The sequence below is a fragment of the Brachybacterium timonense genome (assembly GCF_900258505.1).
GTDB lineage: Bacteria > Actinomycetota > Actinomycetes > Actinomycetales > Dermabacteraceae > Brachybacterium > Brachybacterium timonense.
Window position 1 is genome coordinate 1,373,707 of the sequence record NZ_LT984895.1, and the last position, 57,197, is coordinate 1,430,903.

Annotated in this window: 51 protein-coding genes, 1 tRNA gene and 2 pseudogenes (1 of these 54 running past the window's edge); 27 read left to right on the forward strand and 27 right to left on the reverse strand. The window is 64.8% G+C overall.

The features are described 5' to 3' along the window. Positions 1–790: DUF624 domain-containing protein (locus tag C8271_RS06040; RefSeq protein WP_212591327.1), on the reverse strand; the 790-nt coding region annotated here is incomplete at its 3' end. 184 nt (positions 791–974) lie between these two features. Here C8271_RS06040 and C8271_RS06045 point away from each other — a divergent pair. Further along, entirely contained in the window at positions 975–2,264 is a 1,290-nt protein-coding gene (locus tag C8271_RS06045) for an alpha-L-fucosidase (protein WP_106507909.1), read from the forward strand. Positions 2,265–2,288: 24 nt separating this feature from the next. Here C8271_RS06045 and C8271_RS06050 read toward each other — a convergent pair whose 3' ends face one another. The 6 genes from C8271_RS06050 to C8271_RS06075 all read right to left on the reverse strand — a co-directional run bounded on the left by C8271_RS06050 (position 2,289) and on the right by C8271_RS06075 (position 9,989). Then, positions 2,289–3,728: a family 20 glycosylhydrolase gene (locus C8271_RS06050; protein ID WP_106506552.1), complete on the reverse strand. Its 1,440-nt coding sequence runs from the start codon at positions 3,726–3,728 to the stop codon at positions 2,289–2,291. A 143-nt stretch (positions 3,729–3,871) separates the two neighbouring features. After that, complete coding sequence (locus C8271_RS06055; protein WP_106506553.1) at positions 3,872–5,644, reverse strand: type 2 periplasmic-binding domain-containing protein; 1,773 nt, start codon at positions 5,642–5,644, stop codon at positions 3,872–3,874. A gap of 48 nt (positions 5,645–5,692) precedes the next feature. Continuing rightward, positions 5,693–7,432 carry an extracellular solute-binding protein gene (locus tag C8271_RS06060; protein WP_106506554.1) on the reverse strand — a complete coding sequence of 580 codons (1,740 nt, stop codon included), beginning with the start codon at positions 7,430–7,432 and terminating at the stop codon, positions 5,693–5,695. 75 nt (positions 7,433–7,507) lie between these two features. Beyond that, positions 7,508–8,512, reverse strand: a complete 1,005-nt coding sequence (locus tag C8271_RS06065) for an ABC transporter permease (RefSeq protein WP_245920958.1) — start codon at positions 8,510–8,512, stop codon at positions 7,508–7,510. A gap of 5 nt (positions 8,513–8,517) precedes the next feature. Next, positions 8,518–9,471, reverse strand: coding sequence for a carbohydrate ABC transporter permease (locus tag C8271_RS06070; protein WP_106507910.1), 954 nt, complete (start codon positions 9,469–9,471; stop codon positions 8,518–8,520). 134 nt (positions 9,472–9,605) lie between these two features. Then, positions 9,606–9,989: an L-rhamnose mutarotase gene (locus C8271_RS06075; RefSeq protein ID WP_245920960.1), complete on the reverse strand. Its 384-nt coding sequence runs from the start codon at positions 9,987–9,989 to the stop codon at positions 9,606–9,608. Positions 9,990–10,102: 113 nt separating this feature from the next. Between C8271_RS06075 and C8271_RS06080 the strand changes: the two genes are divergently transcribed. Genes C8271_RS06080 through C8271_RS06090 form a run of 3 tightly spaced genes read left to right on the forward strand, consistent with a single transcriptional unit; the run spans position 10,103 to position 13,327 of the window. Beyond that, positions 10,103–11,407: an enolase C-terminal domain-like protein gene (locus tag C8271_RS06080; RefSeq protein ID WP_106506556.1), complete on the forward strand. Its 1,305-nt coding sequence runs from the start codon at positions 10,103–10,105 to the stop codon at positions 11,405–11,407. Between the two features lie 56 nt (positions 11,408–11,463). Then, positions 11,464–12,402 carry an aldo/keto reductase gene (locus C8271_RS06085; protein WP_106506557.1) on the forward strand — a complete coding sequence of 313 codons (939 nt, stop codon included), beginning with the start codon at positions 11,464–11,466 and terminating at the stop codon, positions 12,400–12,402. After that, positions 12,392–13,327, forward strand: coding sequence for an amidohydrolase family protein (locus C8271_RS06090; RefSeq protein WP_106506558.1), 936 nt, complete (start codon positions 12,392–12,394; stop codon positions 13,325–13,327). The genes C8271_RS06085 and C8271_RS06090 overlap by 11 nt, the downstream gene beginning before the upstream one ends. Positions 13,328–13,365: 38 nt before the next feature. On the opposite strand, the gene C8271_RS06095 is transcribed toward C8271_RS06090, so the two are convergent. Then, positions 13,366–14,151, reverse strand: coding sequence for a FadR/GntR family transcriptional regulator (locus C8271_RS06095; RefSeq protein ID WP_106507912.1), 786 nt, complete (start codon positions 14,149–14,151; stop codon positions 13,366–13,368). Between the two features lie 298 nt (positions 14,152–14,449). On the opposite strand from C8271_RS06095, the gene C8271_RS06100 reads away from it, so the two are divergent. The 3 genes and pseudogenes from C8271_RS06100 to C8271_RS06110 all read left to right on the forward strand — a co-directional run. Next, on the forward strand, positions 14,450–17,053 hold the full coding sequence (locus tag C8271_RS06100) for an ATP-dependent Clp protease ATP-binding subunit (RefSeq protein ID WP_106506559.1): 2,604 nt from the start codon (positions 14,450–14,452) through the stop codon (positions 17,051–17,053). Further along, on the forward strand, positions 17,050–17,769 hold the full coding sequence (locus tag C8271_RS06105; protein ID WP_106506560.1) for a DedA family protein: 720 nt from the start codon (positions 17,050–17,052) through the stop codon (positions 17,767–17,769). Before C8271_RS06100 ends, C8271_RS06105 begins: the two co-directional genes overlap by 4 nt. Further along, positions 17,766–18,254 (forward strand): annotated as a pseudogene (locus C8271_RS06110) (amino-acid N-acetyltransferase); the annotation flags it as partial. The gene C8271_RS06105 and the pseudogene C8271_RS06110, both read left to right, overlap by 4 nt. 82 nt (positions 18,255–18,336) lie before the next feature. On the opposite strand, the gene C8271_RS06115 reads toward C8271_RS06110, so the two are convergent. The 5 genes from C8271_RS06115 to C8271_RS06135 form a co-directional block, all read right to left on the reverse strand. Further along, on the reverse strand, positions 18,337–19,284 hold the full coding sequence (locus tag C8271_RS06115; protein WP_106506562.1) for an HhH-GPD family protein: 948 nt from the start codon (positions 19,282–19,284) through the stop codon (positions 18,337–18,339). A 145-nt stretch (positions 19,285–19,429) separates the two neighbouring features. Next, positions 19,430–19,885 carry a large conductance mechanosensitive channel protein MscL gene (mscL, locus tag C8271_RS06120; RefSeq protein ID WP_106506563.1) on the reverse strand — a complete coding sequence of 152 codons (456 nt, stop codon included), beginning with the start codon at positions 19,883–19,885 and terminating at the stop codon, positions 19,430–19,432. Positions 19,886–19,945: 60 nt separating this feature from the next. Beyond that, complete coding sequence (locus C8271_RS06125) at positions 19,946–20,575, reverse strand: SAF domain-containing protein (protein WP_106506564.1); 630 nt, start codon at positions 20,573–20,575, stop codon at positions 19,946–19,948. A 117-nt stretch (positions 20,576–20,692) separates the two neighbouring features. Continuing rightward, on the reverse strand, positions 20,693–21,016 hold the full coding sequence (locus C8271_RS06130) for an FmdB family zinc ribbon protein (protein ID WP_425428188.1): 324 nt from the start codon (positions 21,014–21,016) through the stop codon (positions 20,693–20,695). Positions 21,017–21,107: 91 nt separating this feature from the next. Continuing rightward, complete coding sequence (locus C8271_RS06135; RefSeq protein ID WP_106506565.1) at positions 21,108–21,854, reverse strand: 5-formyltetrahydrofolate cyclo-ligase; 747 nt, start codon at positions 21,852–21,854, stop codon at positions 21,108–21,110. 45 nt (positions 21,855–21,899) lie between these two features. On the opposite strand from C8271_RS06135, the gene C8271_RS06140 reads away from it, so the two are divergent. From C8271_RS06140 to C8271_RS06180, 9 genes are all read left to right on the forward strand, one after another. After that, positions 21,900–22,532, forward strand: coding sequence for a GNAT family N-acetyltransferase (locus C8271_RS06140; RefSeq protein ID WP_245920963.1), 633 nt, complete (start codon positions 21,900–21,902; stop codon positions 22,530–22,532). Between the two features lie 63 nt (positions 22,533–22,595). Then, on the forward strand, positions 22,596–23,480 hold the full coding sequence (locus C8271_RS06145; protein WP_106506566.1) for a hypothetical protein: 885 nt from the start codon (positions 22,596–22,598) through the stop codon (positions 23,478–23,480). A 14-nt stretch (positions 23,481–23,494) separates the two neighbouring features. Then, entirely contained in the window at positions 23,495–24,727 is a 1,233-nt protein-coding gene (locus tag C8271_RS06150) for an alanine racemase (RefSeq protein ID WP_245920965.1), read from the forward strand. A gap of 34 nt (positions 24,728–24,761) precedes the next feature. Continuing rightward, complete coding sequence (locus C8271_RS06155; protein ID WP_245920968.1) at positions 24,762–26,093, forward strand: D-arabinono-1,4-lactone oxidase; 1,332 nt, start codon at positions 24,762–24,764, stop codon at positions 26,091–26,093. A 78-nt stretch (positions 26,094–26,171) separates the two neighbouring features. Next, positions 26,172–27,014, forward strand: coding sequence for a molybdate ABC transporter substrate-binding protein (gene modA / locus C8271_RS06160; RefSeq protein ID WP_106506568.1), 843 nt, complete (start codon positions 26,172–26,174; stop codon positions 27,012–27,014). Further along, on the forward strand, positions 27,011–27,919 hold the full coding sequence (locus tag C8271_RS06165) for an ABC transporter permease (RefSeq protein WP_170957814.1): 909 nt from the start codon (positions 27,011–27,013) through the stop codon (positions 27,917–27,919). Before modA ends, C8271_RS06165 begins: the two co-directional genes overlap by 4 nt. Continuing rightward, on the forward strand, positions 27,916–29,235 hold the full coding sequence (locus C8271_RS06170) for an ABC transporter ATP-binding protein (RefSeq protein ID WP_106506569.1): 1,320 nt from the start codon (positions 27,916–27,918) through the stop codon (positions 29,233–29,235). Before C8271_RS06165 ends, C8271_RS06170 begins: the two co-directional genes overlap by 4 nt. Further along, positions 29,213–30,109: an inositol monophosphatase family protein gene (locus tag C8271_RS06175; protein ID WP_106506570.1), complete on the forward strand. Its 897-nt coding sequence runs from the start codon at positions 29,213–29,215 to the stop codon at positions 30,107–30,109. The genes C8271_RS06170 and C8271_RS06175 overlap by 23 nt, the downstream gene beginning before the upstream one ends. 142 nt (positions 30,110–30,251) lie before the next feature. Continuing rightward, positions 30,252–30,324, forward strand: a tRNA-Ala gene (locus C8271_RS06180). A 70-nt stretch (positions 30,325–30,394) separates the two neighbouring features. Here C8271_RS06180 and C8271_RS06185 read toward each other — a convergent pair. Beyond that, a pseudogene (locus tag C8271_RS06185) lies at positions 30,395–31,600 on the reverse strand (IS481 family transposase); the annotation flags it as partial. 297 nt (positions 31,601–31,897) lie between these two features. Between C8271_RS06185 and C8271_RS06190 the strand changes: the two are divergent. Then, a protein-coding gene (locus tag C8271_RS06190) for an IS3 family transposase (protein WP_106506571.1) occupies positions 31,898–33,135 on the forward strand; the annotation gives its coding sequence in 2 pieces (ribosomal slippage) (positions 31,898–32,183 and positions 32,183–33,135; 1,239 coding nt in all). A gap of 253 nt (positions 33,136–33,388) precedes the next feature. Here the strand turns inward: C8271_RS06190 and C8271_RS06195 are convergent. The 3 genes from C8271_RS06195 to C8271_RS06205 are packed head-to-tail and all read right to left on the reverse strand — an operon-like array spanning position 33,389 to position 36,356. Continuing rightward, a complete protein-coding gene (locus C8271_RS06195) occupies positions 33,389–34,780 on the reverse strand; it encodes an MFS transporter (protein WP_106506572.1) in 1,392 nt (463 codons plus the stop codon). Further along, positions 34,777–35,445, reverse strand: a complete 669-nt coding sequence (locus C8271_RS06200) for an NAD(P)-dependent oxidoreductase (protein WP_106506573.1) — start codon at positions 35,443–35,445, stop codon at positions 34,777–34,779. Before C8271_RS06200 ends, C8271_RS06195 begins: the two co-directional genes overlap by 4 nt. Beyond that, positions 35,442–36,356: an EamA family transporter gene (locus C8271_RS06205; RefSeq protein ID WP_106506574.1), complete on the reverse strand. Its 915-nt coding sequence runs from the start codon at positions 36,354–36,356 to the stop codon at positions 35,442–35,444. Before C8271_RS06205 ends, C8271_RS06200 begins: the two co-directional genes overlap by 4 nt. Positions 36,357–36,435: 79 nt before the next feature. On the opposite strand from C8271_RS06205, the gene C8271_RS06210 reads away from it, so the two are divergent. Continuing rightward, positions 36,436–37,356, forward strand: coding sequence for a LysR family transcriptional regulator (locus C8271_RS06210; protein WP_106506575.1), 921 nt, complete (start codon positions 36,436–36,438; stop codon positions 37,354–37,356). Here C8271_RS06210 and C8271_RS06215 read toward each other — a convergent pair. From C8271_RS06215 to C8271_RS06230, 4 genes are all read right to left on the reverse strand, one after another. Next, a complete protein-coding gene (locus C8271_RS06215) occupies positions 37,302–38,591 on the reverse strand; it encodes an MFS transporter (RefSeq protein WP_342751939.1) in 1,290 nt (429 codons plus the stop codon). The two genes, C8271_RS06210 and C8271_RS06215, sit on opposite strands and share 55 nt — an antisense overlap. Then, the gene (locus tag C8271_RS06220) at positions 38,518–39,405 is read right to left on the reverse strand and encodes an NAD(P)-dependent oxidoreductase (protein WP_106506577.1); all 888 of its coding nucleotides are present in this window, start codon (positions 39,403–39,405) and stop codon (positions 38,518–38,520) included. The genes C8271_RS06215 and C8271_RS06220 overlap by 74 nt, the downstream gene beginning before the upstream one ends. 172 nt (positions 39,406–39,577) lie before the next feature. Then, positions 39,578–39,907 carry a helix-turn-helix domain-containing protein gene (locus tag C8271_RS06225; RefSeq protein ID WP_106507916.1) on the reverse strand — a complete coding sequence of 110 codons (330 nt, stop codon included), beginning with the start codon at positions 39,905–39,907 and terminating at the stop codon, positions 39,578–39,580. Positions 39,908–39,990: 83 nt separating this feature from the next. Then, on the reverse strand, positions 39,991–41,082 hold the full coding sequence (locus tag C8271_RS06230; RefSeq protein WP_106506578.1) for a GNAT family N-acetyltransferase: 1,092 nt from the start codon (positions 41,080–41,082) through the stop codon (positions 39,991–39,993). Between the two features lie 59 nt (positions 41,083–41,141). On the opposite strand from C8271_RS06230, the gene C8271_RS06235 reads away from it, so the two are divergent. Further along, positions 41,142–41,747, forward strand: coding sequence for a TetR/AcrR family transcriptional regulator (locus tag C8271_RS06235; RefSeq protein WP_170957815.1), 606 nt, complete (start codon positions 41,142–41,144; stop codon positions 41,745–41,747). Between the two features lie 56 nt (positions 41,748–41,803). On the opposite strand, the gene C8271_RS06240 is transcribed toward C8271_RS06235, so the two are convergent. The 5 genes from C8271_RS06240 to C8271_RS06260 all read right to left on the reverse strand — a co-directional run bounded on the left by C8271_RS06240 (position 41,804) and on the right by C8271_RS06260 (position 48,275). Continuing rightward, on the reverse strand, positions 41,804–42,919 hold the full coding sequence (locus C8271_RS06240) for a sialidase family protein (protein WP_106506579.1): 1,116 nt from the start codon (positions 42,917–42,919) through the stop codon (positions 41,804–41,806). 443 nt (positions 42,920–43,362) lie between these two features. Next, positions 43,363–44,571 carry a sialidase family protein gene (locus tag C8271_RS06245; RefSeq protein ID WP_106506580.1) on the reverse strand — a complete coding sequence of 403 codons (1,209 nt, stop codon included), beginning with the start codon at positions 44,569–44,571 and terminating at the stop codon, positions 43,363–43,365. Beyond that, a complete protein-coding gene (locus C8271_RS06250; protein ID WP_245920970.1) occupies positions 44,568–45,401 on the reverse strand; it encodes a carbohydrate ABC transporter permease in 834 nt (277 codons plus the stop codon). Before C8271_RS06250 ends, C8271_RS06245 begins: the two co-directional genes overlap by 4 nt. Before the next feature lie 175 nt (positions 45,402–45,576). Next, on the reverse strand, positions 45,577–46,542 hold the full coding sequence (locus C8271_RS06255) for an ABC transporter permease (protein WP_212591328.1): 966 nt from the start codon (positions 46,540–46,542) through the stop codon (positions 45,577–45,579). 107 nt (positions 46,543–46,649) lie between these two features. After that, entirely contained in the window at positions 46,650–48,275 is a 1,626-nt protein-coding gene (locus tag C8271_RS06260) for an extracellular solute-binding protein (protein WP_106506582.1), read from the reverse strand. A gap of 286 nt (positions 48,276–48,561) precedes the next feature. Between C8271_RS06260 and C8271_RS06265 the strand changes: the two genes are divergently transcribed. The 5 genes from C8271_RS06265 to C8271_RS06285 all read left to right on the forward strand — a co-directional run bounded on the left by C8271_RS06265 (position 48,562) and on the right by C8271_RS06285 (position 54,509). Then, complete coding sequence (locus C8271_RS06265; protein ID WP_106506583.1) at positions 48,562–49,770, forward strand: exo-alpha-sialidase; 1,209 nt, start codon at positions 48,562–48,564, stop codon at positions 49,768–49,770. Then, on the forward strand, positions 49,767–50,771 hold the full coding sequence (locus tag C8271_RS06270) for a dihydrodipicolinate synthase family protein (protein ID WP_106506584.1): 1,005 nt from the start codon (positions 49,767–49,769) through the stop codon (positions 50,769–50,771). Before C8271_RS06265 ends, C8271_RS06270 begins: the two co-directional genes overlap by 4 nt. Continuing rightward, positions 50,768–51,502: a FadR/GntR family transcriptional regulator gene (locus tag C8271_RS06275; RefSeq protein WP_245920973.1), complete on the forward strand. Its 735-nt coding sequence runs from the start codon at positions 50,768–50,770 to the stop codon at positions 51,500–51,502. The genes C8271_RS06270 and C8271_RS06275 overlap by 4 nt, the downstream gene beginning before the upstream one ends. Before the next feature lie 466 nt (positions 51,503–51,968). Next, positions 51,969–53,609 (forward strand): HNH endonuclease signature motif containing protein, encoded by a 1,641-nt coding sequence (locus tag C8271_RS06280; protein WP_106506586.1) that lies wholly within the window; start codon positions 51,969–51,971, stop codon positions 53,607–53,609. A gap of 150 nt (positions 53,610–53,759) precedes the next feature. After that, positions 53,760–54,509 carry an alpha/beta fold hydrolase gene (locus C8271_RS06285; RefSeq protein WP_106506587.1) on the forward strand — a complete coding sequence of 250 codons (750 nt, stop codon included), beginning with the start codon at positions 53,760–53,762 and terminating at the stop codon, positions 54,507–54,509. A gap of 78 nt (positions 54,510–54,587) precedes the next feature. Here the strand turns inward: C8271_RS06285 and C8271_RS06290 are convergent, their stop codons facing one another. Beyond that, positions 54,588–54,995 carry a hypothetical protein gene (locus C8271_RS06290; RefSeq protein ID WP_106506588.1) on the reverse strand — a complete coding sequence of 136 codons (408 nt, stop codon included), beginning with the start codon at positions 54,993–54,995 and terminating at the stop codon, positions 54,588–54,590. Between the two features lie 154 nt (positions 54,996–55,149). Here C8271_RS06290 and C8271_RS06295 point away from each other — a divergent pair, with 154 nt between their 5' ends. The 3 genes from C8271_RS06295 to C8271_RS06305 all read left to right on the forward strand — a co-directional run. Further along, complete coding sequence (locus C8271_RS06295; protein ID WP_106506589.1) at positions 55,150–56,208, forward strand: hypothetical protein; 1,059 nt, start codon at positions 55,150–55,152, stop codon at positions 56,206–56,208. 94 nt (positions 56,209–56,302) lie between these two features. Next, a complete protein-coding gene (locus tag C8271_RS06300) occupies positions 56,303–57,115 on the forward strand; it encodes a hypothetical protein (RefSeq protein WP_106506590.1) in 813 nt (270 codons plus the stop codon). A 39-nt stretch (positions 57,116–57,154) separates the two neighbouring features. Continuing rightward, positions 57,155–57,197 carry the 5' portion of a LysR substrate-binding domain-containing protein gene (locus C8271_RS06305; protein WP_106506591.1) on the forward strand. 500 nt of this gene lie beyond the right edge of the window, so only the first 43 of its 543 coding nucleotides appear in the window; its start codon is at positions 57,155–57,157; the stop codon falls past the right edge of the window.

Below are 57,197 nucleotides of genomic sequence, written 5' to 3' on the forward strand. Positions count from 1 at the left end.
TGTTATCAGGCCGATTCAACCTCGTGCTAGACAGTGTCTGCGTGATCACATTGCTATTATTGATTTTTTTTTTTGAGGGAACCGGCACCCACCAAGTTATGCACAGGGTGGGAGCCAGCTGTCGTCGGTTGTGTATAGGAGACAGCTGTGGTGCTGAGCCGTCGGCGGCTGTGTCGCTGTGCGCCGCATCGATCGTCGCGAGAACAGTAGCCACTGGATCGCGCAGCAGGGCATCGGCGATCCGTACGGCGCCAGCCGGTCCCAGCAGGGCGCCGACGGGGGGCAGCACGATGCTGAGCAGCGACCACAGTGCGACGGCGAACAGCGCGAGCAGGGATCGCAGCGGGATCGCTCCCGGGAAGAGCAGGGCAAGTCGCATCGTCACCGGCCAGTCTTGGCGGCGCACGCGTGGGGAGGCGACCATCACCATCAGGCTGGACGTCGCCCAGGCGCCGGCGAGGGTGGAGATCGTGGCCATCGCCGCGCCGTATCCGGGGGATTGCCCAAGCGTTCGGACGGCGAGCGAGAGACTGCCGATCGAGGCCACCTGAATGAGGATCAGCGGGAGGAGTCGCAGATTCGCGCGGACGAACTGCTCCCGGTAGGCGCGCCACATCACACGAAAAAGGTGGGGGGACTCGTCCTGTGCGCGGGCGCGCATCACGTCCGCGGCGGCGCAGGTGGCGGGGGCGACGCCGAGAACGAGCAGCCCCAGCAGGCTGAACGCCAGCCACAGCAGGCTGGTGCCGATCCAGAACAGCACAGACTCGATGATCTCGTTCGAGCGCATCACCCAGGCGGGTGGCGATCCGGCGTCGCGCGAGCGCGGTGCGCGGCTCGCGTCGGGATGGCGCCGCTGTCGAGGTTGTGTGCTGTGTCCGTTCTGCCCTTCCACACCTCGGATGCTAGCCGAGGGTCGTTGGGGATGCGCCGAACCACTCGTCAAAACACCCGATGTCTGGTTGACTTTGTTCATGCAGTCCACATCGGAAAACATCCTTGCCCCAACACCTGAACAGCTGGAATGGCAGAAGAAAGGCCTTGGTGTCTTCTTTCATTTCGGTGTCAACACCTTCTCTGGCCTGGAATGGTCCGATGGGACGGTGCCACCGTCGGTCTTCAACCCCACCGACCTCGACGCCGACGAGTGGGTGCGCACAGCGAAAGAGCTCGGCGCCGCCTACGTGATCCTCACCGCGAAGCATCATGACGGCTTCTGCCTGTGGCCCACTGCCACCACCGACTACTCCGTGGCCTCGTCCCCATGGAAGGACGGCGCCGGCGACGTGGTGCGTGAGGTGGCCGACGCGTGCCGCCGCCATGGACTCGAGTTGGGCCTATACCTCTCACCGTGGGACCGCAACGCCGAATGCTACGAGGATCCCGCCGCCTACGACGAGTTCTATTGTCGCCAGCTGCGTGAGCTGTGCACTGATTACGGTCCGCTGATGGAACTGTGGTTCGACGGCGCCGGGTCAGCTGGCCGTGAGTACGACTGGGAACGCATCGGTGCGTTGATCGACGAGCTCCAGCCCGGTGCCATGGTGTTCAACATGGGGCCGGCCACCATCCGGTGGGTCGGCAACGAAGACGGGCTGGCCAGCGACCCTGTCGAGTACGTCGTGCGCTCCACGGACCTCAATAACTACGACGAGGACGTGGTCGCCCTGGGACAGGCCCGTTACCTGCCGCCAGAATGCGACGTCTCGCTGCGACGCGGCTGGTTCTGGCAAGAAGGCGAGGAACCCAAGTCCCTCTCGCATCTCCTGGCCATCCACGACCGCTCGATCGGCCTGGGGGCCGGACTGCTGCTGAACATCCCACCGGACCGACGTGGCCGCATCGACCCCGAGGACGCTGCACGCGTCACGGAGCTTGCTCGGGCTCTTCAGGCCCGCTTCGGTCGCCCGCGCACCGCCGTGCTCAGCGAGAACGCTGACGGTCTGACTGCTCGGCTCAGTGCCGACGGTGAAGCTCTGCGGGTCGATCATGTGGAGCTACGGGAGAACCTCGTCAGCGGGCAGCGCATCACGGGGCACCGCATTCTCGCGGGAGAGCGTGAGATCGCCGCCGGGCAGACCGTTGGCGTACGCCGCATCCACCGTCTGCCGCAGCCCGTGGAGGTCGACAGCCTGCGGATCGAGCTCGACGGCGACGGGGGATGCCTGGAGGCGGTGCTCACCTACGACGCTGGTGACGCTCCTGTGCCTGACGAGCAGATCGCCTATCTCGCGACCACCGAGCGGCCCGACGCTCAGGTGTGAACGGGTGCCGACGAGTTAGCCGGGTCAGCGGCGCATGAGAGCCGGGCGCTGGAGCGCATCGTCGAGGCCACCGGGCCGGGAGGTGCGGGACCAGGCCCGGCGTTGCCCCTCGAGCACCTGACGGATCCGGCTCTGCGGCACGGGGCCAGTTGCCGCATCCAGGCAGAGATCCGCGAGGTCCGCCACCTGAAGCAGATCCGCGGCATGCCCTGACTCAGCCCCCGCATGACGTGCGCGAACCCGTTCGATAACCTTCCGGGCTGCCGCGGTCTGGTCGGCGCGTGGCCGATCGTGCTCCGTCAGCTCGATGCCCAGGAACACGTGACCCAGCAGGGTCGCGTTCAATGCTGTCAGCGGTAGCAGGGTGTCCAGGGACCCGAGATCCAGCACGCTCTTCAGCTCCGCGTCGCCGATGATGCGAGCAGCCAGTTCATGTGCCTGCGCTTGCGTCGCGCCGTGAGGATCCCGGGCAAGCACTGAAGCATAGGCCAGTGGCACCACCTGCAGCACGTATGGCTCCCACGAGCCATGATCACCCCAGTGTGTGAGTAGCAGCCCGCCACGTTCACAGCCCGCCGGGGGCGCGCAGTCCACCAGGGCGCGGGCGGCATCAGCGATGTTCTCCCAGGCATTCGCGGTGCGGCCGGCCACACTGTTCCACGCGCCGGTGCCCGGTGCAGCCCAGGGAGCCATACCGCGCGCGATGAGCGGGGTCAGGCGGCGGGCGAATCCGTCGGCTAGACCGCGGTTCACCTCGGAATCAGGGATCGCACGCGGATCCCGTACCCGTTTCAGCATCGTCGGTGATTCATAGATCCACACGATCGGTTCGATGCCGTCGGGAAGCAGGGCGGCATTATCCGGGTGGTGCTCGAGCACATCGGCCCACATCTGCACCCGGTAGCCGCGATCACACCACGGCGCAGCGATTCTGGCGAGATGTTCGGCGTACACGGTGCCGAGCCCTCGTTGCTCGCAGTCCTCCTGTGAGACGCCAGTGCCGAGTTCCCACGGTTCATCACCGCCGATGTTCACCGCCTGCGTGCGGCACGTCGCGGTCAGCCCTTCCAGCAGCTCCTGGGCAAAAGCTGCGTTCTCGGGCGTAGGGGCAAGTGTGGTTGGCTCCTCGAGATCAGGCCGCTCCGCACGGTGGCGCAGACGGTCATGCTGCAGCCACCGCTCCATGTGACCCACCACGTTCTGGTTCGGCACCAGGTCGATGCCGTGTTCTGCGCACAGGTCATCCAGCTCCCGCATCTCCTGCGCATTCAGGGGAGACGCCTTGCCCCAGACGTCGTCGTGACCTGCATGGGCGAAGGTGTGCTCCATGTACAGCTCGAGCTGTGTGTACCCGAGGGGCGCAAGCACCTCGGTCACAAGCCAGCGCAGGGTCTTAGAGGTCGGAACGCGGTCACGGGAGATATCGAGCATGTAGCCGCGTCGGGTGATGGGAGCGGTGGTCATCGTGCGTCTCCTGAACACTGGTGCGATGGTCGGGGTGGATGCAGCGACGCCGCCGCGGTCCGGTTGGATCTGCGGCGGCGTGCGCGGCATGGATGCGGAGTGGCCGACGGGACGACTCACACCGACGACAAGCCTGGGGGCGATCAGTACTGCTGGTCGTACGCGGCCTGTTCGATCTCGAGTGCGCGGGCGAGGCCGATTGACTCGAATTTCTCCGTGTACGCCTTCCAGTCGGCGTCCTTCGTGAAATCCACCTTGCCAGTGGCCAGATTGGCGTAGCTCTGCTGAAGATACTGCTCGAGGTTGGTGCGCAGCTCGCCGATCTCAGCCGACTGATCCATGTCGTATGCGAGGGTCGGGATGCACTGCTCCTTCGGAACCTGGTACGGCTCGTAGGCTTTCCCCGCCTCATAGAGCGACGGTTCGATTGATGCGCCGCCCTCGAGAACAGCCTCGCCATGGCGCTGGTCCATGGACTTGTAGGAAGGGCCCCATTCCCACCACACCTGGTTCTCCAGCTCAGCGTTCTCTGGAATGACCTGGTAGACAGCCGCTTTCCCATCGATGCCCTGCTGGTCCGTATCGGCCCAGTCCCATCCAGTACCTCTCTCGCCGCGCCCCAAGGAAACGGTGGTGGCGAGCTCGTACTGGTAGTCCGCCCAACGAATCATGGTCACGGGATCGGGACACGAGTTCGTGATCACAAAGTTGGGCGAGCCTATCTGGTACCAGAGCCAGTCGCTCGTGCGCACGCCGTTCGGACCGGCCATCGGCGGCAGGGGCTTCATGATGACGGCTGCCGACGTCTCATCCGCCATGTTGGTGTTCGCGGTAAAGGTGCCCTGGGAACCGCCGGTGGTGATGCCGAATCGGGGACCGTTCGGATCATCGCCGTACTGCTTGAGCTGGTCATTTGTGAGCGACAGGATGCCCTGGTGGAAGTTGCCCTTGGCGAACTGCTCCTGGATCCAAATCATGCCCTCCCGGTAGGCGTCCTGCGTGGGGAGCCAGGTGACCTTGCCGTCGATTAGCGCGGTGTAGGTCGTGGTGTTGGGCAGGAAAGATCCCTGGAAGAAGTTGAACAGGCGCATCATCGAATCGGAGTCAGAGAGAACGAGTGCGGCGTTCTTCGGCAGATCCGACCACGTCTTCCATTCCTCGAGGAGGGCGTCGAAGTCTTCCAGTGTCTCTGGCACGGATGCTCCGACGGCGTCCAGCCAGTTGTGGTTGTACCAGGTGCGCACGGGTTCGCTCTTGCAGTGGAAGCAGTCGTTCATCGCCGGTACCGCGTACATGCGGCCATCGGGTGAGGTGAACAGCGAACGCATGTCGGGGAAGGTGTCGAACATGTCGCGGATGTGCGGGGCATGCTCGTCGATCAGCTTGTCCACCGGGAGGAACAACCCCTGCTGGCCATACACGCTGATCTGTGAGACCGAGAAGAGGCCCATGCCCGTCATCAGCGCGTGCGGGAGGTCGCCGGCGCTGAGAATGGCGTTGACCTTGGTCTGGCCGTCATCACCGAGCGGAACCGGCTCGTACTTCACCTTTACACCTGTGACCTCCTCGAGGTATTGGGCGTAGTAGTTGGTGGAGTAGTCGAGTCCCGGAATGGTTCGGGTGAGCATGGTGAACTCGGTGGAGCCGTCGGCGAAGGGCTCGAGGGCGCGAGCCTTCGGGCCCTTGTAGCCCTCCGGGTAGTTCACGCCGTCGATCTCGGGGCTCATCTCAACCTTGAGCGAGGCGCTTCCCTGCTTGTAGTCCGCGTCACCGACGACGTCGGCACCAGTGCCACCGCTGGAGCCGCCGGAGCAGGCGGCAAGCACAGTAGGGGCGGAGAGCGCGGCAGCGGAAACAGCGCCTGCTCGAGCTAGCAGGCCACGGCGAGTGAGAGAACGGTCTGGTGTGTGTGTCATGGCAATGTCTTTCGGGTGATAGATGGCCGTGCCTTCGGCCGGGGGTGATCAGGAGCTGGCCTTGCTTGCCTCGGCCTGGACCTCGAGGTAGCGGGACAGGCCGGCGTTCTCGAGTTCAGAGGCGAACTGCTTCCAGGCCGCGTCGTCGTCGATCTCGGCTCGGCCGATACTGAAATCCGTGATGTACCGCGTCGTGATCGTCGAAATATTCGTCGCGTACTCGCCGATCTCCGCTGCCTGGTCAGTGGTGTAGAAGGGCTGAGCGAAGTACTCATCCTCTGGAGAGGCCCACTGCTCGTACAGCGTGCCTGCTTCGTAGAGGGCGGGCTCGACGGAGCGGGTGGCGTCAACAGCCTCGGCGTGCCGCACATCCATCGACAGGCTGAACGGTCCCCATTCGTCCCAGGAGGTGTTCTTGAGCTGCTTGCTGCTCTCCTCGGTCTGTGGGATCCGCTCGTACATGGCCTGCTTGCCGTCAATGCCGGTGGTTCCCTCCTTCGCCCACGTCCAGGCCTTCTCGAAGGGGCCCAGTCGCATCGACAGCGTGGACATGAGCGACATCTGGAAGTCAGCCCAGCGCACCAAGGTCTCTGGGTCCTTGCAGGCCTGTGTGATGACGAGCCCGATGTATGCGCCAGCGTCATATTTCCAGGGGATGGTTGCTTTCCCGTTTGGTCCATCGAGCGGTTGCTGGATGACGAACTGGTTGATGACTGATTCTGGTTTGGAGAGTTCATCGGTGGCGAGCCAGCCCTGAGATGAAGCGTGGGCGAAACCGACTCGATTTCCATCCGGGTGCATGGTGAGACGCTGGAACTGCTCAGACGTCTGCGTGAAGAGGTTCGGGTCCACGAGCGCTTCATCGACCAAGGAGCGGATGTACCGCAGTGCTTCGCGGAACTCGTCGAGGACCGGTGTGTACTCGACGGCCTCCCCGTTCTTCCGAAGATAGTCGATACCGGGGTTCAGGAAGGCCGAGGCGAAGAACTCGATGGGCAACTCATCTTTAAAGCCGGAGAAAGCCTTGCCCTCAGGATGACGTCCCGCAAATTCCCTGAGAACTTCGCGTAGTTCGTCGGTGTTCGTCGGTCCTGCATCCGCCCCGATCTCCGCGAGCCAGTTCTTATTGACCCATGTGCGCGCGGAGCTCGACCGGCAATGGAAGCACTGGTTGATGGACGGGAAAGCGTACATGCGCCCGTTCGGTGCGGTCAGAGCGGGTCGGAATTCGCTGAACTGAGAGAAATGCTGCTGGAGCTCTGGCGCCCACTTGTCGATCAGTTCGTCGAGAGGCTGGAAAAGGCCTTGTTCACCGTAGACATACAGCTCGGAGGGGCTGAAGCCTCCCATCCATTCCGGACCCAGCATGAAGGCGTCGGGGAGATCGCCGCTGGAGATGATGGCATTGACCTTCGTCGTGCCATCATCGCCCATCGGGACAGTCTGATAGTCGACTGTGACACCGGTCTGCTCCTCGAGGAATGCGGAGAACGCGTTTGTCTTGAGGTTGTTTCCCGGGGCGGACCGGGTGAGCACGGTGAACGTCTCATCGCCGCTGTAAAAGGGCGAGTAGTCCCTCAGCCGCGGCCCCGCATACCCCTCGGGGTAGATCGGTCCATCGATCTCCGGCGGAAGTTCGACTTCAAGCGAAGCCGAGCCCTGGGCATAGTCGGGGCTCTGTCCGGCAGAGCCGCCACCGCCTGAACCGCTGCATCCGGCCAGGCCCAGTGCACCAACGAGCGTTCCTGCGGACACCAGCGCCGACCGACGGGACAGACGCAGAGGCATCTGCGAATCAGTGCAGGTGGGGCAGTGGGATTCGGGTTGTGGTGACATCGTTGTCCTCGGTGATGGTGGCTTTTCTTAGAACAGTCCGGCTTTGGTGATGCGTTTAGAGAGATAGTTGACGGTGATCAGCAGCACGAGGCTGATCACTGAACGGAACAGGCCGATCGCCGTGGCGTAGCTGTACTGGGGGATCGGGCTGTTCAGACCCACTTGATAGACGTAGGTGTCGATCACTTGCGAGGTCGTGAGGTTCAGCGGGTTCTGCAGAAGCAGGACCTTCTCGAACCCGACGCTCATGATCGTGCCGACGTTCAGGATCAGGAGCACGACGGCGATCGGGAGGATCGCCGGTACATCGATGTGCCACATGCGGCGAAGGTGGGAAGCGCCGTCGACTTTGGCCGCCTCATGCAGCTCCGGTGGGACGGAGGACAGCGCAGCCAGGTAGATGATGGCGCTGAACCCGGCTGTCTGCCAGATTCCTGACCAGACGTAGGTGTGTCGGAACCATCCAGGATCCGTGAGGAAGGCTGGCGGGTCGATGCCGATGGCCCTCATCCCGACGTTGAGGATGCCGGTCCCGGGATCGAGCAGCATCACCAGGATGCCGACGACCACGACGACGGAGATGAAGTTTGGCGCATAGGTGATCAGCTGAACCACACGAGAGAAGTACTTCTGTCGAATACCGTTCAGGGCGAGCGCCAGGATGATCGGGATCGGGAAGCCCGCGATCAGCTCGTAGAAGGCGAGCACCAGAGTGTTCGTGAGGAGGACCTCGAAGTTCTGGCTGGTGACGAAGCGGACGAAGTGCTTCAGCCCTACCCACTGTGATCCGGTGATGCCGCCGACGGGGGTGTAATCGCGAAAGGCGATCTGTACGCCATACATCGGCCAGTACGCGAAGATCGCGACCCAGATGATGGCCGGGGCCAGGAGCACATAGAGCTGCCAGCTGCCGGCGAAACGGCTGCGCAGCGACTTCTTCCGCTGCCCCTCGAGGACGGGCTGCTTGCGCTTCTTCTTGTCCTCGTCCTCGAAGCGGAGCTGGTCGACGAAGTTTCCGGTCTGCTCTGACACGGGGATCAACCTTTCAGTGAACCGATCATCATGCCCTTGACGAAGTGCTTCTGCACGAACGGATAGGCGATGAGCGGGGGCACGGAGGCGATGATGATGAGTGCGTACTTGAGCTGGTCGGCCAGGCGTTGCATCGCGGCGATCCGCTCAGGGTCGATGCCAGCGATCTTCGAGGGGTCGAAGGTGTTCTCCAGCAGAATGTTCCGCATGACCAACTGCAGTGGGTACAGCGAGGAGTCCGTGAGGTAAATCAGGGCGTTGAAGTACGAGTTCCAGGCACCGACGCCATACAGCAGCAGGTTCACGGCGATGATGGGCTTGGACAGGGGCAGGGCGATCTGCACGAAGAATCGGAAGTCTGAGGCGCCATCGATCCGAGACGTCTCCAGCAGCTCGTGGGGCACCGTTGTCTGGTAAAAGGTGCGTGTCACGATCAGCTGCCACACGCTCACAGCTGTTGGCACGATGATCGCCCACGGGGTGTTGAGAAGTCCCAGGTCGCGCACTACGAGGTAGCTGGGGATCATGCCGCCGGAGAACATCATCGTGAAGACGAAGATGAGAGTGAAGAAGTTTCTGCCCATCAGGTCGGAGCGGGAGAGCGCGTAGCCTCCGGTGGTGGTGATGAAGGTGCCCAGGAGCATGCTGCCGCCGGCGTACATGAGTGAGTTGAGGAAGCCGCGAGGAATCTCCGGGTAGTCCAGTACCGCGCGGTACGCCTCAAGAGAGGGCTCGATTGGCCACAGCCACATCTCACCGCTGGAGACCGCCGTTGGGTTCGAAACGGACGCGCTGATGATGTAGATGAACGGGTAAATGATCGTTGTTGTGAACAGCAGCAACGCGACGATCATCACGATGTTCAGGACCTTGTCCGACCGAGGATCCTTGATCCGCCGTCCGGCAGAGGTGCGCCGGGTGGCGCGGTCGGTTCTAGTGCCGACAGTTGCGGAAGACATCCGTGTCTCCATCCTTTCCGATCCTCGGCGGTGAGGCTTGCCTCAGGGGACCATAGACATCGGATGTTAGTCAAGTGTGTGAGGCGCGAAGATCCGATGTCTTGGTGGCAAAGGCGGCAGTGACGATGGGGAGGTCAGTCACTCGACCGTTGACCGAGTGTCCATACGCGGCGAAGGCCTGAGTCGTCGCCGCTGTAGTCGTCGACGGCTTCGAGGAGCTGGTTGATGTGTTCCTGCCAGCGGATGTTCACCGGATCCTGAGCCAGCCGCTTCCGCATGGCGCGATAGTCGTCAACGGTCACCAGATGGAAGAGGTCCAGGCCATCGCGCCAGATCGTCCAGTTGTGAACGCCGGCGCGACGCATGGCTGATTCGAGCTGCTCATCGAGCGCAGCATGTTCGCGCTCGTAGTCGGCCTCTCGGCCAGGTGCGATGCGGGTGTGTAGGGCGATGGTCTCCATGGATGCCTCCGGGGAGTGGTCCGAGTTCTTGACGGTGTTCGAGTCATATGCTCTCATAGAGTCACACTAAAGGTCCGATGATTCGTCGGCGCATGGTCGTTGGTGACCATGAAGGATCAGATCTCTTGCCCGGCACAGCTGAGGGCGGCCGCGCACTTCGAAGGATGGCCATGAGCACCGTCATTGCTCTTGACGTCAAGGACGTCCGCTTCCCCACCAGTCGCATGCTGGATGGTTCCGATGCGATGAATCCCGACCCTGATTACTCGGCCGCCTACGTGGTGGTCCGCACGAGTGGAGAGGAGGAAGGACATGGTCTCGTGTTCACGATTGGCCGTGGTAACGACGTGCAGTGCGCCGCTATCCGCGCGCTGGAGCCAAAGCTGCTGGGGCGTGACGTCGATGTCCTGCTCGCTTCACTGGGAGAGGTCTCTCGAGAACTGATTGAAGATTCTCAGTTGCGCTGGCTGGGTCCGGAAAAGGGCGTGATGCACATGGCGATCGGCGCCGTGCTCAACGCACTGTGGGATATGCGGGCTCGTCGCGAGAAGAAACCGTTGTGGCTGCTGCTCGCCGAGCTCGACGTCGAGGAGATCCTCGACCTGGTTGACTTCCGGTACCTGAGTGATGCCCTCACCCGCGATGAGGCAGCACAGATCTTGCACCGTGCCCAGCCTGGACGTGAGGCAGCGATTGCACGACTGCGAGAGCACGGGTATCCGGCGTACACGACGTCGGCCGGCTGGCTCGGCTACAGCGACGACAAGGTGACCTCGCGGTTGAAGGAAGCCGTGGAGCAAGGCTTCTCTATGGTCAAGCTCAAGGTCGGGCGGGACATCGCCGACGACCGTCGACGCTTCGCCGTTGCGCGAGAACAACTCGGGCCTGATTTCCCGATCGCCGTCGACGCTAACCAGACCTGGGACGTAGCCGAAGCGGTGGCATGGATCGAGGCCCTTGCCGAGTTCAATCCCTACTGGGTAGAGGAGCCCACGAGCCCGGATGACGTGCTTGGCCACGCAGCGATTCGAACGGCCGTCTCGCCGGTGCGCATCGCCACCGGTGAGCAGGTGCAGAACCGAATCATCTTCAAGCAGATGCTTCAGGCAGGTTCGCTGGACGTCCTTCAGCTCGATGCCACTCGCGTGGGAGGCGTCGGCGAGAACATCGCCATTCTGCTGTTGGCTGCCAAGTTCGGCGTGCCCGTCTGCCCTCATGCCGGAGGAGTGGGGCTGTGCGAGCTCGTGCAACACCTGATCATGTTCGATTCCATCGCTGTCAGCGGTGAGATCGGATCGCGTCGCCTCGAGTACGTGGATCATTTGCATGAGCATTTCGAGACCCCAGTGGTGATCAGCCGGGGTGCCTACCAGGCACCTGAAGCGCCTGGAAGCGGAGCACGGATCCTGGAAGAGTCGCTTGCCGCGCATACTTTTCCCGAGGGTGAGGTGTGGCGTGCAGAGGTCTCCGTCTGATCTGGTGAAGCAGGAATCGTGAGGCAGCGACAGGCAGACGGCGAAGGAGAAGGGTCATGAGTGCGGATCTGAAGTTGCCGGAGCTCGGCTTCGGTGCGGCGCAACTGGGCAATCTGTACCGACCCACCCCGCCGGAGACGGCACAGGCTGCTGTGGACGCTGCCTGGGAGGAGGGCGTGCGGTACTTCGATACCGCTCCCCACTATGGGATCGGGCTGAGCGAAGAGCGGCTCGGCGCTGCGCTTGCTGCACGTCCACGGGACGAGTACTTGCTCTCGACCAAGGTGGGTCGTCTGCTGATGCCGGGCCCCGGCACCGGCGATGACATGGCGCATGGGTTCGCCGTGCCGGATTCTCGACGGCGGGTATGGGATATGAGCGCAGACGGCGTGCGGCGCTCCCTCGAGGAGTCCCTCGAAAGAATGGGCCTGGACCGCATTGATATCGCGTACCTGCACGACCCTGAGGAAGGTCCGACCCAGCAGGCGTTTGACGACGCGTTACCAGCGCTTGAGCGGCTGCGCGAGGAGGGCGTGATCCGCGCCTTCGGCGTCGGCTCCAAAGATCCTGTGGCGCTTGACCGAGCGTTGCGTACCGCAGACGTGGACGTGCTCATGATGTCTGGTCGGTACACGTTGCTGGACCGTCGTGCGCAGGATGATCTGCTGCCCGACTGCGTAGACCGCGGTGTGCAAGTAGTGGCGGTCAGCGTGTTCAACTCAGGGATCCTCGCGCGCCCCACTCCTGCGGACAACGCGCTGTTCGAGTATGAGCAAGCCTCCTCGGAACTGCTCGAGAGGGCCCGTGCGATGGCCGTGCTCGCAACCGAGAATGGGGTCGAACTGCCTGACCTTGCGGTGCGCTTCCCCTTGCGGCATCCGGCAATCGCTTGCGTAGTGCTGGGTATGCGCACCCCCGAACATGTCCGGCAAAACGCTGCCCGGATGCGGGTCAGCATTCCCGAGCGGATCTGGCAGGCGATCGATGAGCTCTGACCCGGCAAAGAGCGCCGCGGTCCGAACCCGCCTCACGGATGCGCACCTTCACGTCTGGCAGCTCGACGCCAGTGAGTACGCCTGGTTGCGTGCTGCGCCGGAGCACCTGCGCGCGCATGTGGATGAGGCGGAGGCGCTCGTCGCGATCGAGCAGCTCGGCGCCGATCGGGTCGTGCTTGTACAGGCAGACGACACCCAATCCGATACTCGACGCTTGCTCGATTTGGCGTCCCGCTGGGAAGGGTGCCGTAGCGGCGCGCTCCGGGCCGACGTCGTGGGGTGGATGGACCTCACCGAGCCCGCACTCGTGCACGAGTCCCTGACAGATCCCGCGCGGGAGTCACGTCTGGTCGGTGTGCGCCAGCTTATCCACGACGATCCGGATCCGGGCATTCTGGATCGGCCCGCTGTGGCCGACAGCCTTGACCTGATTGCAGCGGCGGGGCTCGCATTCGATGTGCCAGACGCTTTTCCCCGCCATATGGTGCAAGTAGGTCGTGTTGCGCAGGAGCATCCGTCGCTTCGTGTGGTGCTAGACCATCTGGGTAAACCTCCGCTCGGTGAAGCTGACGGAATGCGCCGGTGGGCCCGCGAGATCGAGGCGCTCGCCGAGATCGGATCCGTGTTCTTCAAGATCTCCGGCCTGGCAACCTCAGGTGACGGATACTTCACAGCAGATCCCGTCGTCGGAGACGTCGTCGGCTTCCTGCTGGATCTGGCAGGTCCGCAGCGTTGTCTGTTCGGCAGCGACTGGCCGATTGCGCCCCGGTCCCGACTGATGAGAGACGGGGCGATCCCGCTGCGCGATCACATCGTGCGCACCTTTCCGGAGTGCGCCGATCAGATTCTGCATGGCACCGCGGAGCGTGTGTATCGGCGCAGAGAGGGACCAGAAGTGGTCAGCGCGGCGTGCCCGGTCGCGTGATTCCTTACAGCGCGGGATCCGTTTCGCCGCCTGAACGCCTAGCCCGCCGCGTCATCGTCGTGTGCCTGAGCTGCTTCGGCGGGCTGCCCAGCCGGGTCGGCTGCGTCGAGCTCCGGGTCGAAGGCCGGTACCGGATCATGGCGCAGCCACGTCTCCACCCCTGCCACATGTGCAGCGGCGTAGGTCGCGGCCAGATCGGCGTGACCTGATTCAAGAGCTTCGAGGATGCGGTGATGCTCATCGAGGGTGCGGCGGATTGCCTCGTTCTCGTGCAGGCCCCGCCACAGCCGTCCGCGCGCTGTCGACGTTGCGAATGCGTCGAGCAGTGACGTGAGGTACGGGTTGCCGCAGCGGCGGTTGATCAGGTGGTGGAAGGTGATGTCCGCCTGGACCAGGGTGTTGATCTCGGTGTCCTCGCTGAGCGGCGCCATGAGGTCGCGAAGGCTCTGCAGATCCTCGTGCGTGAGGTGGGGCGTTGCCATGCCGACTGCTGCGGGTTCGAGCAGGCGGCGCACCGCCATGATGTCCACGACCGCGGTGTCGGGGTGCACGTCGAGGGTGAAACCGATGGCATAGGTCAGGAGCTCGGGCTCGAGTGAGGTGACGTAGGTGCCGTCGCCCTGTCGTACATCGAGGATCTTCAGCACAGACAGTGCTCGCACTGCCTCGCGCAGGGAGTTGCGGCTGACACCGATCTTCTCGCTGAGCTGTTTCTCCGGAGGGAGCCGGTCTCCGGGACGCAGCTGCCCGGAGGCGATCATCGCTTTGATCTGCTGGATGGCGCGGTCTGTGACCGCCACCTGTCCGGTATTCGCACTGGTCATGAGCGATGCATCCTCCCTGATCGCAGTGGCCACCGATGGTTCGTTCGCGGCGCAGCTTCGGCGCTCCAGCCTAGCAACAGACATCCGATGTTCAGTGCTGAGTGCTGCGCGATCGCGTAGTGGGCGCACAGCCGGCGACGCGATGGTCAGCGCGTAGCGGGGGAGGGGAGGTGACCCAGCCCGCGCAGTCATCGGCCCCGTGTGGATCATTCGCGATCACGCCAGCGGCGAACAGGAGTTCCTTCGTCCCAGGAACCGCGTACTCTCGATCCATCACCACCACTGGACGGGGAGGACCATGTTCGAGCGCTTCACCGATCGCGCGCGGCGCGTCATCGTTCTGGCACAGGACGAGGCTCGCCTTCTGAACCACAACTACATCGGGACCGAGCACATCCTGCTGGGCCTGATCCACGAGGCCGAAGGCGTCGGGGCGAAGGCGCTGGAGTCCCTGGGCGTCACTCTCGAGGGCGTGCGCGACCAGGTACGGGAGATCATCGGCGAGGGCAATCAGGCTCCGTCCGGCCATATCCCGTTCACCCCGCGCGCCAAGAAGGTTCTTGAGCTGAGCCTGCGCGAGGCGCTGCAGCTGGGGCACAACTACATCGGGACCGAGCACATCCTGCTGGGTCTGCTGCGTGAGGGTGAGGGCACCGCGGTCAAGGTGCTCTCTCGCCTCAAGGTCGAGCCGTCGGATGTTCGCCAGGAAGTCATCGAGCGACTGTCCGGATACCAGGGCAAGGAGCCGGCGACTGCCGGAGGCCCTGCAGAGGGGCAGCCGTCCGGCTCACTCGTGCTCGACCAGTTCGGCCGCAATCTCACCCAGGCCGCCCGTGACGGCCGCCTGGACCCGGTGATCGGACGTGAGGCCGAGGCCGAGCGTGTCATGCAGGTGCTCTCTCGCCGTACGAAGAACAACCCGGTTCTGATCGGCGAGCCCGGCGTGGGCAAGAGCGCCGTGGTCGAGGGGCTTGCGCAGTCGATCGTGGCCGGTGACGTGCCGGAGACGCTCAAGGACAAGCAGCTGTACACCCTGGACCTCGGATCTCTGGTGGCGGGCTCCCGTTACCGGGGTGACTTCGAGGAGCGTCTGAAGAAGGTGCTCAAGGAGATCCGCACCCGCGGCGACATCATCCTGTTCATCGATGAGATCCACACCCTCGTCGGCGCAGGCGCGGCGGAGGGCGCGATCGACGCTGCGTCGATCCTCAAGCCGATGCTGGCTCGCGGTGAGCTGCAGACGATCGGCGCCACCACGCTCGAGGAATACCGCAAGCACATTGAGAAGGACGCCGCGCTCGAGCGCCGCTTCCAGCCGATCCAGGTCAACGAGCCGTCGGTGGCGCTCACCATCGAGATCCTCAAGGGCCTGCGGGACCGGTACGAGGCGCATCACAAGGTGACCATTACCGATGGTGCGCTCGTGGCCGCCGCGAACCTGTCGGATCGCTACGTGAACGACCGCTTCCTGCCGGACAAGGCGATCGACCTGATCGACGAGGCCGGTGCCCGTCTGCGGATCCGCCGTCTGACTGCTCCGCCGGAGCTCAAGGAGTTCGACGCCCGCATCGAGCAGACGCGCAAGGAGAAGGAGGAGGCGATCGACGGGCAGGACTTCGAGCTCGCCGCCTCTCTGCGTGACCAGGAGCAGACCCTGAAGACGGAGCGTGACGAGAAAGAGAAGGCCTGGCGTCACGGTGACTCTGATGCTGTCACCACCGTGTCGGAGGAGACGATCGCTGAGGTTCTCGCCGCCGCGACCGGCATCCCGATCGTGAAGCTCACGGAGGAGGAGTCCTCCCGTCTGCTGCACATGGAGGACGAGCTGCATAAGCGCGTGATCGGCCAGGACGAGGCGATCAAGGCTCTCTCCCAGGCGATTCGACGCACCCGCGCCGGCCTCAAGGACCCCAAGCGCCCCGGCGGATCGTTCATCTTCGCCGGCCCCACCGGCGTGGGCAAGACGGAGCTCGCCAAGGCGCTCGCAGAATTCCTCTTCGGGGATGAAGACGCCCTCATCCAGATGGACATGTCCGAGTTCGGTGAGAAGCACACTGCCTCGCGGCTGTTCGGTTCCCCGCCCGGATACGTCGGCTACGACGAGGGCGGCCAGCTCACCGAAAAGGTGCGCCGCAAGCCGTTCTCCGTGGTGCTGTTCGATGAGGTCGAGAAGGCGCACGTCGACATCTTCAACTCGCTGCTGCAGATCCTCGAGGATGGCCGCCTCACCGATTCGCAGGGCCGCACGGTCGACTTCAAGAACACCGTCATCCTCATGACCACCAACCTGGGCACCCGCGATATCGCCAAGGGCGTGTCGATGGGCTTCCAGGCCGGCGGCGACCTGTCCACCGACTACGAGCGGATGAAGGCGAAGGTCCACGAAGAGCTCAAGCAGCACTTCCGGCCCGAGTTCCTCAACCGTGTGGACGACGTGGTGGTTTTCCCGCAGCTCAGCCAGGAGGAGATCGTTCAGATCGTCGACCTCATGGTCGCGAAGCTGTCCACCCGCCTCGCGGAGAAGGACATGACGCTCGAGCTGACCGAGGCCGCCAAGCAGGTGCTCGCGGAGAAGGGCTACGACCCGGTTCTCGGTGCGCGCCCGCTGCGCCGCACCATCCAGCGGGACATCGAGGATGCCCTATCCGAAAAGATCCTGTTCGGCCAGGTGCATCCGGGCGACGCCATCGTTGTGGACGCGGAGGGTGAAGGCATCCTGGGCGAGCTGCGCTTTAGTCGCCGCCCCGCGGGCTCGGAATCGGTTGAGCCGATCTCGGATGAGGTCGACATCTCCGCGATCACCCAGGCGCGTGCAGAGGAGGTCACGCACCCCGACGCCGAGGGCGGCAGTGACGACAGCGACACTGCCGCGCCAGACGCTCCAGTGCACGAGACCCCGTGACGTTCCCCGGCGCGCACGTCCTGGAAGACTGGATCCTCACCATTGCGGATGCATGGTGGGTGCACCTGGTTGTTCTCGTGCTCGCCGGGCTCGACGGGTTCTTCCCGACGGCGCCGAGCGAATCGGTGATCGTCACGCTGTCCTCGCTCTGGGCGAGCTCCGGATCACCTGTGCTGTGGCTGCTGGCGCTCGCCGCCTGGCTCGGCGCCTGGGCCGGTGACAGCACCGGCTACCTGATCGGCCGCACCATCGGCTGGCAGCGATTCCGCTTCTTGCGTGAAGGCAAGGGCCGACGCGCCGTCGAAGCGGCCGACCGAGGGCTGAACCGTCGCGCACTGCTGTTCCTGATGACCGCCCGCTACATCCCCTTCGGGCGTACCGCGGTGAACCTCGTGGCCGGTGCCGTGCAGTACCCGTACCGCTCGTTCTGGCCACGATCGCTGCTGTCCACATTTGTGTGGGCGATCTACTCCTGTGCGATAGGGGCCGTGGCCGGTTCATGGTTCGGTGACCATCACACCGTGGCTGTGCTCGTGGCACTGGTTGCGGCGGTGGTCATCGCGCTCGTTGTCGAACGGGCCGTGACGATGCTGCACAAGTGGCTGGATCGACGCCTCGAGCGCCGCACCGAAGCAGACGGCGACGAGGCGTCCGTACGGACTGAGCTTGCGCTCGCAGCTGCATCGCCGGGCCACGTGCAGAAGGAGGAACGGTGAGCGTCCGGATCAGAGCCGCCCGCCCTTCCGACGTGCGCGCGATCGACCGTCTTGTCCAGCCGCTCGCGCACCGGCAGATCCTGCTGGGCAAGGACCTCGTGGCGTACTACGAGGCGATCCAGGAGTTCCTGGTCGCCGTGGATGAGAACGACACCGTGATCGGCTGCGGTGCACTGCACGTGATGTGGGAGGACCTCGCCGAAGTTCGCACACTGGCAGTGGACGAATCCCAGCGGGGCACGGGCATTGGACATCGGATGCTCGTGACACTTCTCGGACGCGCCGCACAGCTGGGTATTCACCGCGTGTTCTGCCTGACCTTCGAGGTCGACTTCTTCGCTCGTCACGGTTTCACGGTGATGGAGGGGGACGCCGTTGATCCCGAGGTATATGCCCAGCTGCTGCGCTCGCCCGATGAGGGTGTCGCCGAGTTCCTGGACCTGGCGCGGGTCAAGCAGAACACGCTGGGCAACACCCGGATGATCTTCGAGGCTCCCATAGCGGGGCTCAGCGAGGAGGCGCCGGATATCGGGCCGTCGAGCCTCGCCGGGTCCGGCGCGCAGGACCTTAGCTCGGCAGCTCCAGATCACCGGAACGCCTGACAGCCAGAGCGTCGTCGACCAAGGAGCGAGCACAGCGCTCGACCCGATCGGGATCCTCAGGATCCAGTCGCAGGAGATCAGCATCCGTGGCGCGGCCGTGCGTGCGCAGAATCTTCATGATCCGCCCGCGCATCTGTCGATCGGTGCCCTCGAAACGTTGCACACGCCGCTGTGCAGAGGGATCAGCCGCAGGTGATCCGGCGGCGACCCAACGGCAGTCGCCCGCAGCCAACGGGCATTCTTCACAGCGAGGCCGCCGAGCCGTGCACACGAGTGCGCCGAGCTCCATCACGGCCTGATTCCATGCCACGGATCGGGCGCGATCCTCGGGGACCTGCGCTGCCGCGATACTGCGTTCGGCAGCCGTGAGTGATGACTCGGGCAGGGCACACCCGCGGACGGCTCGCGCCAGGACGCGACGCACATTGGTATCCACCACCACTGCTCGTTGCGCGAAGGCGAAAGCGCTCACCGCTGCAGCGGTGTATTCCCCGATGCCGGGCAGTGCCCGCAATGCTTCTTCTGTTCGCGGGACCTCGCCATCATGCTCTGCGGTGATGGCGCGGGCACATTCCTGGAGCCGTAGGGCACGCCGTGGATAGCCGAGCGTGTCCCAGGCCCGCAACACGTCTGCTGTGCCCGCCTGCGCGAGATCAGCCGGGCGTGGCCAGCGCTGCATCCATGCGGTCCACCGGGGCAGCACTCGGACCACCGGGGTCTGTTGCAGCATGATCTCGGAGACCAGAACGCCCCAGGGGGAGGCGGTGGCTCTGCCCCACGGGAGGTCACGGTGGTGGGCGTCGTACCAGGCGATCACGCTATCGACCGCGTCGTCGTCGAGCAGCACCGGGGCGGCGGGCGCCGTGGCTGCACGGAGGGTCGCGGGGGAGCGGGAAGCGGAGGCAGACGGCATCCGAGGATGGTATCGGTTCCGCGTGGCGCAATGGTGCGCGGAACAGTGGAGGATGCAGACAGCAATACGGGGCGGGACCTGTCGGTCCCGCCCCGTGTTCAGTGCTCAGCGCTGAAGAGTTCTCAGCATGAGCCTCTCAGGGAGCTCAGGCCACCGGCCCCTGGGGGTTCTGGGGAGGCTGCGGAGCAGACTGCGCAGCGGCGGCGCCACCATTCTGGGCCTGGAGGAGGTTACGGATCTCGGTGAGGAGGGCGATGTCCTCGGGGATCGGATCCTCTTCCTCAGCGGGCAGGCCGCGGCTCTTGCGGGCCATGGCGCGTGCCTGGGCGATCGGCATCACGAACACGAAGTAGACGACGGCCGCTGTGATCAGGAAGGAGATGATTGCGGAGAGGATGGCGCCGATGTCCACCAGCGTGGAGGGGTTGGTGATGGTGAACGCAAGGCCATTCACGTTGCCTCCGCCGAACACGTTGATGATCGGCTGGATCAGGTTCTCGACGAAGGCGTTGATCAGCGCGGTGAAGGCACCACCGATCACGACACCGACAGCGAGGTCGATGACGTTGCCCTGCATGATGAAGTTCTTGAAGCCCTTCATGGCAGAAGTCCTCGATTCCAAAGAGGGGGCGGGATATACCGCCGACTCGGCGGTCCGAAACTAGTTGACCACAAAGACGACCAGTCGACCGTCCGTGTGGGCGTGGGCTATGTCTCCTGAACGCCCTCGTGCCACTGCGACCAGCACCGATACCGACGATGTGTCGCCTGAGGCGAATGCCGCGTCGGGCGCGCTGCTCTCGGGCACCGTGACGACGGTCGCGTCAATGGGGTCGGCGCTGGTTCCGTCGGGAGCGATGGCGACGAGCCCGAGCTTGGTGCCGGGGTGCAGCTGATCGTGAAGTGCCGCGGGTGCGGCCACCACCATGGTGATGCTGCCCGGGGGTGGATCGCCGGGCTCTGCAGCGAGCAGCCATGGGGCGAGAAGCGCCGATGCGGGAAGATCCGTAGTGACCCGTTGGCCGATCAGGTCCTGAGGATCCGTGATCGTGTGCGGGGGTGCGACAGACGCAGCGACGGTGCGGATGTCGAGGTCCTCAGCGGTGAGCACCGTTCCCTGTGGCACCGAGCGCGCGGTCACGACGACGTCGACCCCACGCGACGACGGTGGCACGAGGGCGGGGATGATCCCGGCGAGGATAGCGGCCAGTGCGAGGACCATGAGGGTGCGGCGGCGGCGTCGCAAGGCTCGACGCACCAGTGGTAGATGCGAGCGCAGTGAGGAGAGCATGCATTGACGCTAGGAGACGACCGCCGCGAAAAGCCCCGAAGGACGTCGGTGGGGGAGAACCTCGTGTGGGGAGGAAGCAGGGACGCGCCAGTCAGGCCAGTCAGAGCGCCCCTCAGGTCAGGACGCGTCCGAAGAACCCGAGGAACTGCTGCTCGTCGAGGAGCCGGCGGACGGCGCGGACGAGGACTCGGTCGACCCGGTCGAGGAACCGGAGGAACCGGAGTCGCTCGCAGTTGAGGAGCGGCGCGAATCGGTCGAGTAAAAGCCTGACCCCTTGAAGCTGATGCCCACGGTGTCGAACACTTTCCGCAGCGCATCGTGCTGACAGGAGGGACACGTCACGAGCGAGTCCTCACTGAAGCTCTGGTACTGCTCGAAGCGATGATCGCAGTCCTTGCAGGCATAGACATAGGTGGGCACGGGAACCTCCGGGGTGGTCATCGGCGCCAGAGCCGATCGGGCACCGCGGGGCATCGTACCGCTGATCGAGCCCACGCCGTGGCGATCCAGTGCACCGTGGCCACCGGGCAGGTCACGCAGCGGATGGCACCGTCCACAGCTCGTCAGCCGTGAGCACCGCGTCCACGCGTCGGTCATGGGGCTCCTGCGGCAGCGTGCCGGCCTCCACCAACTCGTGCGGATGCACCACCGCCACCACGCGCACACCTGGCCGCACGTGCCGCAGCGCTCGATCGTAATAGCCGCCGCCGTGTCCGAGCCTGGTGCCGGACCGGTCCACGGCCAGAGCCGGTGCGAGCACGAGATGCGCCGTGCGAAGCGCATCGATGCCCAGGCGTGGCCCCGTCGGTTCCGAGCCGAAACCGCGTCCCGGCGAGCGGACGAATTCGGAGGTGCCATCCCACAGCGCCCAGTCGAGGGCTTCCGTGCCCGTATCGACGGGGAACAGGGTGCGAGCGCCGCGAGAGAGCAGTGCGCGCACAAGGACCATCACGTCGGCTTCGAGGAGCATCGGGCTGAATGCGGAGACGAGCGGCTGATCCGTCAGCAGTCGTGTTCCTGTCGCCGACAGCTGCGTGTGCACCGCCGACGGGTCCCGATGTGCGGCTGACGGCTGCGCGTGCTCCACTGCCGTCGGCGATTGCTCCGTCGACGCGGGACCGAGCATGTCGAGCAGGTCGTCGATGCGCAGGGCAAGACGGGCTGCCTCGTCGGCACGCCGCTTCTGCCCGCTCTCGCCCTCATAGCGCTGTGCCCGTTCGGTTCGCAGGCGCCGGCGCAGGGCTTTCTTGACATCGGCGGGTGAGGTCGGGGTGGTCATGACGGCAGGATCCCACCCGCATGGCGTAACGCCTAACATGTCCGGGTGCACGCTTGGCCGCTGACTCTGCAGGACGCCGACCTCACTGTGCGGCCAATGCAGCGTCGGGACCGCCGAGCGCTACAGGAACTGCGCCGACGCAACCGCGATTGGCTGCAGCCCTGGGACGCCACAGACCCGCACGCCTCCGGCCCCGCTCCGAGCTTTGCCGCCCAGCTGCGCTGGACACAGCGCGAGGGGCGCGCCGGACGCGCGCTCGTGCTCCTCGTCCTTTTCGAGCGTCGGCTGGTGGGGCAGGTCAGCGCGGCCCCGATCGCCTACGGCGCGCAGCGCACAGCACAGATCGGGTACTGGGTCGACCAACGTGTCGCAGGCCAGGGCATCGCGCCGCGTGCAGCAGCACTACTGGTGGACCACCTGCTCGATGAGCTCGGCATTCACCGTGTGGAGGTGACGGTGCGGGCGGAGAACGCCGCGAGCATTGCGGTGGCGCGGAAGCTCGGCTTGCGCCATGAAGGAACGCGCCGCGGAGCTGTGCATGTGGATGGTGCCTGGCGTGATCACGAGGTCTACGCCCTGCTGGCGGAGGACCTGAGCGGATCTCGGGGACGCGGCCGGGTGCTCGCCCGCGTGCACAGGCTCCAGCGCAGTTCGGGCGGCAAGACGCCGTCGGCCTGATCCGTGGCCGACACGCCACGACGATGACCTGCTGAATCACAACGGTGTCATTACGCTTACCCCGTGGAGACCTTCAACCTCGGGGCGGTTCTTTTCGCCCTGCTGCTGCTTCTGTGGCTGGCGTACGCGCTGCCTCAGGTGGCGTCGCGTCGTGACCTGATGGGTCAGGCACGCGCCGCTGAGCGCGCAGAGGTCTCTGCCTCGGCCCGCGATCTGTCCGAGATCGCCCGCGCTCGCCGCCCTTCCCACGAGGTGACTGCCCCCATGAGAGACGACCGCCTGCTTCTGCGCCCCGCTGACCCGACGCGGCGCCCGCGCTTCGATGACGAGCCCGGCACCCGGATTGACCATGACCTCGAGCGCCACCGTTCCCGGCGGCTGCTGAAGGCCGTGCTGGCCGTGCTCGCTCTCGCGCTTGTCGCGGTGGGCGCTGCCGCAGCGCTCAGCTACGCGCCATGGTGGACCCCGATCATTCCGGCCGTGGCGCTCGGCCTGTATGTGATCGGACTGCGCCGCGCCGAGCTCGAGCGGCGCAACCGTGTGGCCCGCGCAGCACGGCGTGCACGCCAGGAGGCTGCCTCCGCAGGGCGCGCTGAACGGGCGGCCCGTCACGGGGTCGACGTCACCGAGCAGAGCGCCGGGACCGCTGCCGACACCGCAACCGGTGATCACGATCGCGCCGACGATCTGGATGCCTCGGCTGAACTGGCCGCGCAGCGCCTCGCGGCGCCCGGAGAGTGGGTTCCGCGTCCGGTGCCTCGCCCCACCTATGCTCTGCGCGGTGAGGTCGATGATCTCGCCACCCGCCACGCAGCGCACCGCGCCCTCATGGGTGCTCCTGTCGCATTCGAAGCCGATGACGTCGAGGAACTCGAAGCGGCCGACGAATCACTGCCGCCTGCCATGGACCTCGACCTGGATGCCGTGCTCGCCCGGCGTCGCGCCTGAACAGGAGTGCTGCGATGGGGCATTCTGCGGCGCAGATGAGCGCGATCGCCGCAGAACAGATCGCCCGCGTTGAGCGGGCACTGGCCAGCCACGGCACGCGTGAGTACCCCGTGGCCGTGCTCGACCTCGACTTCTTCGACGCGAACGCCGCAGACCTGGCGCGTCGTGCCGGTGGAACCCCGATCCGTGTGGCGTCGAAGTCCCTGCGGGTGAGGGCCCTGCTCGAGCGTGCGCTTGAACACACGGGCTTCCGCGGCATCCTCGCGTACACCCTCCCCGAGGCCCTGTGGCTCGCCTCCGCCGGGTATCACGACATCGTCGTCGCCTACCCAACCGTCGACCGCAGCGCATTGCGACGACTCGCGGAGGACCCCGCCGCGCGCCGCGCCATCACCGTGATGGTCGACGAGACCGCCCATCTGGACCTGATCGCCGATGCGACCACGGGGGTACACCTCGGTGGCACCCCGATCCGTGTCGCCCTGGAACTGGATGCCTCCTTCGCGCCCGTGCCGTCGGTGCGCTTCGGGGCGCACCGCTCACCGATGCATGCACCCGAACAGGTGTCGCGTCTGGCGAGGGAGGCCTCTGCGCGCCGTGGCCTACGGGTCGTCGGACTGATGGCGTACGAGGGGCAGATCGCCGGCGTGACGGACAGCGCCCGCACCCCGTACGGCGCCGCTGTGCGGGCCATGAAGTCGCTATCCTCCCGCGAGATTGCGACGCGCCGTGGCGAAACCGTTCGGGCCGTGCAGGAGGTGGCCGAGCTCGAATTCGTCAATGCAGGCGGCACGGGGTCCATCGAGAGCTCCGTGGCCGAAGACGTCGTCACCGAGGTCGCCGCTGGGTCCGGACTGATCGGGCCGGGCCTGTTCGACAACTATGTGGGGTTCGCGCCGCTGCCCGCGCTCCTCCTCGGCTTCACGGTGGTGCGTCGGCCCGCGCCGCGGGTCGCAACACTGCTGGGCGGTGGCTGGATCGCCAGCGGTGTGCCTGCCGCTGATCGGCTGCCCACCCTGTGGTATCCGCGCGGACTCACCTATGCGCCGCAGGAAGGCGCCGGCGAAGTGCAGACCCCGGTGATCGGTGATGCCGCCGAGGGGCTGCGCATCGGAGACATGGTGTGGCTGCGGCACGCGAAATCCGGGGAACCCGCAGAGCACGCGACCGTGTACCACCTGCTGCAGGGCGAGCACATAACGGATGTGACGCCCACCTATCGCGGCGAGGGCAGAATGTTCCTGTGACCAGCAGGTCGCAGACGTCGTCGAAGGAACCGATGTGAGCACGCGCCCGATCCCCACCCGAAAGCCCCGCCCTCTGCGGAACTGGAGCGGATCGGCCCGATGGACGCCCGGTGAGATGCTGCGTCCAACCGAGGAGACACAGATCGTCGCGGCGCTTCACCGGGCGCGACGGGCAGGTGCCACGCTGCGCGTCATCGGCGGTGGGCACTCCTTCACACCACTTGCGGCATGCGATGACACCGTCATGACACTCGATGGCTACCAGGGCCTCGTCCGTGCTGACGCCGCAACCGGACTGGTGACTTTGCGGGCCGGCACACGGCTGTGGGCCGTCGCCGATCTGCTGCGGCCACACGGCCTCGCGCTGTCCGTGATGGGCGACATCGACAGGCAGTCGATCGCCGGAGCAATCCAGACAGGTACGCACGGCACCGGTGCTCGATTCACCGGGTTCGCAGGCATGGTGCGAGGCCTGCGGATCGCCCTTGCCACCGGAGACGTGGTGGACGCCTCACCGGAACAGGACCGGGAACTGTTCGAAGCGGCCCGGCTGGGGCTCGGCGCGATCGGTGTGATCCTCGAGGTCACGCTCCAGTGCGTCCCCGCATACCGGCTCACGCTGCGCGAGAGCACCGAGAACATCGACGATGTGCAGACGCGGTTCCTCGACGACTCCGCGCACACCGATCACCACGAGTTCTTCTGGTTTCCCGGCACGCGCCGCGCGACCGTGCGCACCTCGCAACGCGTCGAGCTGGCGACGGCCCGCCACCGGCAGCACCGTGCGGTGGAGGCGCTCCAGCGCGAGGTGCTCGCCAACGGCGTGTTCGAGGTCTGCTGCCGGGCGGCCGCGCTCGTTCCACCGCTGAGCGGTCCCGTTGCCGAGATCGCCTCGCGAGCCTTCGCCGGGCCAGGCATGACCGACGACTCCCACCGGGTGTATGCCGCCCCGCGCCGAGTGCGGTTCCATGAATCCGAATGGGCGATCCCCGCCGAACACTTCGAGGAGGCGTTCGATGCGTTGCGCCGACGCTTCATCGATGAGGGCGTGCGCGTGACGTTCCCCCTGGAGATCCGCCGGGTGAGCGCCGACGACGTGTGGATGTCCACCGCGTCGGGGCGAGACAGCGTGTATATCGCCGCGCACCGCCATCATCTCGAGAGATCGGCGCCGTATCTGCTCATGGTCCAGCGCACGCTCGAGCCGTTCGCGGCCCGACCCCACTGGGGGAAGATGCATTGGCTCGGCGCACGTGAGCTGTGTCGGCTCTACCCGCGATTCGATGACTTCATCGCCGTGCGCCGCCGCACTGACCCTGACGGCATTCTCATGACTCCGTACATGCGTCACCTTCTGGGGGAGTAGAGCGCACAGTCGGATGTGTGACGGGTTGTAGATCCGCAGATGCGGAGTTTGGGATGGTTTCCGAGTAGGGTGCGGTGCATGACTGCACGCCCTTCGCGTCACGCTCCCCGTCGCACCGCTGCGCGGACTGCGACCGCCACGATCGCTGCCACCGCTGCGATTTCTCTGCTCGCGCTGTCCGCCTGCAGCAGCGGAGGAGGAACCGATTCCGCCCGTGGCGCCTCCGATGGTGGAGGCGCCGGGGGCGACACGACGATCACCGTCTTTGCAGCCGCATCCCTCACAACGGTGTACGGGGGACTCGAGGCGAGGTTCGAGAAGGAGAATCCCGGCGTCGACGTCGTGCTCAGCACCGGCGGCTCCTCCGATCTGGTCACGCAGATGGAACAGGGCGCCCCCGCCGATGTCTTCGCCAGCGCTGACGAGAAGAACATGGACCGGGCCGTCGAGAGCTCGCTGATCTCTGGCGAGCCGACACCGTTCGCCACCAATGAGTTGACGATCGCCGTCCAGCCTGGCAACCCCCACGGCATCGCCTCGCTGGCAGACCTGGAGAATCCCGACCTCTCAGTGGTCCGCTGCGCCGTCCCCGTGCCGTGCGGCTCTGTCTCCGACGCGGTCCTCTCTGATGCTGGTGTGACGGTCACGGCGGTCAGCGAGGAGAACTCTGTGACCGATGTGCTTGGCAAGGTCACAGCGGGCGAGGCCGACGCCGGGCTCGTCTACGTCACCGACGTCGCCCGCTCGGAGGGCGCGGCCGAGAGTGTCGAGATCCCCGAAGCCGCCGATCACCGCACCACCTATCCGATCGCGGTGACGTCTGGGGCGGCGGATCCCGACCTCGCGCAGAAGTTCGTCGACCTTGTCACCGGACCCGAGGGGCAGAAGGCCCTGGCTGACGCGGGCTTCGGCACACCGTGACCCAACGCCCCCCAGCCCTCATCATCGCGCTGGCGGTATTGGCGGCGTCCTGCGTTCTGCTCCCCCTGCTCTCCATCCTGTGGGGCGTGCCGTGGGAGGACGCGCTCGGCCTGTTCACGGCGCCAGAGTCTCAGCAGGCGCTGATGCTGTCACTTGGCACTGCGGGCATCGCTGCCGTGGTGTGCCTGATCCTCGGGCTCCCCCTCGCGCTCGTACTCACACGGACCCGCTGGCGCGGGCGAGCCGTGCTGCGAGCAGCGGTGCTCGTACCGCTCGTGCTGCCGCCGGTGGTGAGCGGTCTCGCACTGCTGATGACCTTCGGTCGTCGCGGACTGCTTGGCGGGCTGCTGGACACCCTCGACATCCGCATCGTGTTCACGACCATGGCTGTGGTGCTGGCGCAGATCTTCGTATCCCTCCCATTCACCGTGCTGACGCTCGAGTCCTCGCTGCGCACGCTGGGAACAGCTCAGGAAGTCGCGGCGGCCCAGCTCGGCGCAAGGCCGCTGCGCGTGCTGGTCACGATCACCCTGCCGCGGCTCATTCCGGCTCTCGTCACAGGCGTCGTGCTCGCATTCGCCCGTTCGCTCGGCGAGTTCGGCGCAACGCTGACCTTCGCCGGATCGATGCCCGGCCTCACGCGCACCCTGCCGCTCGAGATCTACCGGGTACGCGAGGTCAACCCCGACGCCGCCGCGACGTTGAGCCTGCTCCTGGTCATCGTGGCGTTCGCTGTGGTTCTGCTCGCCTATGCGGGCCCGACGCACATCCGTCGGCCCCGCAGCGGAGCCATGCCCATGCAGGGAGTCGCCGGCGCGGTAACTGCTGACGCCGCAGGCGGTGCACCGGCGCGGGACAGCCTGGGGCGGGCCGACGGGGGGGGAGTGGACGGTGAGGCACGATGACGGCGCACGGTCCTGATAGCGGTCTGCTGGTCGATATCACCGTTCCTGAACGGCACGTCGCGGTCCACACCTGCCTGCGCACAGGCCGCATCACCGCTGTGCTGGGGCCGAATGGTGCCGGTAAATCCACCATGCTCGGCGCGATCTCCGGTGCGGTGCCAGCCGCGGGGAGGATCCGGATCGACGGTGATGAGATCCTGCATCGCCCCATGCATGCGCGCGGCGTTACCCACCTGTCTCAGGATCCGACGCTGTTCACACACCTCAGTGTGATGGCGAACGTCGCGTACGGTGTGCGGGCGCGCGGTGTGTCTGCTCGTGAGAGCCGGGTGCGCGGCCGCGAGCTCCTGGATGCCGTGGGACTTGGTGGGCTCGAGAAACGTAGCGCCGGAGAGCTTTCTGGTGGACAGGGGCAGCGTCTGGCCCTCGCCCGCGCGCTCGCGACAGACCCGCACGTGCTGCTGCTCGATGAGCCCTTCGCTGCGCTGGATGTTGCCTCCCGCGCCCGCCTGCGCTCCCTGGTACGTCGGATGCTCACCGGGCGGACGGCGCTGCTGGTCACCCACGACGTACTCGACGTGCTCAGTCTTGCCGACGACGTGCTCGTGCTCGAGAACGGGCGCGTCGTGCAGTATGGCGCCTGCGAGGAGGTGCTCGCGCAGCCACGCACGACATTCCTCGCGCAGCTGACAGGGAAGGTGCTTGCCCGCGGTCGGCTCGAGAAGGACGCGGGCAGCGGTGACGCGGCCTGGGTGGTGACCGATGGTGGGCTGCGCTTGCCGGTGGCGGAAAGCGCCTCGGTGTCAAAGAGCGACGGGCGCCGCAGCACGATGCCCCATCGGGACCAGGGGCGCGCGTCAGAGTGTTGGCACGCTGCCTCCGATCGCGTCGGCGAGGCACCAACGTCCCCAGACCAGGAGCGGGTGCTCGTGCTGAGCGACCCCGCGCAGGTCAGGCTGGCCACCGAGCGGCAGGCTGAGACTGCCCCGGCAGGGCACGGCGCGAGAGGCGGGAACGCGGGCGCCACGCTCCGCGCTGAGGGGTTCGAACCGCACGGGACCGACTCCGATCGTCGCGCACGGGCCACGGCCCACGCCGCGGGGACAGAACCCTGCAGCACGGTCGACACGCATGTGGTGGACATCGACCGCATCGGGTCCCGCCTTCTCCTGCGCTGCCCGGAGCTCGCCGTCGAGGTGCCGTTGCACATCCGGGAGCGGGGTCTGATCGACATCGGCGCCGCGGTGAGACTGGAGGTGCCCGCATCAGCCATCCGGATCTACGCTGAAGGGGATGAACACCAGCCAGCTCCGTGACCCCGCGTCGGGTGAGACTCCCGCGCCGCGCCCCTCCGATCTGCTCGATATTGCCGTCGCGGCTGCCGCGAAGGCCGCCGACTACATCCGCACACTGGACCGCGATCACATCAGCCGCGAATACAAGACCTCCAGCCACGACATCGTCACCGAGCACGATCGTGCCTGCGAGGAGATCATCGTTGACTCACTGCGAGCGGCCCTGCCCTCATGCCGGATCCTCGGCGAGGAAGGCGGCGAGCGACCTGCCGACTCGCACACCGCCGAGGACCCCGAGCGCGTGGTCACCTTCTACGTCGACCCCATCGACGGCACCAGCAACTTCGCCGCTGGCCTGCCGCTGTTCTGCATCTCGATCGGCGTGGCGCTCGGCGAGGAACTCGTGGCAGGCGTAATCGACGCTCCGATCCTGGGCACCGTGTTCACGGCCGCCGACGGGCCGGCCATGGTCAACGGCCAACCGATCACACCCTCGCAGACCCGCCCGGCGGCCGACGCCCTGGTGGTCTCCGGCTTCCCCGGGCATCGGATCGCCACCGAATCTCCCGAGCTCGCCGGACGATTCAGTGTGGAGATGGCCCACGGTTTCTCCGCCTGCCGCCACCTCGGTACCGCCGCGCTTGAACTCGCCTACGTCGCGGCAGGATGGGCCGACGCGACCGCACTCGGCCTCATCAACTCCTGGGACGTCGCCGCCGGATTCCACATCGTCCGCCAGGCCGGTGGCAGCATCCGCACCTGGCCCGGTAACGGACCCGAATCAGCGCCAGACCATGAGCGCCCCGCCTACGTGGCCTGCAGGGGCCAGGAGCGGCTGGAGCTGCTGGACTCACTGATGGATCAGCTACAGGCCTCTCGCGAGAGGGAGCGGTGAGGTGACGTGCGTCCGGCGGTAGGCGCAGGGCACCTGGTGGACGCCGGCTGTGATCCTCGTCTAGGAGCCAGGTGCCCGGCGGTCGCGACACGGACCGGGTGCTAGGCTGTCCAGGTCGATCTGGCGCAAGCCGGTCGATCACGGGGCTATAGCTCAGTTGGTAGAGCGTTTCGTTCGCAATGAAAAGGTCCGGGGTTCGATTCCCCGTAGCTCCACGTATGTCCTGAGTCGCGACATCGTTGACAGACGGTGTCGCGGCTCAGGTTTTTTGCGTGGGTTCACTGACGGGCCGGAGTCCGGTCTCCTGGTGGGTGTGTTGTGGGTTCGGGGGAGCTTGGGCTGGTAGTCCCGGGCAGGGTCGATGCGGTGCTCAGCGATGATCTCGCCGGTGGTGGCGTCCGAGGTGACGGCGTGGTCGTCGTGGACCAGGATCAGGACGTGGCGGCCGGCGTGAGCGCGTCCGTAGCCGAGGTGACGCAGGCGGCCGGCGTAGCGCAGTGAGACTTTCCCGTTCTTGTCGATGCGGTCAACGCGGCAGCGCCATTCCGGTTCGGTCAGTGCGCTGCCGGGGGTGGCCTTGGGTAGAGCGGTGTAAGCCTGCGCGGGGGTGCGGCGGCCGGTGGCGCGGTGCGGGCGTTCGGTGTTGTACCAGGTCTGGAACTGGTCCAGCAGGGTCTGGAGGTCCTCGATGGTGTCGGGGCGGGGCCGGGAGGTAAGCCAGCGTTTGAGGGTCTGGTGGAACCGTTCGATCTTCCCCTGGGTCTGAGGGTGGCCGGGCCGTCCGTTCTTCTGACGGATCCGATGGGCCTGGAGGAGTTTCTCGAAGCCGTTACGGCCTCCACGGCGTCCGGCCAGACGCGCGGTGAACACCAGACCGTTGTCCGTCAGTGTCGATGCCGGGGCCCCATATGCGCTGATCAGGTGGTTCATTGCGGTGACGACCATGGCGCCGGAGAAGGCGGGTGCGGCCTGGATGTGCAGCAGGTAGCGGGAGTGGTCATCGAGGACGTCGAGGATCTCCACCCGTGCACCGGTGGCGAGGAAGGCGTGGGTGATATCGGCTTGCCAGCACTCGTTGGGCAGTTCTGCCTCGAAACGCCGGTAGGAGGAACGGGGACGTTTGCGGGGCTCGGGTGTGATCAGGCCGTGAGCGTGCAGGATTCGACGGATGGTCGCCGTGGACGGGGCATCGATGCCGTCGTTGTCCAGATGCCAGGCGATCGTTGCTGGTCCTGCATCAGCACCCTGGCGGGTGAGGGTCTTGCGCAGGGTGAGGATCCTCTGGCGCACCGCCTCCGGTGTGGTGCCGGGTCGTGAGCGTGGAGCTCGTGAGCGCGGCTCCAGGGCTTCGGGACCACCGAGCTGGTAACGCTGGACCAGGACATGGACCCACTGCCTGGAGACGCGGTAGCGCTCAGCCGCTTGGGCGTGCGTGAGGCCTTGTTCGAGGACGGAACGGACGATGACGAGGTTCTTGTTTTTGGAGCCCATGTCGCATCGTCGCGGCCAGGGCGTGTCAACAATGTCGCGACTCACCGGTCAACGAACACGACCCCTGGTTCGTCAACGATGACCCGACTCACCGGTCAACAATCAGCCGCGAGTTCCCTGCCCCGGACTGTCAACGATGTCGTGAACTCACACACCCGTAGCTCCACGTAAGATACGGCAAACACATCTGCCCCGCCTGCTGGCGGGGCAATTGTGTTTCTACGGTGACGTGGGCCGGGGCATCGATGTTTGAATCGCCCTGGGTTTTGTTCCGTTCTTCAAGCAAGGATGGAACGGATGAATCAGAAGTACTCGCCCGGGATGCGCGAGCGCGCGCTGCGGATGCTCGACGAGGCCAGGCCCGAGCATCCGAACCTCATGTCCGCGGTGCGACATGTCGCGGGCCTGCTCGGCATGAGCCCGGAGACGCTGCGCGTGTGGCACCGCCGCCGCGAGATCGACGCCGGGCAGCGCCCCGGCGTGCCGACCGACGTCGCCGAGGAGAACAAGCGACTTCGCCGTGAGAACGCCGAGCTGAAGAAGGCGAACGAGGTCCTCAAAGCCGCGAGCGTGTTTTTCGCGAGGGAACTCGACCGTCCCTGACGAGCATGATCCGCTTCATCGACGAACACAGGGATCAGTTCGGGGTCGAGTTCCTCTGCCGCGTCCTGCGCGAGGCGGTGCCGGGGTTCCTCACCTCGCGCGGGTATCGCGCGGCGACGACGCGCGTGCCCTCCGCCAGGCAGCTGAAGGACGAGCTCCTCGTCCCCGAGATCCAGCGTCTTCACGAGGAGAACTACGGTGTCTACGGCGTCCGGAAGATGCATGCTCTCCTCCGGCGGGAGGGGTGGGACATCGGGCGTGACCAGACCGCGCGGCTCATGAAGCTCGCCGAGGTGCGCGCGGTGGCGCGGTCGAAGAAGGTGTTCACCACGAAGTCCGACCCGACCATCGCGCAGCCGATGGATCTCGTTGAACGCGATTTCACCGCTCCCGCGCCGAACCGGTTGTGGGTCGCGGACATCACGTATGTCGGAACGTGGGCGGGGATGGCGTATGTCGCGTTCGTGATCGACGTGTTCTCCCGCATGATCGTCGGCTGGAACGTCGCCGGGACGCTGCGCGCGGAGGTGCTGCCGTTACAGGCGTTGAACATGGCCGCGTGGGGCGCGCGCGGGTCGCTCGATGACCTCGTCCACCACGCCGATCATGGGTCGAACTACCTCTCGGTCCTCTACACGGATCGCATCAACGAGCTCGGCGCGACTCCGTCGACAGGGAGCGTCGGTGACAGCTACGACAACGCCCTGGCCGAGGCCGTCAACGGGCTCTACAAGACCGAGCTGATCCGTCGGAAGGGCCCGTGGCGGACGGTCGAGCAGGTCGAGCTCGCCACGCTCGAGTGCGTGTGGTGGTGGAGCAACGCTCGTCTCCACGGCGAGCTCGATTACCGCACGCCGGTCGAGGTCGAGGAGGCGTACTACGCTGGCCTCGAATCAGCCCAGCCAGCGCTCGCTGGACAGGGAAGCAGGTAGGAACGAAACCCAGGGCGATTCAGTCTGCGCAGANTCCACGGCGAGCTCGATTACCGCACGCCGGTCGAGGTCGAGGAGGCGTACTACGCTGGCCTCGAATCAGCCCAGCCAGCGCTCGCTGGACAGGGAAGCAGGTAGGAACGAAACCCAGGGCGATTCAGTCTGCGCAGACGGCAGCCTCCACGGCGGTCACAGCGTCGTAGGGATGGTGCGCGGGATGGGCAAGATTCCTCACCGCAACTCCTTGTAGTAGTCATGCCGCCTTGGCCGGGCGAGTGCAGCGCGCGCTGATGCGGAGCGCGACGGGAATCGCGGCAAGGGCGAGCATGCCGGTGAGGCTGAGAATGGCCGCAACTCCAACATCGGGACTGCCATTGACACTGCGTGTTGCGGCAATCATCGCTGTGCCGATCCCTGCAATCAGGGCCGTGGCAAGGGTTTGTGCCATCTGGATGGTTCCGCTCATCGCTCCGATAGCCGCCGGTTCGGTCTGGGCGAAGGTTTCGGTGGTGGTGGCGTTGTACGCCATGCCCATGCCGAAGCCACCGATCGCCCACCCCAAGGTCGCGACACCGATGGGAAGGGCAGGGACGAACAGCGTCGCGGCAATGATCCCGATGCCCAGGCTCAACGTGACCAGGCCGATGATGCTGTCGCCGCGTCGGGTGTGGCTGCTAGTCCGCTGTTCGTGACGACTCTGGGCCATTGAGCCTGCGACCCACACCAGGGCGCCTGCTGCCAGGGTGAGACCCGCCGAGAAGAGGCTCGCGCCTCGCATCTGGGTCATGGCCAACGGGAGGAACACCTCGATGCCGAAGAATGCCAGCGACAACACGGCGCGGGTCGCGATCCCCGACGGCACGCCTGGGGCCAATCGAAGTGTTCCTGCTGGCAGCACGTGACGTAGTCCGAGGAACATGCCCACCAGCCCGACGATCGTGAGCCCCGCGCCCGCGACCCCTCCGCGCTGTTCCAGCCCGAACAACAGCACGGCAGCAGAGGCAGCCAGCAACACGCTGTAGGCGAGACGCTGACGCACACCGGTTGGAGGTGCGTCCATGGATGAGCCCAGCTCAGGCAGTCCTCGCGTGGTCATGATCATGGTGACTCCCACGATCGGGATCAATGCGAGGAACAAGGCCCGCCAGCTGGCCACTTCCGTGAGCACGCTGGCCGCAAGCGGCCCAACCAGAGCGGGCACAGTCCATGCCCCCGACAGCAGGGCAAGGGCACGCGACTGTAGTTCCGGCGGATACACCCTGCCGATGAACACGTAGGCCATGCTGAGAATCGCTCCCACTCCGAAGCCCTGGATGACACGGCCGAGCAGAAACAGCGCCCAGCCCGTCGCGAGGCCGGACACCGCGAGTCCTGCGGCAAAGATCCCGAAGCCCGCCAGGTAGGGGCCGCGCGGGTTGTGCCGGTCTGCGAGGAAGCCGGCGATCACGGTGCCCGCGACACTGGCCAGCATCAGTGCCGAGACCGCCCACCCGTAGGTGGCCATTCCTCCCAGGTCTGAGGCGATGGCCGGCAGGGCCGTGGTCACGCCCAGCCCGTCGAACGCGACGATGCCCACCGAGACCAGCAGGCCAATGGTGACCAGGCGCAGCCCGGGCGAAAACACACCTTCAGCAGTAGCCGTCATGCGCGGCTCTCCATCGTCTCGTTGTCGGAACTCAACGTCGCCACGGTGAAGTGGTTGTTCTCGCCGGGGTCCTCCAGTTCGTCGATGATGGCGATCGCGAAGTCTCCCGCACTGATGCGAGAGGTTCCGCGCTCGTCCACCAGGAGCGTGTCTGTGCCTCGTTCGTAGTGTCCGGTTCGCGGTCCCGGTTCGAAGAGTGCTGGTGGGCTGACGTACGTCCACCACTCATGTGGATGCTGCTGACAAGCGGTGAACTGGTCCAGGCTCGCCTGAGCGATGGTGCGCCACGCTGCCGGAATATAGGCAGGGTCGTCAAAGACTCGACGGCCCGGCAAGCTGGGCGACCACAGGGGTGCGGATCCGCCCACCACGATCACGCGAACATCGTGGAGCCGGGCGGCGTCGAGCACGTTCCATGTGAGGGCAGGCAGAGTGCTCTCCTGGCCCGGCGCGGGCCGGACTGCGACAACGGCTGCGTCGGCGTCGCCCAGAGCTGCGGCTACTGAGTCGATGTCTGCCACGTCGACGGCTCGGGATGCGACGTCGGCCGCACCGTCCGCGCGCGGGTGGCGGGATGCGGCGAGGACGTGGTGCCCGCGTCGTGCGGCTTCGTCGGTGATGGCAGAACCTGCCATGCCCGTGGCTCCAAAAATGGCGATCTTCATGCGTTGTCCTTTCGTCGATTCGGTGGTGGAAGTTGCCCCGAGGCCAGGGCGATCAGTGCCGTGGCGAAGCCGACAAGCTGGATCGCGGTGAGAGCTTCACCCGCGATGAGCGCGCCCAGTGCCGCAGCGGTCAGGGGTGAGAGCAGGCCGAGCAGGGCGGTCGGCGTGACGGGCAGATGGCGGATGCCCGCGAACCAGATCGTGTACGTCAGCAGCGCCCCGACGAGGCCGAGCCAGGCGTATCCGGCGAGCGCGGCGGCGTCGATGCCGGGCGGGCCGTCGATCACCAGCGCGGGCAGCAGCAAGATCAGCCCGGCTGCGGTGAGTTGCCATCCCGCCAGTCCGACGGCGCTCACGTTCACGGGGCGTCCCCACTTCTTTGTGAGCACGACGCCGGTCCCCATGGACACGGCACCCGCGAGGCCCGCCACCACCCCGAGCGGGTCCAGCGCGGCCTCCGGTCCGAGGACCACGAGGCCCACGCCCACCATGCCGACCACGCCCCACAGCAGCCGCCAACCAGAGAGCTTCTCGTGCAGGATCACGACAGCGAGGAACGCAATCACGATCGGCTGCACGGCGCCCAAGGTGGCAGCGACCCCACCGGGCAGACGCTGAGCTGTCACGAACAACAAGGGGAAGAACGCCCCCATGTTCAGCCCGCCCAGCACCAGACTCTTCCACCACCAGTTGCCCCGGGGGAGTTGGCGGGCCATCGCGAGGGCGATCAGCCCGGCCGGAAGGGTGCGCATCAGCGCGGCGAACAATGGATGTCCCGGTGGGAGCAGGTGGGTGGTCACGATGTAGGTCGTGCCCCAGACCATCGGCGCAACGGCCGTGGTGGCAATCCAGCCGGCACGTGCCGCGGGAGTCGTCGCGCTGTCCGTGCCTGGCGCGGTCGTGGTGGTCATGTGTTCCACCCTCACGCCAACACGACCATGAGTCCAACACATGTTTGTCATTTATGGCATGCACATGGATCATGGATGAATGGAGTTGCAGCAGATGCGCTATGCCGTGGCAGTCGCCGAGGAGCGGAGTTTCACCCGTGCCGCCGAACGGTGTTTCGTGGTCCAGTCAGCGCTGAGCCACCAGATCAAGGCGCTCGAACAGGAGATCGGGGTCCAGCTTTTTGCGCGCACCTCACGCCGCGTGGAACTCACCCCGGCGGGGGAGGCCTTCGTCCAGGCGGCACGGCAAAGCCTGGCCGCTGCCGAGCGTGCCGTCACCGACGCCGCCGCAGCCACCGGCCAGATCCGCGGCACCCTGACCATCGGAGTGATCCCCACCGTCACGGCCATCGACGTGCCGCACCTGCTCGCGTCTTTTCACACCAAACACCCCGCGGTTCGCATCGCGCTACGCACCGGAGGCAGCAAACAATTCCTGGGCGACATCCGCTCCGGTCAGCTCGACGTCGCCTTCCTCGGACTCGCCGAGAGCACACCCCCGCACGGGGTCACCACCAGGGAACTCTCGCGAGAATCCCTGGTCGCAGTACTGCCAGCAGCACACCCACTGGCATCGAGCACGCACGTGACGCTGGAGGACCTCACCCACGAACGGTTCGTCGACTTTCCCAGCGGAACCGCCGGCCGCGCCCAGGCCGACCTCGCATTCAGCGCGGCCGGCCTGCAACGCGAGGTGGCGTTCGAAGCGATGACCATCGACCTCATCCTCGGACTCATCCGCAACGGACTGGCAACAGCCCTCCTATCCGCCCACGTCGTCCCCGCAGACCACACGCTGTCAGCCATCACCGTGAAGGACGCGCCACGGCGAGTGGAATACCTCGCCTGGAACGACTTCAACCCCAGCCCCGCCACCACCGCGTTCCTCGACGCCGTCACCCTCCATCACTCAGAGCACGCCGAGCACTCCGCGGTCCCAACTGGCGAGTCGCCATCGTGACGTCTACCCGGCGGGAACGCCCACCGCGCAATGCTCACGGCCACCACGGCTACGACGCAGAGCCCCGCCGATGACGTGGCAATCCCGACCGGCCCCGCTGCCGAGAGGATGAGCCCGCCCACGAAGCCGCCACCGGCGACCGCCAGGTTGAACACGGTGACGAACACGGACTGTGCCGCGTCGGTGTGCACACCTGCGCGATCAGCAAGAGCTGTCTGCAGCAGGACCGGAGCACCACCGAAGCCCAGCCCCCACGCGACCACGAGCACTACAGCCAGCACCACCCCCGCCTCAGGAGCGACCCATCCGGCCGTAGCGACACCCATCGTGGCGATGCACGCCAAGGTGACCAGGCGGAGCGCCCGGTCAATCACCACGCCGACCAGGCCGATCCCCACCATCGATGCCACCCCGAACGCAGCAAGGCCCACATCAAGACGCAACCCCGTCTGGTTCAGCAGGGGAGCGACGTAGGTGTAGAGCATGTTGTGGGCGAGAATCCAACAACCGGTCACGCCGAGCACAACGCGCACCCCGGGCAGCCTGACCACCTGCCTCAGCGGGGCCAGTCGTCGAAGAGCAGTCCCCGGGATGTCAGGGACGACGGCCACGATCCACAACGCGAGCCCCGCGGAAATGATCGAGATCGCAACAAACACCCACTGCCAATCCATGACCGATGCTGCGAACGACCCCAGCGGAACCCCGCCAGCCAAGGCAATCGGCTGCCCGAGGCCCGTGACCGCCAACGCCCGCCCCTGCAAGTCCGGAGACACAAGCCCACGCGCATGCCCAGCAAGCACACCCCACACCAGCGCAGCCGCGGCACCGGCCACAAACCGAGCCGCGAGGATCGCAGGGAACCACGGCGCGACTGCCGTCACCAAGTTGAACGCCCCCAGCGTCCCCACCGCAACAAGCAACACCTTCTTGCGGCTCACCTGCTGCGTCAACGCGACCAGGGGAATGGCCGCGACGACCGACCCCATGGCATACGCCGTCACCAACTGGCCAGCAGCAGACTCAGACACGCCCAGCCCACGAGCTAGATCTGGCAGCAGACCCGCCGGAATAGTCTCAGTGAAGATCGCGAGGAACCCCGATGCCGAAAGCGCCAAGAGCGCAGCCCACGGCAGACGACCAGGGGAGCCAACCGAGCTCCTACTCATCGTAACTTCCGGCGCCCGCGCGTCGACGCTGCATGTCAGCCAACACAGCCCAATCCTGTGCCCCATGGCCGGAGGCAATAGCCTCGCTCAACAACTCAGACAGCAGATCACCCAGCGGGAGACGAAGCCCCACAGCATCTGCCAGATGCCGTGCCCGGTCAACGTCCTTGCGTCCCAAGATCGGGGTGAACCGGGCCGGCTCATAGCAAGCATCCGCGATCAGGGCCCCGTACATCGAGTACACCGGGCCAGGAGTAATCGTCGAGTTCAGCACCTCAATCGCCCGGTGGGCATCACCACCGGAGCGCTCAACGATGCTCACGGCCTCGGCCATCGCCTGAATCGCCGACGCAATCAGAACCTGTCCCGCCACTTTGACTACGTTCGCCTGCGCAGGATCATCACCCACCGGCCACAGCGCCGCACTGAACTCTCTCAAGTAGGGACGCGCGAGTTCCACTGCCTCAACGCTCCCGGCAATGACCACGTTCAGCCGTCCAGCTTCAGCCACCGGAACCCCACCGAACCTGGGTGCCGCCACGTACTCCAAGCCTGCCGCGGTATGCAACTGTGCTGCCTCTACGGCAAGTGACGGGCTGATCGTCGCCAGATTCACGTGCACCGAGCCCGGCTGCATCGCAGACAGGGCCGATGACTCCACGAAAACTTCACGTACCGCAGCGTCATCAGACAGCACCGACAACACCACCGCAGGCCCAAATCCGCCCTCAGGACCTGGAGCGGCAGACGCGCCCAAGCCCAGCAGCGGCTCCGACCGGGCCGGACTCCGGTTCCACACCCCCACGTCGTAGCCAGCCTCCATCAAGTGCGACGCGATCGGTGCCCCCATCGCACCAGTACCCACCACCGTGACATCCATGCGTGCAACCCTTCGCCCGACGAACGAGTAATCAGGCACGCTCCGCCAGCCGATAGCTGCATGACACCGCGCCCGCCACAGACAACCCTGCTGCTACCCAACCCGTGAGTCCAACACATCTTTCTCATCACAGCCATGAGCCACCGACATGAATTCAGCTGCCAACATTGCGCTAACAGACATGCCTACACCACGGGCACGCCCGCACGCCTCGATCGCGGTACGCGGCCCGATACACGGTCGGTGACCTCCCTGTGCGCTTGCGGAACTGCTTTGCTGCGTGAGCCTGGTTCGTCCATCCGACCTCGGCTGCTGCCTGTCGGATGGTTGCGTCGGTGGTGCTGATGGTTCGGGCCATCGCGCGTACTCGTTGAAGCGTCAGCCACGCGATCGGCGGCATCCCGAAGATCTCGACGAACAACTGTCGCAGCCGCGAAGGTGACAGATGCGCGATCTCAGCCAACTCCGCCAGCGACCACGGATGTGCCAAGTCAGCCTGCATGACCGCCAACAGGTGAATCACCCCGCGCGCGACCTACCTTCCTTGCTGATGGCGTTGCCCATCTGGAGCGGAGAGCTCCGAAGTCATGCTCCCAGCGGGCGGTGCATGTTCTCGGAGGCACGCCGCGCATAGACGAGGGTGTCGGTCCACTCGCCTTTACTGAACCAGTCCTGGATGTGATGTGCTTCGAGCCGGAGTCCGACGCGTCGAGCGAGTGCTGCGGAAGCGCTGTTGCGGGCATCCATCTGCGCAGTGATGCGGTGGAGCCTGTAGTGGTCGAACCCGAGGGCAAGCACTGCCCGCACAGCTTCGCTGGCGAAGCCGCGCCCGCCGTATGACGGGTCGAGAACCCACCCGATCTCGGCCTGGCGGTGCTCGGGGTCGGTGAGCCACAGTGCCACGTCTCCAATCGGGATGCCGTCATGCTCGATGACCAGTGCAAGCGCACCACTCTCGCCGTCGAGGTCGATCTTGGCCAGACGTTCAGTGAGCTTGTCGCGTGTGACCTCAGCGGTCCATGGGGCATCCAGCAGATAGCGGGCGACGTTGGCTTGTGAGTACAGCTTGTGGAGCCATTCGGCGTCGTCTGCGGTATGGAGACGCAGGTGCAGTCGTTCGGTCTCCACGGGCCACTGTATGGGGGAGACAAGCTCACGGCGATAGTGGATCAACTCCTCGGAGTGTCCGGCCGGTGTAGTCCCGACGCGTCGCTCAAACTCCCGGAAACCCCCGCTTGTCAAGCAGCGCTGCGAGGCGCGGTTGGCCGGGAGCGTGCGTGCAGTCAGCGTTCGAAGCCCGCCGTCGTATGCGAAGCGCGACGCGAGCTCTAATCCTCGGCGAGCATGCCCTGCTCCGCGTGCGTCGGGATGAATCCAGAACCCGACCTCGGCGGCCCCGGAGCTGACGTCGAAGATCACCAAGGACCCCACGAACCGATCCGTCGTAGCATCAGCAAGTGCCAGGACGGCCAACCTCCCCGACAACAGGCCCTCCGCAACCTCCTCTCGGATCATCCGCCGTACGGACTCAGGGGTGTAGGTGGGCTCTGGCAGGTGGCCAAAGCGGCGCACGGCCTGATCCCTGGTGCCGGCCGCAAACGCTTCCGCGTCCAGCTCGGAAAGCTGGCGCAGACGAGTGTTCTCACAGGTGATCGGGAGGAGGGAGACATCCAGCATGCGCCTAAGCTAACAGGGATCGGATAACTAACTGAAGGATGTTCGCTTAGGGTGATGGGATGAGTTACTGGGAGCACCGCAAGCCTGTGCAGCGTCTCCGTGCAGTGGATATCGGGGAGGTGGCAAGGGCATCGGTGAGACTGTTGGATAACGGCGGACTGCGCGCCCTTACCCTGCGAGCCGTGGCACAGCAGGTGGGTGTCGCCCCGGCTAGCCTCTACTCCCGCGTGGAATCAGTCGACGATCTATTCGATCTTGCCCTCGACGTGGCGCTTGCGGACGACCCGGTGATGTCCGAGGCGATCCACAACGCAGACCTGCCCTCCCTGATGCACGCCTTCTTCGCGCACCTCACAAACCACCGGTGGGCCGGGCAAGTCATCGGTATGCGTGCCCCCAGGGGCCCCGCCTACCTGGCTCTCTCGGAGCGGATGTGCGTCCTGCTCGACAACGCAGGCGTCCCAGATCCGCTGGGGACGGCCTACCGATTGTCTAACCTCGTGATCGGCGCCGCCCTGACTGCCCCGATGGCGCCCGACGAAAAGCGCGTCGCCATCGACCCCGACCAAGCGCCCACCTATGCACGGCTCCACGCGGCATACCGCCTCAGTCCACAAGAGATCCTTGCCGACGGTATCCAGGCACTCCTGTCCTGCAACAGCTAGCTCCATCTTGTTGGCCGAGCCCGCGGTGGGTGCTGTGAAAGAGGGCCCAGGATGGTCTATCCCGGATACCGCCACAGCCGGATATCCGTGATCGGGTTCTCCCCGTCGTACGCGGCCATCAGCAGGGTCTGCTCGTCAACACGCGCAAGGTCCGGGTAACCCTGCTCAGCCGGCGCCCCGGAGGGATCCAAGGAGGTCAGCAGGCACGGTGGATCCCAATCCGTCGCATCGTCCCATAGCCGCGCGAAAGTGGAGGCCGTGGAAAAGATTTCTCCGGTGTCGCGATCGGCCAGCACCATATGGATCAGCTCGCCGTCGACCTGAAGACCCTCATACATGATGCCCAGACCGGTCGATTCGGCTTTTTTCCATGTAGCTCCTCGATCGGTGGACTTGGTCAGGAGCAGTCCGATTTCAGGGTTGCGAGCCACCATCAGCAGATCCGTCGCGTCAGAGTGGTCCTGCTCGGGTGTCCTCCCGGTGATGATGCGGCCCTCGAAGGGCCACTTGCCACCGTTACTGGTCCCCACGACCTCCCAGGTCTTGCCATCGTCCTGGCTACGCACGACGCCCCACCCGTCTCCATGATACGGCGCGAGCAGGGTGCCATTTCCGACATAGGTGAGATCTCCGAGGGTGACCAGCACGTCTCCCGTGTCGACCTCGGCCTTCTCCTGGAATGTGCGGCCGTCGTCCCAAGAGACCTCGACCCGCAGCTTATTCGGCTTGTCATGTTGGAGGGCCGAGTTAAGCGAGTGGATCGCGATGATCTCACCGCGCCCTCCCACGGCCATGGCCTCAAAACCCCAGCCGACGGCATCGTTCCGGCGCACGGCGATCTGCCCCCAGCTCTCACCGCCGTCCTCGCTGCGCACGAGCACCGAGGTGGATCCCTTGACAGTCAGATGCTGGGCGCGGGCCGTGTATCCGCACAGCACCGCCCCACCGGGGGTCGTGAGCAGATGCGGCCACGCCTCGTAGTCGTGCTGCTTGGGTCGGATCGCCTCGAGTGGCTCAGCAAGCGGATCACAGCTCGCAGCGGAGCGCCCCAATGCTCGGATCCCGCTGGGAAGAGCCGATGCTGATCCGCTCGCGCCCATGAGGGGCAGCAGAATCGAGCTATGGAGCAGACCGCGACGGGCAACACGGACAGTGGTGCGGGAATCAGCCATGGCAGGTTCTCCTTGTCGGGGAGGTCATTCTGTTCAGGGTCACAGCAGGGCTTAGGGTCTGTCAATGTGTTTGTATGAGCTGGGTGTTCATAGGTAGGGGGTAATGCGGTCGGAGTAGTCGGCGATGAGCTGGGTGAGGGCTAGCTTTGAAGCGTCCCGGGGTCTTGTTTCGGTCCTGATACGTAAGGAGTTAAAGATGCCAAAGTCCTTCGCGATCGGTCGTGTCGGACGGTTGTGTAATCCGTGCCGAGAGGAACGGTAAGAATGATTGCGCGGTCGCGGTAACGTCTCCACGGGACCGGGCAACCCTCACGACATCGTCGCGGACCTCTCGGGGATAGGGAGCGGGCATGATGCACATCTCTCTTGGCCGCCCCACAGGCAAGCCAGATCAGATGTCACCTCACCGTGCAGCAGTCCCGTTCGCGATGAGCCACCAAGAGTCAGTCTTCGAGATCTGCAGTGTCGAAGACGATGGTGTCGCGCGCGTCCCCGGACTCCAGCCCGGTTTCATACAGCACACCGACTGTGCTCTCATCCAACATCGTCATGTCGGAGTAGCCAGAGCGGTTATGCGTCATATCCACGGCGTGCTTCCAGCTGGTGCCACCGTCATCACTCACAAACAGCCCCAGGTCCTTGCGCAAGTTCCCATGCTGGGGCGCAGCGTAGATCAAACGGTCGCCCGCCCTTCCCGCTGCCTGGTCAACGTTCACGATCGATCCCTGCACCTCGGGCGTTGTCACCAAGTCCTCCTGGAAGGTGAAGCTCCTGGAATCGAACGTCTTGCCGCCATCGCGGCTGACCGCGACCGCGCGAGAGTACTTTCGAGTCGATTCGTCCTTCTCGCCCTTCCGTGTGCGGCCGATGGCGATCAGCGACCCGTCGGCTGTCTCTTCGACACCGACCTCCGAGAAATGGTCGGCATCGCTTGGCGCGGGAGCCTCGGCGCCGTGAGTCCACGTCTCGCCGCCATCATCGCTGTAGATGAGCCCGCCGCGAGACCCCTCAAAGTTGACGCCAGCGACCAGACGACCCGCATGGTCACCATTCTTGATCTCGATGCCGTGCTGCGGGCCCGTGGCGTACCAGCCTTCCTTCGGGAGGTTCGGCTTGACCTCCTCGGTGATGTCCTTAGCCTTCGACCAGGTGCGGCCGTGGTCATCGCTGTACTGGACGAAGGGGCGGCGCTGGGATGAGTCCCCCTCCTTGTTCCACGTGCTCAGCAGCACGATGCGTCCCTTGTGACTGCCCTGCGTGACGACAATGGGGACCGCATTGCCACGAGTGGCGCCGACGTTCTGGCCCTCCGGGTCGCCCTTCAAGACGGTTGACATCTTCGACCAGGTCTTGCCGTTGTCCGTGCTTCGACGCATAACCAGATCGATGGACGCATCGTCAGCACAGAACTTTTTGCCGTGCGCTCGGCGCGCTTCAGCAAAGGCCAACAACGAGCCGTCGGCCGCGCGCACCATGGCGGGAATGCGGTAGCACTCGAAGCCCCCCGTTTCTCGCTGGAATACAGGAGTGCCATCAAGTGTGTCGGGCCAGTCTGGACTCGCACCCAGAGGAGTTGCGCCCGCGGTCAGGGCCGTGCCGCACAAAAGAGCCGCGGCACTCCAAGAGATCACTTTACGCATGGTCACCATCATCCTTTCACAGCGCCGGTGAGGACGCCCTTGGCGAAGTGTTTCTGCAGGAATGGGTAGACAATCAGGATCGGTACCATCGAGACCACCAGAATGGCCATCTGCAGGGCCGACTGCGGCGGCATCATCTCGGTGCCCAGATCAGCTTGCCCCATCGACGTGTCGTTGACCACGTATGTCCGTAGAACGAGCTGCATGGGCCACTTCGAGGCGTCGTCCAGATAGAGCAACGCACTGAAAAACGCGTTCCAGTACCCCACCGCGTAGAACAGACCGATCACCGCGAGGACCGCCTTGGACAGGGGCATGACGATTCGGGAGAAGACTTGCCACTCGCTGGCGCCATCGATCGTCGCGCTTTCAGTCAGCTCGACCGGGATGCTTTGGAAGAAGGATCGCAGAACGATGACGTTGAACCCACTGACCATAGTGGGAAGGATCAGTGCCCATAGGCTGTTCAGCAGACCTGTCTGGCGCACCACGAGATAGACAGGGATCATGCCCGGGGAGAACAGCATGCCGATCAGCACCACCAGCAGCACAGGACGTGCGAGGACAAAATGAGAGCGGCTGATCGCATAAGCCAGCAAGCATGAGACGAACAGGCTCAATGTGGTGCCTACGACGGTCACGCCGATACTGATCAACAACGCCCGGGAGACAACTCCGCCGCTAAAGATCGCCTTATATGCACCCAGATCAATTCCCGATGGGAACAGAACGAGGCCACCCGCACGGCTAATCTGATCACGTGGCGCGATAGAGGTGGAGATTACAGAGATGAAGGGGACAATGACGGCCCCACAGAGGATCAGTAGAATGATCCCCTTCAACGCACTTTCTCCGATCCCCGGACGTTCCTGTCCGTTAGCAAGTCGAGATCGCTTCTTCCTTCGAAGGGTTGTGGCGGGTTGTGTGGTCGAGGAGCCTGTGGCGGTGGGGGAGACGCCTGCCGCTACCGAAGCAGAAGGCGTCGGTCCCACGCCTGGGCCCATATGCTTCGCGTGTTCATCCTTGCGTGCGGCTCGCATAAACCCCGGCCTCCCCGAACATATGAGCAATCTTGTTTGCGCCGAGCACTAAGATCACGCCGACGACGCTTTTGACGAGTCCGACAGCTGTGGCCATCCCCCAGTTTCCGCCGATGATTCCTCGGTTGTACACGTATGTGTCAAGAACTTCCGATTTCGCGAGGCCGACTGCGTTCTGCTGCAATAGGATCTGCTCGAAGCCCACTGTCAGGGATGATCCGAGCTGAAGGATGAAAAGCAGAATGACAACGCCTTTCAAGCCAGGCAACGTTACGTGAACCATCTGTCTCCACCGACCAGCGCCGTCGACGGCCGCTGCTTCGTAGAGGTCGGCGCTGATGCCTGCGAGGGCTGCTAGGAAAATAATGGTTGCCCACCCGGTGTCCTTCCAAATGACCTGGGTTAGAAGTAGCGGACGGAAGAGCTCGCTGTTACCGATGATGGTGAGTGCTTCGTATCCGTGCGAGCGAAGGAAGTTGTTCAGCAACCCGGAGCCGCCTAGAAGCTGTTGGAAGAGTGCGACAACAACGACCCACGACAAAAAGTGTGGTAGGTAGAGTATTGACTGCACGATGCGTTTTATTCGCTCGCTCATCAGAGAGTTGAGAAGAAGAGCAAGGAGGATGGGGGCGGGGAAGACTAGGACTGCCTGTAGCGCCGTGAGAATAAGCGTGTTCAGTAAAGCGTTGACGAACGCAGGGTCCCCATTGAATATGACCGCGAAATTGTCGAAACCAGACCACTCGCTCCCCCAGACCCCCTTGTAGGGGCGGTACTTCTTGAAGGCAACGATGTTTCCGAGCAGCGGGTAGTAGTGGTAGGTCATCAGAACCAGCATTCCGGGCAGGGCGAAGGCGAGGAGCATTCGGTCCCGCCAGAGCTTCTGCCAGAACGTCAACTTGCGACGCGATGGTGTGTCGTAGGTGAGTGCGTTCTCGGTCATATACTCATCCGTCGTTTCCCGTGGCCGCACGACCTGAATGATTGTCGCGGCCGGTCATCGAGCGCTGTCAGATCTGCAATGAGCTCCATTCTGGATCCGGCTGCCGATCACTTGATGTCAGCTGCTGCATAGGCCTCTGCGAGTTCCTCGGCGACCTGAGCCCCTCCGGACTCGCGCCATGTCTTCACTACATCTGGGAGATCTGAGATAGGGCGTTTGCCTTGTGCCATCTGGCTCATCGCGTCCCACACAGGAGACTCGAGTTCGCCGCCTTTCTCGTCCCGTGTTGGGGAGTACAGTCCCTCAGAAGTGTCACGAGAAAGATTCTCGCTCAATAGTTTCTGCGTGTTGTACTGGCGCTCCGCGATTTCGGGTTCGCCGGGGAAGTAGAATGCCATAGGGGCGTCCGAAATGTACTGTACGCCGATGCCTACTTCCTGCACTCCTTGAGATGTCGGGACTGGGTCGTTGCCGTCGAGTTCGTACTGCTTCCCCTGCTCGCCGTACTTTTTGAAGAGGTACTCCTCCGTCCCGAACGGGGCGGCAAACCAGTTCGCTACGGCCAGCAGGGTTTCGACGTCGTGGTCCGAGTCCTTCGAGAATCCGGTGATGTTGTTGATTGCGGCGCCAAGCCAGAAATGGGGGCTCGCACCCATCAGAGATGGAGCAACGATGCCGCCGACAGAATAGTCTTCGATGCCGATATTGCTCGACTCATATCCCGTCCAGGCCACGAACGAGTCATGGTCCATTGCGGCCTTTCCGCCATTGAACCACTCGTTCTTTGTGCTGGCGTTCGCAGTATATGCGTCAGGGTTTACGACGCCAGCCTCCCAGAGCTCTTTCTGAGCTTCGAGGCTTGCTTCCATGGCCTCGTGCTCGATGAAGAACGTGAAGGTCCCGTCATCTGCGCGCTGCCATTTATTCGGAATCCCTGCCGCCATGTTGACAAAGTTGCCTGGCATGGTGGTGAGTGCCCAGGTGTTACTTGCTGCATCAGTGACCTCGATGCAGAGATCTTTGAATTCTTCCCACGTTTTCGGCTGGATGTCAGGATCTATGCCCTTGGCCTCGAGCAGGTCCCGTCGCGTGAGGATGACGAAGCTTCTCGACATCATTCGTGGAACTGGAACCCCGTAGATTGCTCCTGCGGCGACACAAGGCCGCCAATAGTCTGGCCCAAGATTGGCTAGATAGGGGTACTTAGCTACCGCATCGCCGGACAGGTGCTCCGTGAGGTCCATGCAGGTCGATTCGAGGAGTCCTGGCAGGTCCGGTGTGCTCGTCGGAATGTTGATTATATCGGGCAGATCGCCGCTGGCGATCTTGGTTTGGATCTTTGTCGAGTAATCGGAGTTCGGTGCCATCTCGATGCGGAGCTCCGACCCGATCCGCTCGTTGAGAGCCTGCCAGAAGGGGTTCTTGTCCATCTGGGGTGGGATCGCTCCGGGGATATTCGTCACGAAGCTGATCGGCTTGCCGTCGCCCGGCGCTTCCTGGACGCCCTGGACGGGGTCCTCTGGGTACGACTTGAATCCGTCCAGCAGGACGTCGTCGCCTTGCCAGTCAGGGGTCACGCCCGCGTACTTCGTGTAGGTCGGGAGCTCGACCGCTGAATTGCGTTCCTGCCCATCCTTTGTGCTGGTCTTCGCCCCGCAGGATCCCAGAATCATAGGTGCTGCGAACGCGGCTGCTCCGCCCAGCAGTGCGTGACGTCGAGTGATCCGGTCCATCTCGGCTGTTCCTCCGCTGATCCCTGGGCCCGGACCTCCTTGTCGCCGGGCCGCCGGTGTGGTGTGGAACACGATGGCACGGGACATCCTATGACGCAAGCGATCCTGGAGTGTTTTTGCATCGCGGTTGCGGTGGGCGCGCGGCGCAACTTCTCGTTCCGTCGTGCGGCCCTGACGTGCGAGAGTGCTTGTGACCTGCAGGAGGGGTGGAGGTGGGTCCCCTAGCTGAGAAGTCAGCGACGCCACGTCGTTGCTCCGTCGTGACTGGTTTGAGATAGTACGTCCCATGACTAGTGATGCGCCCATCCCTGATGACGCAGTAGCCTCTCCGTCGCGGCTCTCATCTGCAGACCCCGACTCGCACGCTGTCAGTGCGGCTCTTCCCCGCCTCGCCCCGTCCCGGCGAACCACAGTCTTCAGTGCTGAGCAGCTTGGCTGCGGCGCCGTCCGGATACCTGCCCTGCTGCGGTGCCAGGATGGCCGCTTGCTCGCATTTGGGGAGAAACGCTACGACGGTCCGGGCGATGCGGGTCATATTGAAGTGGTCGCCGCGACGTCGACGCCTGGAGCTGGCTGGTCCGGTCCGCGTGTGGTCGCCTCGTACGGAAACGGAACCATGGGCAACCCTGTCCCCATCGAGGTGGCCGACGGAACCGTTGTTCTTCTGACAACGTCAAACGGAAAGGCCCTCACCGAACAGGACATCCTCGCAGGGAAAGCGTCTTCTGAAGACCGGCGTCGAGCCCACGTCACCCGCATGTCGCCAGACTTGAGCTGGGTCGAACCCGCCACGGACATCACATCTAGCGCGGTGAAAGACGAGTGGCGTTGGTACGCAACTGGCCCCGCCCATGGAGTGCGCCTGAGATCGGGGCGTCTCGTCGCGCCAGCAAACCATTCGACTCCATCGGCAGGAAGTGTGGACTCTGTTTACGGGGCGCATGGGCTGATCAGTGATGATGACGGGATAACCTGGAGAATCGGCTGGGTGGATCCTGGGTTCGTCGGCCTGTCCGGGCCGAACGAATCATCCCTCGCTCTGGATCCCGAGAATCCGATGGAAGTGATCGTGACTTCGCGGAACGAATGCCGCTCCGATCACGCTGCTCGAAGCATCTCCCGCACTAGTGGTGGAGGCACTAAGCTCGAGCAGCCTCAAGCTCTCACGGGATTCGTCGGCCCTCGTATCCAGTGCGGTCTTGGCTATGACTCCATCTCGGGCACCCTCCTGCTGACCTCTCCGGGGCACCCTGGTCAGCGCGCCGACCTCACCTTGTCGGCCATCACGGGGTCCTCCAGCCAGCCTCTCGTAACCCTTGACCTTGGGCCGTGCGGATACAGCGATATTGCCACGGATGCGAACACGCTCTATGTGCTGTTCGAGACGGGGGATGACTCCATCCATGAACGAATCGAACTGCTTGAGTTCGACCTAGATGCCGTTCACCACTACCTCAGGGGTTGGAGCTCGGCCACCGCAAAGGAGACACCGTGAGCACGACAAGCACTAACGTGGCCCTTGGGCGAGGGGTCATCGTCCCGATCTGCACTCCCCTGGATCCTGCTGACCAGATCGATACTGCATCGCTTCGCCGGCTCCTAGACCACCTGGTGGCCCACGGAGTGCACGGTATTTTCGCTCTCGGGACTACTGGTGAGTTTGGATTCCTCACTGATGCTCAGCGTGCACTCGTCGTCGAGACGTGCGCTGAGCATCTCGCTGGGCGGCTGCCACTGCTCGTCGGAATATCTGACACGGCGTCTGAACGTGCCATCGTGCAAGCTGAACGGCTCATCCCCCGTGGAGCTGATGCTGTTGTCGCCACAGCCCCATTCTTCGCCGCCACCGCAGAGCCGGAGATCCGCACGCATTTCCAGCGCATCAAGCAGGCTATCGGGGAAACTCCACTGTTTGCCTATGAGAACCCCCCGCGGGTGAACGGCAGATCGATCCCGGCGGAGGCAGTTCTGGACCTTGGGGCTGATGGCACATTGGCGGGGCTGAAGGATTCCTCGGGTGACTCTGCATATCTCGACCTCGTTCTGAGTGGTCGGGAGGAGCGAGGCCTGGACGGGTTTCGGGTGCTCACGGGCTCTGAGACCCATGCTTTGGACGGTCTTCGGGCTGGCGCCGACGGAATCGTGCCAGGGCTGGGAAACGTGGATCCAGCGGGCTATGTTCGGCTCTACGACGAATGGGAAAGTGCGCCGCACGAGGCGGAGCAGGAGCAGCGCCGCCTCTGCGACCTGTTCAACATCGTCAGAATTCCGACCCATGCTCCCATGGGCGGCAGCTCTCAAGCACTCGGCGCGTTCAAAGCCGCGCTGCGGCAACTCGGCGTGCTCGACGATGACCGCTGCGCTCCGCCGTCAGTGCTTCTCGACGACAGCGACCGGGCTGCAGTAGCGAATCTCCTTGCCGCGTTCGGGCCTGCGCCCCGGAGCGCTCGGGATCGAGACCCCGCTGACGGCGATGGTTCTAGAGTTCATATATGAGCACGACCGAGCATGGAGTCTCTTCACCTGCGGTGATGACGAACCAGCAACGTATTCGCGAGGCCATCAAACAGATGATCCTCGATCGTGACCTGCAGCCAGGGGATCCCCTGCCCACCGAGGCTGAGCTCATGGAGCTCCTCGACGCCTCACGCAACCCGATCCGCGAGGCGATCAAGGCGTTGCAGGCTCTTGGCTATGTCGAAGTCCGCCATGGGCACGGGACGTATGTGGGCTCCCTGCCTCTGACACCGCTTCAGGACTTCCTGATCTTCCGCCTCCGCCGTGCGATTCCCGGCAGCGTGCACGAGGCTGCTGAGCTGCTGCAGGTGCGAGAGGCGCTTGAAGTGGGGATGGCCTCCGACGTCGTGCGAACACTGCATCGGAACGGCACGGACGAGCTGGCCTCGATCGTTGCGGCAATGAAAACGAAGGCGGAGGCGGGGCGATTCTTTCCCCAGGAGGATCGCCGCTTCCACGCCGCCCTGTATGGGACTCTCGGCAACACCCTTGTGACCGAACTGCAGGACGTATTCTGGGCGTCCTTCCATGCCGTCGATCCGCAGCTCCCGGGCCCTCACTACACCCCGATAGAAGCCTGGGGATGGCATCAGCGTCTGCTAGACGCGATCGACAATGCAGACGTGGACGGGTATCGCGTGAGGATGCGGGACCACTTCGATGGGATCCGAGTCCGAATTTCGCACGCGGACGAGGCACCGGAATCATAAGGCGGTTGGCGGCCGCCGCGTGCTTGCGGGTGGGGCGCCGGTGCATTGCTGAGCGCGCAGCGGACGGTGTAACCGGCGTTGCACTGTTCGTGACCGTCGGTCCCATGTGGAACTCGATCGTGAAGCTGACCTGCGCTGTAGCTGCTGCCGCCTCGGCCACGTGTCGTCGTCCGGTATAGCGGTTGCAGTGGCAAGGCTGCCACTGAGATGACGTTCGCGTGGTCAGCTCTCCCTAGTAGCCGATGAAGTCGGCGTGGTCCCGACTATCGACCGCGGCGCACCCTCCGGCGCCTGAACTCTTTGGCGAGCGCTGAGATGAGGCGCCACGCTGCGTCCGAGTTGTCCACAATCCGCTTCGTTTGTCGGTACGCCCCACTACGATGAAGCTATCGAACAAAGGTTCGACTCCGGTGGTAGTCCTTGACACTGATCAGGACACCGATCGCGTCAGAGAGGAGGAGCGGAGATGGTGCCGAGCATTGAGTCGGAGCCGCTGTTGATGGCTCCGCCGAGCCGCCGCGACGCCGCCCGACGGGCCACCGAACGGCTGCATTGCCGTCGCAGGCAGCGTGCGCAGCGTCGTCTTGAGGCTGCGGTCAGCGCGGCTGGCCCTGAGCGCAGGGCTGTGCTCGAGTCGCTCATCGGTGACACGCAGACGGAGTCGATCACGGCGGCAGCGCGGATCCGCTCTCTCGCGGCGGCGGTGAGCGTCGTCGATCCCGCTGATGTGGTCGACTCGGACGGTCGCGATCCGGAGGTCTGGGAGCATGAACTGCTGCAAGTCGCCTTGGCCCTGAGGATTACTCGCGCACAAGCTCAGGCACAGATTCGCCGAGCTCGCCGGGCCGTGGAGCAGCTCCCAGGCTGCCTTGAACGACTCGCCTGTGCGGACATGCCCCTGCCCTGGTTCGAAATGATCGAGCAACGCACGAAGATACTGGAAGCAGATGCGACCCGTGAGGTCGACGCGGCACTCGCCGCATCAGATCTGCACGTATCGCCGGAGGTATTCGCGCGTCGGCTGCGGCACGTCATCGCTGCAGCCCGAGCGCGCAGTGCCCCACCTGAATGCGCGACACCTCGCGGGAGACGCCGGGTTGTGCTCGACCAACGCACAGATGAGGGCACCGCGTGCCTGCGCGTGATCGGTCCGATCCCTGAGCTGCTGCATCTGAGCAGGCAGCTCGACACTGCCGCACATACGCTGCAGGATGCTCAGCGCGAGGCACTTCGCGACGGAGAGGTGATCCCGGGGGATCCGAGAGGCGACGTTGCCGCCACCGGCGAGCCAGCCAGCCTCGGCGCGCTGCGGTACGAGGCCTTGTGCGACGCCGTGAGCGGGCGAGGATCCGGTGCGGTGGCGAACGGTGCTGCGCAGTCGCGGCGTGAACGGTTCCGCATCGTGGTGACCGTGCCAGTGTTGACGCTGCTGGGGGAGTCGGATGCCCCAGGCACGCTCGACGGTACCACCCCGATCCCGCCCCAGCTCGCGCGTGAGCTCGCCGCCCAGGAGCCCACCTGGTATCGGGTGCTCACAGACCCCGCATCGGGTGCGTTCGCGCCGCTGCCTGCAGATCGGTACACGCCGACTCCCGGGATGCTCGATCATCTTCGCCTGCGCCACCCGATCTGTGCTGTGCCGGGGTGTACCCGGCCCACGGCGCTGCTGTCGGAATGCGACCACATTGAGGAGTTCGATCACCAACACCCGGCCCGCGGCGGCGGCACAGAACTCGAGAATCTGCACCTGCTGTGTCGCCACCATCACCGAGCGAAAACGGCAGGACTGCTCGACCCGATCCGCAGCGATGAAGGCGATGGAACATGGTGGTCGATAGATGACGAGATCACGGCCTACTACGAAGATGAGCGCGACCTCGCGACGCCGCAGATGGTGCGGGATCTCGAGGCTGCCCACGCGATGCACGAAGCAGAGCTCGCCGAACGCCGGCGTACGGCGGCCCGGCTGCGACTCATCCGATCAGGAGACCTCGCGCCGGGGATGCTCCTTCGTGGACCGGACGGCAACGGCGACTGGGTTCTGCGCGACGACGGACGGCTCGACAAACCGAGCATCCCCCTGCCCTGTGACCCACCGCCATTCTGACGAGCACCGAACACGGGGCCGCGCTCGCTCCGCTGTGCTCACGTCGTCGCGGCCTCGCCCCGACTCAAGCGGCGCCACCGGTAAAGTGCGCTGTCGTGCGCGGCTGCGCCGTTGCACAGACCGTGCGAGCCCACGCTGGAGGGAAGACCGATGACACGCAGCATCGTGCTCGTTCATTCCGTGCGATCCTCCAGCACCATGTGGCGCGGACAGGTCAAGCGGCTCGAGCGCGCAGGATTCCAGGTGATCACGCCCGACCTGCCCGGTCACGGGACGCACAGTGCCGAGGTCTTCACCCAGGAGGGTGCACTCTCCACGATCGGTGAGGCGGTGTGGGCAGCCGACGAGGCACCCCTGCTCGGAGGGCTGTCGCTGGGCGGGTACTTGGCGATCCACTGGGCGGCTCAGCATCCGGGCCGGCTCTCGGCACTGGTCGCGGCCGACTGCACGATCATCCCCGGGCCAGCATTGGCGCGAGCCTACGGGTACTGGCTACGAATGAAGGACTGGGTGCCGGGAGATTCCGACGAGCGTGTGCGTCAGGCGTTCGCGAAAAGAGCCAGGAAACGCAAGGCCGCTAGACGCTACTACGGCGGCGGCCGGGCACACGGTGTCGTGCCCGCCGTTGTCGACGTGGTGGGCACCATGGATCTTGTGGCCGATCTTGCCGCGATCGACGTGCCGATCACCATCGTCAACGGTCGCCAAGACCCTTTCCGTCGCCACGAGCGTCAGATCCTTATGGCGGCGCCCGGAGCTCGCCTGCGTGTGCTTGATCGCGCTGGCCACATCTCGAACCTGGATCGACCCAAACGGTTCACGCGCGTACTGCGGGAAGCGGCGTATCGAGCGACACCAACGTCGGACGAACCCATGTCGGCAGGGCCTCGGTCGGCCTGAAGGGTGCGGTCAGGCCATACGCCGTGCACAGCTTCTGAGCGAGGCCAGACTGTGTGAAGCACGGATTCGCGTGCAGGGTCAGGCCGGGCGTTGACCAGTGCGAAGAAGCTCGGCCATCTCCTGCGCGAACCGCTCAGCATCGCGTTTGCGGTGCGGCATCATCACGATGTCCCGCTTTCCCTGGACGTGGATGTGGACTCGGGTGAACGCTCCTGGGCGGTAGGACACGCTGGTCACGGAAGTTGCCGGAGCCTCCCGCCGGATCTTGGCGCCTCTGAACGGACCTGCCACCTTGGCGAGAACAATGCGGGTTGCAGACACGATGAGTACATCGGGGAATTCACCTGCCACCCCAGGCAGGGCCAAGATCACGTCTTCATCGGGGGCGAGAACGGCTGGAATGTCGAGCTGCAAGCCTGGCGTGGCGTACAGCTCGTTCCGATTCAGGGCCGCAGCGTAGGACCATGCTGATCGAGGAGCGGGCATAGCGCTACGGTAACTCGTGCAGGTCGGTGATGGGGTACGGGTAGTTCTCCCCATGGTGGCCGGGAGACGGTCGGGTTACGTTTGCAGCGTTCGAGGCAAGAGGCAGGTATATCGGTAGGGTTGCCTGGGGCATGGCACAGGGGGCACACGGAACATGAGCGGTTTTTTCGGAGCGGATACAGATCAGCTGAGGGACCATGCGCAGCGGCTGCAGGATCAGGCTCAACGCCTGATCGAGTTGCGCGACGCACTCGCGCCGGCGGTCATGGATGAGAGCATGTGGCGCGGGCCTGACGCGGACCGATTCCGCCAGGAATGGGCTGGCCAGATCTCGTCCCTGTTCGACCTGCGACACGACGAGCTCACGCAGCGCAAAGGTGATCTGGAGAAGCATGCTGAGGAGCAGGACGAAGCCTCCGGCACCGGTGGAGGCGGCTTCCGCGGAGGCCACTTCAGCTCGGAAGCCCCGTTCGACCCGTTTGGGTTCCTGAAAGACACCTTCATGAAGGTCCAGGGGTTGTGGGGCAAAGGAAAGTCGCTCGTCAGTTTCCTCAAGCGTATTCCCTCCGCCGCTTCAGAATTTGCTGCACTTGCCGAGCGAGGACTCCAAAGGCTGTGGAAAGACGCTTACCTTGATGAGCTGTTCAAGGGGGGCAAGGAGTGGCAGGCCGGCGTCGAGAAGCTACTGGACAAGCTTGGAATTCCGAACAAGATCGGAAACTGGGAGCCGCTGAAGTTTCTGAACAAGATTGATGACGTCGCTCCGTTCTTGAAGACCGCTGGCAAAGCAGTGGGGGAGTTCCTCCCGTACTTCGACGTCGCGTACAGCGGGGTCCAGTCCTTCCAGAAGTTCCGGGACGGAGACATCTACGGGGGAGTGAGCTCCGGTTTGAGCGCCGTCGGCAGCGGTCTGCTCATCGCCGCTCCGTTCACGGGACCGGCCGCACCGATCGTCGGCGCGGTCGGAGCCGGGCTGGGCGTTGTCTCGATCGGAATGGATATCGGGAAGTCTGTCGTCGACAACTGGCCCCAGATCGTGGATACAGCGGGGAACGTCGGTAGTGCCATCGCTGACGGAGCATCTTCTGTCGCGTCGGCGGCGGGCGAAGCCATCGGTAACGTCGGTTCCGCGATTGGAGACGGGGTTAGCAGCGTTGGTTCCGCAGTCGGTGACGCGCTCGGCGGCCTGGGCGAAGCTCTCGGTATTGGGTGAGGCCGTCGTGCCGAGGCGATATAAGTGTCGCGGCATGATGCTGGAACAGGCCATCGCCCTAGAATGACAGCGATGCCGAGGGAGAGCAGGGGACATGACCACTCCATCAGTGACCACTGACAGGGACGCCGCCGGTGCTTTCGAGCTCCTGGCCGCCGCATCCGAATCGCCAACCGTTGTTGCCGTGCTGACGGATGAGGAGCTCGTTGCGCTGCAAGGGACCGAGTCAACCCAGCTTGCGGGGACTCCTTTCCTCGATGAAGCGAAGCTACCGACTGAGCAAGCCTCGGCGATTGCGCTGCGATCGCTGGTGGCTCGCGGGCTCGTTGTGATCGACGACGAGGATCGGGAACCTGAAGGTGACAACGTCAGCACTGGGGAGCCGGTGGCTCGCCGTGCAATGCAAGTCGACCGTACTCTCGCTGGACTGCTTGCATTGCGCAGTTCTCCGTTGGCGATGGTGAACCTCGTCCGTCAGGTCGCTGATCAGGCGACGGCGATGATGATCTACCTCTTCCCTCACAGTGGTGTGCTTGAAGAGTTCGTCACGGCGGACGGCTACCACCACTTCAGCGTTCCGACTCGTGAGGCAGTGCCAGCCCGGCTGCAAGCCTATGTGGATCAGGCAGGAGTCGCTGGGGACACTGACAGCGAACCTGTGACGGGCACTCTGGAGCAGCTCGAGTCTGACGCCGCTGTAGCCCAGCAGCTGGCAGATACCCGTGCACTCACGGTTCTGACAGCGATCAATGCGAAGGAGCACCTGCAGCTTTCCCTCATGGCCACGTCTCAGGCGGTGTTTGTGATGGACACACCGGGAGATGCTGATGTTCAAACGACGGTGCGTGAGGTCTCGCGGGAGACCCTCGTAAGCATCCTGGACGACGCTCTTCCCGAGATCGATTGAGGCCCGCACTCCGTCGGCAGGTGGGCATACGCTGACCCCATGTCCACCACCCTGCGCGTTGGTTTCGTTCCCGGCGTTGAGC

What these genes read in the sequence shown, in the direction of transcription:
- C8271_RS06070 (WP_106507910.1), bottom strand. Translation starts at nt 9,471, where the DNA reads ATGTCTTCCGCAACTGTCGGCACTAGAACCGACCGCGCCACCCGGCGC.
- C8271_RS06280 (WP_106506586.1), top strand. Translation starts at nt 51,969, where the DNA reads ATGGTGCCGAGCATTGAGTCGGAGCCGCTGTTGATGGCTCCGCCGAGC.
- C8271_RS06225 (WP_106507916.1), bottom strand. Translation starts at nt 39,907, where the DNA reads ATGCAGGCTGACTTGGCACATCCGTGGTCGCTGGCGGAGTTGGCTGAG.
- C8271_RS06210 (WP_106506575.1), top strand. Translation starts at nt 36,436, where the DNA reads ATGGAGTTGCAGCAGATGCGCTATGCCGTGGCAGTCGCCGAGGAGCGG.
- C8271_RS06060 (WP_106506554.1), bottom strand. Translation starts at nt 7,432, where the DNA reads ATGCCTCTGCGTCTGTCCCGTCGGTCGGCGCTGGTGTCCGCAGGAACG.
- C8271_RS06195 (WP_106506572.1), bottom strand. Translation starts at nt 34,780, where the DNA reads ATGACGGCTACTGCTGAAGGTGTGTTTTCGCCCGGGCTGCGCCTGGTC.
- C8271_RS06075 (WP_245920960.1), bottom strand. Translation starts at nt 9,989, where the DNA reads ATGAGAGCATATGACTCGAACACCGTCAAGAACTCGGACCACTCCCCG.
- C8271_RS06175 (WP_106506570.1), top strand. Translation starts at nt 29,213, where the DNA reads ATGAACACCAGCCAGCTCCGTGACCCCGCGTCGGGTGAGACTCCCGCG.
- C8271_RS06290 (WP_106506588.1), bottom strand. Translation starts at nt 54,995, where the DNA reads ATGCCCGCTCCTCGATCAGCATGGTCCTACGCTGCGGCCCTGAATCGG.
- C8271_RS06045 (WP_106507909.1), top strand. Translation starts at nt 975, where the DNA reads ATGCAGTCCACATCGGAAAACATCCTTGCCCCAACACCTGAACAGCTG.
- C8271_RS06085 (WP_106506557.1), top strand. Translation starts at nt 11,464, where the DNA reads ATGAGTGCGGATCTGAAGTTGCCGGAGCTCGGCTTCGGTGCGGCGCAA.
- C8271_RS06130 (WP_425428188.1), bottom strand. Translation starts at nt 21,016, where the DNA reads ATGACCACCCCGGAGGTTCCCGTGCCCACCTATGTCTATGCCTGCAAG.
- C8271_RS06095 (WP_106507912.1), bottom strand. Translation starts at nt 14,151, where the DNA reads ATGACCAGTGCGAATACCGGACAGGTGGCGGTCACAGACCGCGCCATC.
- C8271_RS06230 (WP_106506578.1), bottom strand. Translation starts at nt 41,082, where the DNA reads ATGCTGGATGTCTCCCTCCTCCCGATCACCTGTGAGAACACTCGTCTG.
- C8271_RS06050 (WP_106506552.1), bottom strand. Translation starts at nt 3,728, where the DNA reads ATGACCACCGCTCCCATCACCCGACGCGGCTACATGCTCGATATCTCC.
- C8271_RS06080 (WP_106506556.1), top strand. Translation starts at nt 10,103, where the DNA reads ATGAGCACCGTCATTGCTCTTGACGTCAAGGACGTCCGCTTCCCCACC.
- C8271_RS06205 (WP_106506574.1), bottom strand. Translation starts at nt 36,356, where the DNA reads ATGACCACCACGACCGCGCCAGGCACGGACAGCGCGACGACTCCCGCG.
- C8271_RS06115 (WP_106506562.1), bottom strand. Translation starts at nt 19,284, where the DNA reads ATGCCGTCTGCCTCCGCTTCCCGCTCCCCCGCGACCCTCCGTGCAGCC.
- C8271_RS06220 (WP_106506577.1), bottom strand. Translation starts at nt 39,405, where the DNA reads ATGGATGTCACGGTGGTGGGTACTGGTGCGATGGGGGCACCGATCGCG.
- C8271_RS06135 (WP_106506565.1), bottom strand. Translation starts at nt 21,854, where the DNA reads ATGACCACCCCGACCTCACCCGCCGATGTCAAGAAAGCCCTGCGCCGG.
- C8271_RS06125 (WP_106506564.1), bottom strand. Translation starts at nt 20,575, where the DNA reads ATGCTCTCCTCACTGCGCTCGCATCTACCACTGGTGCGTCGAGCCTTG.
- mscL (WP_106506563.1), bottom strand. Translation starts at nt 19,885, where the DNA reads ATGAAGGGCTTCAAGAACTTCATCATGCAGGGCAACGTCATCGACCTC.
- C8271_RS06265 (WP_106506583.1), top strand. Translation starts at nt 48,562, where the DNA reads ATGACTAGTGATGCGCCCATCCCTGATGACGCAGTAGCCTCTCCGTCG.
- C8271_RS06285 (WP_106506587.1), top strand. Translation starts at nt 53,760, where the DNA reads ATGACACGCAGCATCGTGCTCGTTCATTCCGTGCGATCCTCCAGCACC.
- C8271_RS06090 (WP_106506558.1), top strand. Translation starts at nt 12,392, where the DNA reads ATGAGCTCTGACCCGGCAAAGAGCGCCGCGGTCCGAACCCGCCTCACG.
- C8271_RS06260 (WP_106506582.1), bottom strand. Translation starts at nt 48,275, where the DNA reads ATGGACCGGATCACTCGACGTCACGCACTGCTGGGCGGAGCAGCCGCG.
- C8271_RS06295 (WP_106506589.1), top strand. Translation starts at nt 55,150, where the DNA reads ATGAGCGGTTTTTTCGGAGCGGATACAGATCAGCTGAGGGACCATGCG.
- C8271_RS06240 (WP_106506579.1), bottom strand. Translation starts at nt 42,919, where the DNA reads ATGGCTGATTCCCGCACCACTGTCCGTGTTGCCCGTCGCGGTCTGCTC.
- C8271_RS06055 (WP_106506553.1), bottom strand. Translation starts at nt 5,644, where the DNA reads ATGACACACACACCAGACCGTTCTCTCACTCGCCGTGGCCTGCTAGCT.
- C8271_RS06215 (WP_342751939.1), bottom strand. Translation starts at nt 38,591, where the DNA reads ATGGGGCACAGGATTGGGCTGTGTTGGCTGACATGCAGCGTCGACGCG.
- C8271_RS06150 (WP_245920965.1), top strand. Translation starts at nt 23,495, where the DNA reads ATGGGGCATTCTGCGGCGCAGATGAGCGCGATCGCCGCAGAACAGATC.
- C8271_RS06255 (WP_212591328.1), bottom strand. Translation starts at nt 46,542, where the DNA reads ATGACCGAGAACGCACTCACCTACGACACACCATCGCGTCGCAAGTTG.
- C8271_RS06300 (WP_106506590.1), top strand. Translation starts at nt 56,303, where the DNA reads ATGACCACTCCATCAGTGACCACTGACAGGGACGCCGCCGGTGCTTTC.
- C8271_RS06100 (WP_106506559.1), top strand. Translation starts at nt 14,450, where the DNA reads ATGTTCGAGCGCTTCACCGATCGCGCGCGGCGCGTCATCGTTCTGGCA.
- C8271_RS06200 (WP_106506573.1), bottom strand. Translation starts at nt 35,445, where the DNA reads ATGAAGATCGCCATTTTTGGAGCCACGGGCATGGCAGGTTCTGCCATC.
- C8271_RS06275 (WP_245920973.1), top strand. Translation starts at nt 50,768, where the DNA reads ATGAGCACGACCGAGCATGGAGTCTCTTCACCTGCGGTGATGACGAAC.
- C8271_RS06245 (WP_106506580.1), bottom strand. Translation starts at nt 44,571, where the DNA reads ATGATGGTGACCATGCGTAAAGTGATCTCTTGGAGTGCCGCGGCTCTT.
- C8271_RS06235 (WP_170957815.1), top strand. Translation starts at nt 41,142, where the DNA reads ATGAGTTACTGGGAGCACCGCAAGCCTGTGCAGCGTCTCCGTGCAGTG.
- C8271_RS06170 (WP_106506569.1), top strand. Translation starts at nt 27,916, where the DNA reads ATGACGGCGCACGGTCCTGATAGCGGTCTGCTGGTCGATATCACCGTT.
- modA (WP_106506568.1), top strand. Translation starts at nt 26,172, where the DNA reads ATGACTGCACGCCCTTCGCGTCACGCTCCCCGTCGCACCGCTGCGCGG.